Origin of the sequence: Clostridium sp. D46t1_190503_E9, from assembly GCF_015555225.1 — a bacterium.
Classification (GTDB): Bacteria; Bacillota; Clostridia; order Clostridiales; family Clostridiaceae; genus Clostridium.
The window spans coordinates 286,939-344,609 of record NZ_JADNKB010000002.1; the positions used below are offsets into that span (position 1 = coordinate 286,939).

The 57,671-nt window shown below is 26.6% G+C and carries 54 protein-coding genes and 1 tRNA gene (2 of these 55 only partly in view); 14 read left to right on the forward strand and 41 right to left on the reverse strand.

Annotation, left to right across the window (positions count from 1 at the left end; translation table 11 throughout):
* From I2E83_RS03280 to I2E83_RS03300, 5 genes are all read right to left on the reverse strand, one after another.
* Positions 1-330, reverse strand: partial view of a hypothetical protein gene (locus tag I2E83_RS03280; RefSeq protein WP_195428530.1) — the start only. Its footprint begins 768 nt before the window's first position; only the first 330 of its 1,098 coding nucleotides appear in the window; it begins with the start codon at positions 328-330; its stop codon lies beyond the left edge, outside the window.
* Between the two features lie 99 nt (positions 331-429).
* Entirely contained in the window at positions 430-2,277 is a 1,848-nt protein-coding gene (locus tag I2E83_RS03285) for a tetratricopeptide repeat protein (protein WP_195428532.1), read from the reverse strand.
* Positions 2,278-2,492: 215 nt separating this feature from the next.
* Positions 2,493-3,281, reverse strand: a complete 789-nt coding sequence (locus tag I2E83_RS03290) for an ABC transporter permease (RefSeq protein ID WP_195264160.1) — start codon at positions 3,279-3,281, stop codon at positions 2,493-2,495.
* Positions 3,274-4,041 carry an ABC transporter ATP-binding protein gene (locus I2E83_RS03295; RefSeq protein ID WP_195264161.1) on the reverse strand — a complete coding sequence of 256 codons (768 nt, stop codon included), beginning with the start codon at positions 4,039-4,041 and terminating at the stop codon, positions 3,274-3,276. The genes I2E83_RS03290 and I2E83_RS03295 overlap by 8 nt, the downstream gene beginning before the upstream one ends.
* 89 nt (positions 4,042-4,130) lie before the next feature.
* The gene (locus I2E83_RS03300) at positions 4,131-5,159 is read right to left on the reverse strand and encodes an ABC transporter substrate-binding protein (RefSeq protein ID WP_195264162.1); all 1,029 of its coding nucleotides are present in this window, start codon (positions 5,157-5,159) and stop codon (positions 4,131-4,133) included.
* Positions 5,160-5,368: 209 nt separating this feature from the next.
* Between I2E83_RS03300 and I2E83_RS03305 the strand changes: the two genes are divergently transcribed.
* Together I2E83_RS03305 and I2E83_RS03310 are read left to right on the forward strand one after the other, a co-directional pair.
* Positions 5,369-5,746 carry a CidA/LrgA family protein gene (locus I2E83_RS03305; RefSeq protein ID WP_195264163.1) on the forward strand — a complete coding sequence of 126 codons (378 nt, stop codon included), beginning with the start codon at positions 5,369-5,371 and terminating at the stop codon, positions 5,744-5,746.
* A complete protein-coding gene (locus I2E83_RS03310; protein ID WP_195264164.1) occupies positions 5,746-6,450 on the forward strand; it encodes an LrgB family protein in 705 nt (234 codons plus the stop codon). Before I2E83_RS03305 ends, I2E83_RS03310 begins: the two co-directional genes overlap by 1 nt.
* 48 nt (positions 6,451-6,498) lie before the next feature.
* On the opposite strand, the gene I2E83_RS03315 is transcribed toward I2E83_RS03310, so the two are convergent.
* The 5 genes from I2E83_RS03315 to I2E83_RS03335 all read right to left on the reverse strand — a co-directional run bounded on the left by I2E83_RS03315 (position 6,499) and on the right by I2E83_RS03335 (position 14,142).
* Positions 6,499-8,451, reverse strand: a complete 1,953-nt coding sequence (locus tag I2E83_RS03315; protein WP_195428534.1) for a DNA topoisomerase — start codon at positions 8,449-8,451, stop codon at positions 6,499-6,501.
* 68 nt (positions 8,452-8,519) lie between these two features.
* The gene (locus tag I2E83_RS03320; protein WP_207738470.1) at positions 8,520-9,122 is read right to left on the reverse strand and encodes a TspO/MBR family protein; all 603 of its coding nucleotides are present in this window, start codon (positions 9,120-9,122) and stop codon (positions 8,520-8,522) included.
* Between the two features lie 60 nt (positions 9,123-9,182).
* Positions 9,183-11,087: a HAMP domain-containing sensor histidine kinase gene (locus I2E83_RS03325; RefSeq protein ID WP_243249539.1), complete on the reverse strand. Its 1,905-nt coding sequence runs from the start codon at positions 11,085-11,087 to the stop codon at positions 9,183-9,185.
* Between the two features lie 114 nt (positions 11,088-11,201).
* The gene (locus I2E83_RS18220) at positions 11,202-13,121 is read right to left on the reverse strand and encodes a HAMP domain-containing sensor histidine kinase (protein WP_195264167.1); all 1,920 of its coding nucleotides are present in this window, start codon (positions 13,119-13,121) and stop codon (positions 11,202-11,204) included.
* A gap of 103 nt (positions 13,122-13,224) precedes the next feature.
* Positions 13,225-14,142, reverse strand: a complete 918-nt coding sequence (locus I2E83_RS03335) for an alpha/beta hydrolase (RefSeq protein WP_195264168.1) — start codon at positions 14,140-14,142, stop codon at positions 13,225-13,227.
* Positions 14,143-14,345: 203 nt separating this feature from the next.
* Here I2E83_RS03335 and I2E83_RS03340 point away from each other — a divergent pair, with 203 nt between their 5' ends.
* On the forward strand, positions 14,346-15,704 hold the full coding sequence (locus tag I2E83_RS03340; protein WP_195264169.1) for a Mur ligase family protein: 1,359 nt from the start codon (positions 14,346-14,348) through the stop codon (positions 15,702-15,704).
* 16 nt (positions 15,705-15,720) lie between these two features.
* Positions 15,721-16,449, forward strand: a complete 729-nt coding sequence (locus I2E83_RS03345) for a type 1 glutamine amidotransferase (RefSeq protein WP_195264170.1) — start codon at positions 15,721-15,723, stop codon at positions 16,447-16,449.
* 42 nt (positions 16,450-16,491) lie between these two features.
* On the opposite strand, the gene I2E83_RS03350 is transcribed toward I2E83_RS03345, so the two are convergent.
* A complete protein-coding gene (locus tag I2E83_RS03350; protein ID WP_195264171.1) occupies positions 16,492-17,250 on the reverse strand; it encodes a polysaccharide deacetylase family protein in 759 nt (252 codons plus the stop codon).
* Positions 17,251-17,663: 413 nt separating this feature from the next.
* Here I2E83_RS03350 and I2E83_RS03355 point away from each other — a divergent pair, with 413 nt between their 5' ends.
* The 3 genes from I2E83_RS03355 to I2E83_RS03365 all read left to right on the forward strand — a co-directional run bounded on the left by I2E83_RS03355 (position 17,664) and on the right by I2E83_RS03365 (position 20,851).
* Positions 17,664-18,959: a serine hydrolase gene (locus I2E83_RS03355; protein WP_243242122.1), complete on the forward strand. Its 1,296-nt coding sequence runs from the start codon at positions 17,664-17,666 to the stop codon at positions 18,957-18,959.
* A 115-nt stretch (positions 18,960-19,074) separates the two neighbouring features.
* Positions 19,075-19,830 (forward strand): flavin reductase family protein, encoded by a 756-nt coding sequence (locus tag I2E83_RS03360; RefSeq protein WP_195264173.1) that lies wholly within the window; start codon positions 19,075-19,077, stop codon positions 19,828-19,830.
* A 154-nt stretch (positions 19,831-19,984) separates the two neighbouring features.
* A complete protein-coding gene (locus I2E83_RS03365) occupies positions 19,985-20,851 on the forward strand; it encodes a 50S ribosomal protein L11 methyltransferase (protein ID WP_195264174.1) in 867 nt (288 codons plus the stop codon).
* Between the two features lie 119 nt (positions 20,852-20,970).
* Here I2E83_RS03365 and I2E83_RS03370 read toward each other — a convergent pair whose 3' ends face one another.
* The 5 genes from I2E83_RS03370 to glsA all read right to left on the reverse strand — a co-directional run bounded on the left by I2E83_RS03370 (position 20,971) and on the right by glsA (position 26,462).
* Entirely contained in the window at positions 20,971-21,207 is a 237-nt protein-coding gene (locus I2E83_RS03370; protein ID WP_195428538.1) for a hypothetical protein, read from the reverse strand.
* A gap of 321 nt (positions 21,208-21,528) precedes the next feature.
* Entirely contained in the window at positions 21,529-22,077 is a 549-nt protein-coding gene (locus tag I2E83_RS03375) for a lytic transglycosylase domain-containing protein (protein WP_195264176.1), read from the reverse strand.
* Positions 22,078-22,091: 14 nt separating this feature from the next.
* Positions 22,092-22,691 carry a dephospho-CoA kinase gene (gene coaE, locus I2E83_RS03380; RefSeq protein ID WP_195264177.1) on the reverse strand — a complete coding sequence of 200 codons (600 nt, stop codon included), beginning with the start codon at positions 22,689-22,691 and terminating at the stop codon, positions 22,092-22,094.
* A gap of 16 nt (positions 22,692-22,707) precedes the next feature.
* Positions 22,708-25,320 (reverse strand): DNA polymerase I, encoded by a 2,613-nt coding sequence (gene polA / locus I2E83_RS03385; protein ID WP_195264178.1) that lies wholly within the window; start codon positions 25,318-25,320, stop codon positions 22,708-22,710.
* A 224-nt stretch (positions 25,321-25,544) separates the two neighbouring features.
* The gene (glsA, locus tag I2E83_RS03390; protein WP_195264179.1) at positions 25,545-26,462 is read right to left on the reverse strand and encodes a glutaminase A; all 918 of its coding nucleotides are present in this window, start codon (positions 26,460-26,462) and stop codon (positions 25,545-25,547) included.
* A 177-nt stretch (positions 26,463-26,639) separates the two neighbouring features.
* On the opposite strand from glsA, the gene I2E83_RS03395 reads away from it, so the two are divergent.
* Entirely contained in the window at positions 26,640-27,872 is a 1,233-nt protein-coding gene (locus tag I2E83_RS03395) for an aminopeptidase (protein ID WP_195264180.1), read from the forward strand.
* Between the two features lie 157 nt (positions 27,873-28,029).
* Positions 28,030-28,959 (forward strand): NAD-dependent epimerase/dehydratase family protein, encoded by a 930-nt coding sequence (locus tag I2E83_RS03400; RefSeq protein WP_195264181.1) that lies wholly within the window; start codon positions 28,030-28,032, stop codon positions 28,957-28,959.
* Between the two features lie 172 nt (positions 28,960-29,131).
* Here the strand turns inward: I2E83_RS03400 and I2E83_RS03405 are convergent, their stop codons facing one another.
* The 12 genes from I2E83_RS03405 to I2E83_RS03460 form a co-directional block, all read right to left on the reverse strand.
* The gene (locus I2E83_RS03405) at positions 29,132-29,596 is read right to left on the reverse strand and encodes a DUF3284 domain-containing protein (RefSeq protein WP_195264182.1); all 465 of its coding nucleotides are present in this window, start codon (positions 29,594-29,596) and stop codon (positions 29,132-29,134) included.
* 106 nt (positions 29,597-29,702) lie between these two features.
* Positions 29,703-29,867, reverse strand: coding sequence for a small, acid-soluble spore protein, alpha/beta type (locus I2E83_RS03410; RefSeq protein WP_195264183.1), 165 nt, complete (start codon positions 29,865-29,867; stop codon positions 29,703-29,705).
* A 77-nt stretch (positions 29,868-29,944) separates the two neighbouring features.
* Positions 29,945-30,760: a glycerophosphodiester phosphodiesterase gene (locus I2E83_RS03415; RefSeq protein ID WP_195264184.1), complete on the reverse strand. Its 816-nt coding sequence runs from the start codon at positions 30,758-30,760 to the stop codon at positions 29,945-29,947.
* Positions 30,761-30,877: 117 nt separating this feature from the next.
* Positions 30,878-32,095 (reverse strand): NADP-dependent isocitrate dehydrogenase, encoded by a 1,218-nt coding sequence (locus tag I2E83_RS03420; RefSeq protein ID WP_195428539.1) that lies wholly within the window; start codon positions 32,093-32,095, stop codon positions 30,878-30,880.
* A gap of 222 nt (positions 32,096-32,317) precedes the next feature.
* Positions 32,318-33,361 carry a putative sulfate exporter family transporter gene (locus I2E83_RS03425; protein WP_195264245.1) on the reverse strand — a complete coding sequence of 348 codons (1,044 nt, stop codon included), beginning with the start codon at positions 33,359-33,361 and terminating at the stop codon, positions 32,318-32,320.
* Between the two features lie 122 nt (positions 33,362-33,483).
* Positions 33,484-34,365, reverse strand: a complete 882-nt coding sequence (locus tag I2E83_RS03430; RefSeq protein ID WP_195264186.1) for a LysR family transcriptional regulator — start codon at positions 34,363-34,365, stop codon at positions 33,484-33,486.
* 59 nt (positions 34,366-34,424) lie between these two features.
* Positions 34,425-34,712: a hypothetical protein gene (locus tag I2E83_RS03435; protein ID WP_195264187.1), complete on the reverse strand. Its 288-nt coding sequence runs from the start codon at positions 34,710-34,712 to the stop codon at positions 34,425-34,427.
* 128 nt (positions 34,713-34,840) lie between these two features.
* Positions 34,841-36,274, reverse strand: coding sequence for an amino acid permease (locus I2E83_RS03440; protein ID WP_195428541.1), 1,434 nt, complete (start codon positions 36,272-36,274; stop codon positions 34,841-34,843).
* 246 nt (positions 36,275-36,520) lie between these two features.
* Positions 36,521-37,684: a hydrolase gene (locus I2E83_RS03445; RefSeq protein WP_195428543.1), complete on the reverse strand. Its 1,164-nt coding sequence runs from the start codon at positions 37,682-37,684 to the stop codon at positions 36,521-36,523.
* A gap of 163 nt (positions 37,685-37,847) precedes the next feature.
* Complete coding sequence (locus I2E83_RS03450; protein ID WP_195428545.1) at positions 37,848-39,164, reverse strand: NCS2 family permease; 1,317 nt, start codon at positions 39,162-39,164, stop codon at positions 37,848-37,850.
* Between the two features lie 383 nt (positions 39,165-39,547).
* The gene (locus tag I2E83_RS03455) at positions 39,548-40,546 is read right to left on the reverse strand and encodes a GGGtGRT protein (protein WP_008679645.1); all 999 of its coding nucleotides are present in this window, start codon (positions 40,544-40,546) and stop codon (positions 39,548-39,550) included.
* 20 nt (positions 40,547-40,566) lie between these two features.
* On the reverse strand, positions 40,567-41,259 hold the full coding sequence (locus I2E83_RS03460) for an iron-sulfur cluster assembly scaffold protein (RefSeq protein ID WP_066894354.1): 693 nt from the start codon (positions 41,257-41,259) through the stop codon (positions 40,567-40,569).
* A gap of 245 nt (positions 41,260-41,504) precedes the next feature.
* Between I2E83_RS03460 and I2E83_RS03465 the strand changes: the two genes are divergently transcribed.
* A tRNA-Leu gene (locus tag I2E83_RS03465) sits at positions 41,505-41,587 on the forward strand.
* Positions 41,588-41,885: 298 nt separating this feature from the next.
* On the opposite strand, the gene I2E83_RS03470 is transcribed toward I2E83_RS03465, so the two are convergent.
* The 3 genes from I2E83_RS03470 to I2E83_RS03480 form a co-directional block, all read right to left on the reverse strand.
* Positions 41,886-42,692: a hypothetical protein gene (locus I2E83_RS03470; RefSeq protein ID WP_195428547.1), complete on the reverse strand. Its 807-nt coding sequence runs from the start codon at positions 42,690-42,692 to the stop codon at positions 41,886-41,888.
* A 297-nt stretch (positions 42,693-42,989) separates the two neighbouring features.
* Positions 42,990-43,910: a patatin-like phospholipase family protein gene (locus I2E83_RS03475; protein ID WP_195428549.1), complete on the reverse strand. Its 921-nt coding sequence runs from the start codon at positions 43,908-43,910 to the stop codon at positions 42,990-42,992.
* Between the two features lie 227 nt (positions 43,911-44,137).
* A complete protein-coding gene (locus I2E83_RS03480; RefSeq protein ID WP_195428552.1) occupies positions 44,138-45,238 on the reverse strand; it encodes a PQQ-dependent sugar dehydrogenase in 1,101 nt (366 codons plus the stop codon).
* Between the two features lie 312 nt (positions 45,239-45,550).
* Between I2E83_RS03480 and I2E83_RS03485 the strand changes: the two genes are divergently transcribed.
* The 3 genes from I2E83_RS03485 (at position 45,551) to I2E83_RS03495 (ending at position 48,903) form a co-directional block, all read left to right on the forward strand.
* Positions 45,551-47,683, forward strand: coding sequence for a tetratricopeptide repeat-containing sensor histidine kinase (locus I2E83_RS03485; RefSeq protein ID WP_195428554.1), 2,133 nt, complete (start codon positions 45,551-45,553; stop codon positions 47,681-47,683).
* A 331-nt stretch (positions 47,684-48,014) separates the two neighbouring features.
* Positions 48,015-48,557 (forward strand): NADH peroxidase, encoded by a 543-nt coding sequence (locus I2E83_RS03490; RefSeq protein ID WP_195428555.1) that lies wholly within the window; start codon positions 48,015-48,017, stop codon positions 48,555-48,557.
* Positions 48,558-48,582: 25 nt separating this feature from the next.
* Complete coding sequence (locus I2E83_RS03495; protein ID WP_195264196.1) at positions 48,583-48,903, forward strand: DUF1540 domain-containing protein; 321 nt, start codon at positions 48,583-48,585, stop codon at positions 48,901-48,903.
* 164 nt (positions 48,904-49,067) lie between these two features.
* Here the strand turns inward: I2E83_RS03495 and I2E83_RS03500 are convergent, their stop codons facing one another.
* The 3 genes from I2E83_RS03500 to I2E83_RS03510 all read right to left on the reverse strand — a co-directional run bounded on the left by I2E83_RS03500 (position 49,068) and on the right by I2E83_RS03510 (position 51,875).
* The gene (locus tag I2E83_RS03500) at positions 49,068-49,841 is read right to left on the reverse strand and encodes a response regulator (RefSeq protein WP_195264197.1); all 774 of its coding nucleotides are present in this window, start codon (positions 49,839-49,841) and stop codon (positions 49,068-49,070) included.
* Positions 49,842-50,257: 416 nt separating this feature from the next.
* On the reverse strand, positions 50,258-51,286 hold the full coding sequence (locus I2E83_RS03505) for a pyruvate kinase (protein WP_195264198.1): 1,029 nt from the start codon (positions 51,284-51,286) through the stop codon (positions 50,258-50,260).
* A 157-nt stretch (positions 51,287-51,443) separates the two neighbouring features.
* Positions 51,444-51,875 carry a hypothetical protein gene (locus I2E83_RS03510; protein WP_195264199.1) on the reverse strand — a complete coding sequence of 144 codons (432 nt, stop codon included), beginning with the start codon at positions 51,873-51,875 and terminating at the stop codon, positions 51,444-51,446.
* Positions 51,876-51,992: 117 nt separating this feature from the next.
* Between I2E83_RS03510 and I2E83_RS03515 the strand changes: the two genes are divergently transcribed.
* Positions 51,993-52,481: a DUF4883 family protein gene (locus I2E83_RS03515; RefSeq protein ID WP_195264200.1), complete on the forward strand. Its 489-nt coding sequence runs from the start codon at positions 51,993-51,995 to the stop codon at positions 52,479-52,481.
* 111 nt (positions 52,482-52,592) lie between these two features.
* Here I2E83_RS03515 and folK read toward each other — a convergent pair whose 3' ends face one another.
* The 7 genes in view from folK to I2E83_RS03550 are tightly spaced (at most 26 nt apart) and all read right to left on the reverse strand, a layout consistent with a single transcriptional unit that may run on beyond the window.
* Positions 52,593-53,408: a 2-amino-4-hydroxy-6-hydroxymethyldihydropteridine diphosphokinase gene (gene folK, locus I2E83_RS03520; RefSeq protein ID WP_195428557.1), complete on the reverse strand. Its 816-nt coding sequence runs from the start codon at positions 53,406-53,408 to the stop codon at positions 52,593-52,595.
* A gap of 10 nt (positions 53,409-53,418) precedes the next feature.
* On the reverse strand, positions 53,419-54,228 hold the full coding sequence (folP, locus tag I2E83_RS03525) for a dihydropteroate synthase (RefSeq protein WP_195428559.1): 810 nt from the start codon (positions 54,226-54,228) through the stop codon (positions 53,419-53,421).
* A gap of 26 nt (positions 54,229-54,254) precedes the next feature.
* Positions 54,255-54,728, reverse strand: coding sequence for an HD domain-containing protein (locus tag I2E83_RS03530; RefSeq protein ID WP_195428561.1), 474 nt, complete (start codon positions 54,726-54,728; stop codon positions 54,255-54,257).
* Positions 54,729-54,739: 11 nt separating this feature from the next.
* Positions 54,740-55,294, reverse strand: coding sequence for a GTP cyclohydrolase I FolE (gene folE / locus I2E83_RS03535; RefSeq protein WP_195264204.1), 555 nt, complete (start codon positions 55,292-55,294; stop codon positions 54,740-54,742).
* Positions 55,295-55,306: 12 nt separating this feature from the next.
* Positions 55,307-56,050, reverse strand: coding sequence for an aminotransferase class IV (locus I2E83_RS03540; protein WP_195428563.1), 744 nt, complete (start codon positions 56,048-56,050; stop codon positions 55,307-55,309).
* Positions 56,050-57,399: an aminodeoxychorismate synthase component I gene (gene pabB / locus I2E83_RS03545; RefSeq protein WP_195264206.1), complete on the reverse strand. Its 1,350-nt coding sequence runs from the start codon at positions 57,397-57,399 to the stop codon at positions 56,050-56,052. The genes I2E83_RS03540 and pabB overlap by 1 nt, the downstream gene beginning before the upstream one ends.
* Positions 57,392-57,671 carry the final stretch of an aminodeoxychorismate/anthranilate synthase component II gene (locus I2E83_RS03550; RefSeq protein ID WP_195264207.1) on the reverse strand. It continues 314 nt past the right edge of the window, so only the last 280 of its 594 coding nucleotides appear in the window; its start codon lies off the right edge, out of view — the gene reads right to left on this strand; its stop codon occupies positions 57,392-57,394. The genes pabB and I2E83_RS03550 overlap by 8 nt, the downstream gene beginning before the upstream one ends.

Below are 57,671 nucleotides of genomic sequence, written 5' to 3' on the forward strand. Positions count from 1 at the left end.
TTCTTTTAATATGTCATATCCATTTATTCCTTTAGTATTAGGCACATCATCAAATGTAATTATTTCATTTAAAATCTCTGATATTCTTATTGCCTTCTTAATTTTATCTTTTTCACCATCTAATTTTTCTTCTGTATTATACATATCTTTAAGTATCTTTATTTTTTCATCATCCTTTTCTTCATAGAAGAAAGTTATATTATTTTCGTTATATATGTTGTCCCATTTTTTCACAGTAACGTCATTTGAATATTTTGTCTTAAAAATAAATATTATAATTATTACTAATATAAAAATTATTGACATGATTATTTTTTTAAATTTTCTCAATCTGATCCCCCCATAAATATAATTATATATATAATATGATTATAATAATACCAGAAATTGTATTGTTTTTCTACATAAAAAAAGTGCCTATTGGCACTTTTAATAAAACAGTTTCAATCCTGATATTTTAAATTCTTGAGAACTATCTTCTAAAAATTTATTATAAACCTCTTTCGATTTATTATAATTTTCTATAATAGCATTTTTAGTATTTTCCTCCATACTAGTTGGAATTTCTTCATATGCAGCCTTTATATTTTCATATCCTCTTGCAATATCATTTTCAACCATCAAGTAATACCAGCCTGCATTACTTAATGCTAATATATCTTTTTCATTAATAGAATAAGCCTTACGAGTAAACTCAATTCCTTCTTCATTCTTTGAATTCTTCAAATATACTGCGCCTAAAGTTCTACAGTATTCCGGATTATTCTCATCAATCTTTATAGCTTTATTCAAGTTGTTAGCAGCTTCTTCCCACTTTTCTTCAGCTATATCTAGCTTAGCAAGTTTAAAATATAGTTTACTATCATCCTTTTTAATATTCAAGGCTAATTCATAGTAATTTCTAGCTTTTTCATTATTATATTCGTAATTAGAATAATAATTAGCTATTTTAATTATTGTTTCATAGTTGTATGGCTCTTTTTGCATAGCAGTTCTAAAATATGCTTCTGTCGGCTTAATATTTCCTTTTGCTAATAAAATATTCGGAATCAAGCTTCCATAATTATTAGAATATTCTTCATTAGCTATTACACTTTTTTTAGCTAAGTTGAAAGCCTCGTCATATTTTTCATTATCTATTGCCTTTAATGATGAAATATAATATGTAATATATGAATCTTTTTTTTCTTTTTCTGCTTTTCTTTCAGCATCTTCTAAGTATTCCTCTGCTTCTGAATTCTTATTTGTTACTTTACATATATCATGATTTATAAAATCACTTGCTATTCCATAAGCACTATTGTCTTCTAAATCTTTCATTAATTCTTCTGCATCACCTGCAGTTTCTTCTGAAACAGAATAAGCTTTTGCTAGAAGCATTTTGTATGCATCTTCATCTTCATTTTTATCTATCATATCTTTTATCGATTTTATTAATTCTTCATTATTATATGAAGCCATATCTCCTATAACATCGTATATCTTCATTTCATTTTTATCTAAATACCATGCATCTTTTAAAAGTTCAAGACCTTTGTCCCACCTATTAATTAGCATATTCATATTAGCTAATACACATATATCATAAGGTGAGTTTTCATCCATCGGATATTCTTCCGTTAATACTTCTGCTTTATATATATGGTTATTTGAAATATAAGCTGAAAATAATGTTTTTAAGATTTCCTTGTTTTTACCATAATCATTTATATATTGTTCTCCAAGTGAAATAGCTTCATCATATTCTTTATTCATTATAAAAGTAAACAACATAGAATTAATTAATTCTATATCCTTATCTTTATACTTATCAAACCCTTCCTCTTTTATTATCCTATCTCTTTTTATTATTGCTTCCTTTAAAAGAGAACTTGATTTTTTTATATCACCTTTTAATGAATATATATCAGCAGATTTTACTGTCCATATTGGCCAATTTTCTTCTTTTTGCATTTTATTATATTCTTCTATTGCTTCATCATATTTATTTTCGTAATATAGATATTCTGCACTATTTTTAGTTATGTTAATTTCCTCAACAGTTGTAAAGCTCTTAATTCCTAATATCATAACAAGTACAAATAAACAGGGAATGCAAATCATAATAACTGGTTCTATATATTGGTTTTTTTCATTCATTTTTTTGTATGTATTACTTATTTTTTTGCTTGTCCCATCAATTCCATTTCTAAATGGTTTAATTACCACTTTTAGTTTTTCAACAAACGGTTTCAAATACTTTATTATAGTAGAAAAAAGATTGTCTGTTTTTTTCATAACTTCATCCACCTTTTCATTTTATCTACACAATTATTATATAATATACATTTTATCAAATTTTTTTAATTTTTACAATTGAAATCTTTACAATTTTCGCCTAATAATTAATCAGTATTTTAAGCATATTAAAATTAGTCAAGAAATTTTAAATATATTTAACTTAATTTTAAAAAGCTGATAATAAAAGTATTATCAGCCTTTTAATTTCAAAACTAATTTATATTTTTTAATTTTTGTTCAATCTTTGCTACAATCATATACATAAGAAATGCTATTATTGAAAGAATTACAATACTCATCATAACCATATCTAATTGTGAAATTTGTCCACCATATACTATTAAAAATCCTAATCCTTCTCTTGCAACTAAGAATTCCCCCATAATAACCCCTACCCAAGATAAACCAACATTTATTTTTAATGCAGAAATTAACACTTGGATATTTGATGGGAATACAAGATACTTTAGTGTTTGAAATTTTGTAGCTTGTAGTGTTTGCATCAGCTTTAGTTTTCCTTTATCAACTTCATTAAAACCAGTTAATACTGTTATTATTGTTGTTACTATAGAAATTAAAAGTGCTATAACAATTATTGCTGTCATACCATTTCCCACCCAAAATATTACTATCGGTGCAAGTGCAACTTTTGGTAATGCATTTAGCACTACTAAGTATGGATCTAACACTTTTGATGTAAAAGGTGATGCCCATAAAATAATAGCTATAATTGCTCCAAGCACTGTTCCTAATGTAAAACCTAGTATTGTTTCATAACAAGTTACTGATATATGCCTAAGCAATGTTCCTTCCTTTACAAAAGATAGAAATGAATTAAGTATTCTAGATGGACTTGATGTTAGAAATGGATCAATCCATTTCAACCTAGCTGCTACTTCCCAAAAAACAATAAATATTAATAATATGGCTACTCTAAATACCGCAACCTTAATTTTATCTTTCTTTACCTTTTTAATATAAGCCTCATGTTCATTACTCATTTACACTGTCCAACTCCTTCCATAATAAATTAAAATATTCATTAAATTCTGGTTCCTTCCTTCTTTGAAATGGAGTTGCTTCAGCATTTTTAAAAGTTATATCTACATCTAATTTTATATTTGCAGGTCTTTTAGTAAGAACTATTATTCTATCCGAAGTTGCAATGGCTTCTCCTAAATCATGAGTTACCATTATAGCTGTTTTCCCTTCTCTTTTTATTATACTTTTAACATCATCACACACTTTAAGCCTTGTTTGATAATCTAAAGCTGAAAAAGGTTCATCTAAAAGAAGCACATCTGGATTTAATGCAAGAGTTCTAATAAGTGCTACTCTTTGTCTCATTCCACCTGAAAGTTCTGTTGGTTTATGATTTTTAAACTTTGATAGTTGATAATTGTCTAAAAGTTTATCAGCTCTTCGAATGTTTTCTTCACTATCTAATCCCTTTATCTTTAGTCCTAATAATATATTACTCCTAACAGAAAGCCATTCAAATAAATAATCCTTCTGAAACATGTATCCCATTTTATCTAGTCTATTGTTTATATCTTTATCTATATAAATTATTTTTCCTTCAGAAGGCTTTAAAAGCCCACTAATAATATTTAAGAGTGTTGACTTACCACATCCTGATGGTCCTATTATGCTAACAAACTCCCCCTTTTCTATTGAAAAATTTATATTTTCTATAGCCTTTGTTTCACCCTTTAAAGAGTGATACGTTAAACTTATATTTGACACATCTATTAAGCTCAAAATTATACCTCCTTTCTAATATATGTAGATATTTATAGGTAGAAGTTTATTAGCTAGCTCTAATATTCCTAGAGCTAGCTCTTAAAAATTTACTTAGAATTCATTACTTCTTCGGCAAAAGTATTGTTAACTATCTTTTTAAATTCTGGTCTATCTGTTAATAGACTACTATCATAGCTTTCAATTACATCCATTAATCTAGTTAAATCTTCTTCTTCAATTGATGGTTTAGTTGCTATAGCATTAATCTCTTTGTAATTCTTAACAACTGAAACTATTATGTCTTTATCAGTCCCTGGGAAAAATGAAATTATTGAATCAGCTATTTCTTCATCACTATGTGTTTCAACCCATTGTTGGCCTTTATATATTGCATTTGTAAACTTTTGTAGTATTTCTGGGTTTTTATCCATATAAGATTTAGTTGTAAAGAAACAAGTATAAGGCAAGTCTCCAACTGCTTCTCCAATTGATGCTATAATCTTACCGCTGCCTTCTTTTTCTAACATAGATGCTGTTGGCTCAAATAATGTTACATATTCCCCTGTACCAGCTTTAAAAGCTCCTGATGTAGCAGTAAAATCTATATTAGTTACCATATTCACATCAGTTTTTGGATTTAAACCATTTTGCTTTAATACATATTCAAATGCCATTTCTGGAACACCACCTGGTCTTCCTCCTATAACTTCTGCTCCTTTTAAATCAGTCCATTTAAAATCTTCATCTGCTTCTCTACCCACTAAAAATGCTCCATCTGTTTGTGTTAATTGTGCAAAGAGTACTGGATAATCCTCTCTACCTTGATTATTAATGTATACAGTTTGTTCTGGTCCACAAAATCCTATATCTGCGTTCTTGCTTAGAACTTGTTGCATTGTTTTATCTGCACCCTGCCCTGTTGATAAATCTATTTCTAACCCTTCTTCTTCAAAAAATCCTTCATTTATAGCAACATACATTGGTGCATAAAATACGGAACGAACAACTTCATTTAATCTGACCTTCGTTAATTCACCATTAGAATTTTTATTATCTTTTGAACAGGAAATAAAACTAAGGCTTGTAATACCTATTAAAGCTATTACAGATACAATTTTAATTAATTTACTTTTCATTTAAAACTCCTTAAGTTTTTTAATTGTTATCATAATTTATAATATGAGTTCAGAGCAAATTTTGTTAAAAAATAAGATATTTTAATTTATATTGGATAGTTCTGTAATCGATTATATTTAAAATCGAGATATTCAATTTTCGTTATTGCATTTACATCTCTATTTAATAGTGCTAAATTATTAATTGGATAGTTTAAGGAGGTCACAATATGAAAATTTTTAGAGAAGCCATAATAATTCTTGGCATTTACTTAATTGGAGAGCTTATTTCTAAAAGTCTTTCTTTACCTATACCTGGTAACATATTAGGAATGATAATCTTATTACTATTACTTTGTAGTAAGATAATCAAAATTGAAAAAGTAGAAACTGTATCTAACTTCTTTTTAGATCACCTTGCCTTTTTCTTCATTCCTGCTGGTGTAGGACTTATAACATCCTTTGATTCTATTAAAGATAGTTTAATACTTATTATATTATTATGTATAATTACTACATCTATCGTTATAGTAGTCACTGGAAGTATAGTTCAATTTGTTATGAATCTTCAAAAGAGAAAAACTAAGAAAGGATATGAATCAAAATAATGAATATTTTAACTGACAACATCTTATTTGGACTAGTAATTTCACTAATAGCCTTTGAAATTGGACTTTTTATCTATAAAAAAACAAAATTCCCACTATTTAATACACTGCTAATATCTATAGCTTTAGTAATTGGATTTTTAGTATTATTTAATATAGATTTCGATGATTATAATAAGGGTGGGCAATTTATAAATATGTTTCTTGGGCCTGCTACAGTAGTTTTAGCAGTACCATTATATAAGCAATTACAATTGCTTAAAGAACACTTATTGCCAATATTAACTGGAATATTATTTGGAAGTACCGTTGGAATAGCTTCAGTTTTCTTTCTTGGTAATATTTTCGGACTTGAAAATATACTTACTATTTCATTACTAGCAAAATCTGTTACTACCCCTATAGGAATAGAAATTACAAATCAGCTTGGTGGATTAGCTCCTGTAACGGTATTATCTATAATCCTATCTGGAATAATCGGCGCTGTAATTGGCCCTACTCTATGCAAAATATTTAAAATTAAAGAAAGAGTTGCCGTTGGAATTTCATTAGGGACTTCTGCACATGCTGTTGGAACAACCAAAGCATTAGAGCTTGGTGAAACAGAAGGAGCAATGAGTTCTCTATCTATTGGAATTGCTGGTATAATGACAGTATTCTTAGCTCCAGCTTTATATAGCTTATTTTTAATATTTGTAAAATAAATAAAACTAGTAAAGTTTAATTATATGTTAAACTTTACTAGTTTTATTTTATTGATTCTTTATTTTTAATAGTTTTGTATTTAAAAGTCCTATATTAGAATTATTTAATACTCTAGCAGTATTTTTCCTAGTATAAGCTTCTAATTTAACCATAAATTCATCTGGTTTAATTTCTTTATCATTTACCATCTTTAAGCCTTTTTCCCAAGAAGCTGTCAAAGATGGATTTAAAAGCGAAGGAATAGATACACTAATTGCTTCATAAATCATTTCTCCGAGTTCTGTTGGCGTTATAACTTGTGTTTTCTTATTTGATTGTATGTATTCTATATTTATTAATTTCTTTAATATTTCTGCCCTAGTTGCTGAAGTCCCTATACCAGCGCCCTTTATATGCTCACGTAACTCTTCATCTTCTATTAGCTTCCCTGCATTTTCCATAGCAATTATCATAGAACCTGTTGTATATCTCTTTGGAGGAGATGTTTCTCCTTCCTTTATTTCTAACTCATTTATATTTAATTTGGTTCCCTTTCTTAAATTTTCAGGGAAGGTCTCCTGTTCTTCATCTTTTTCATTTCCAAGGACAATTAAATATCCTTTATCAACACATATCTTTTTATTTAAAATAAAGTTTTCATTACCAACTAAAATTGTAATAGACATTCTGCTATATTGAGCTGGAGGATAGAAAATAGATAAAAATCTTCTAAGTATAATATAATAAACTTGTTTGTCTAAGCTAGGCAGTTTACTTAAAGTGTCTCTTCCTTCCCCTGTTGGTATAATAGCATAGTGGTCTGTGATTTTACTATCGTCTACATATTTACTTTTCATTATAGACTTTGGATAATCTTTTTCTAGTATTTCAGTTGTAATATTAGTTAATTCCTCTCCGATCGGCATATTTTTAAGTTTTATTATGTTACCTTTTATTCCTTTTGCAACTGCAGTAGATAGTACTCTTGCATCTGTTCTTGGATATGTAACCATCTTCTTCTCATACAACCCTTGAACTATTTTTAATGTTTCATCTGGGCTTATTTTGAACCTTTTTGTACATTCATTTTGTAGCTCTGCTAAGTTATATAAAAGCGGTGCATTCTTTTTTTCCTTTGTTTTTTTGACTTCCTTAACTGTTCCAAAACCTATATCTCTTAAATCCTTAATTAAGATTTCAGCATCTTCTTTCTTTTTGAATCCTACCTCATTATAAAGTTTTGGAGATTCAAAATATGTAGATCCCTCTATTGCTTTCCAATCACCTTTTATAACGGCATCATCGTTATCTTTAATAAAGTCTCCAGATATTTTATAAAAAGATGTCTTTCTAAAACTTCTTATTTCCCTTTCTCTTTCTACTACCATTCCAAGAACGCAAGTCATAACTCTTCCAACAGCTACTACTACATTCTTATCTTTTTTTAATACATTAGCTAGTGTCTTCCCATACATAAGAGTTAGCAGTCTTGAAAAGTTTATACCAAATATATAATCTTCCTTTGCTCTTAAATATGCTGAATGTGCTAATGAATCATATTCCGATAGTGGTTTTGCTTCTTTTATACCTCTTTTTATTTCTTCTTCCGTTTGAGAGTCAATCCAAACTCTTTTTTTTATCTTATTTGGTTTTCCAGCCATATCATCTACTAATCTATATATATATTCTCCCTCTCTTCCAGAGTCAGTACATACATATATGCTATCAACATCTTCTCTGTTCATCAAACTGCTGACGATATTAAACTGAGCTGAAGCTGAAGAAATAACTTCATATTTATACTCAGCAGGTAAAAAAGGTAAATCTCTCAAGTTCCAAAATTTTAATTTTTCGTCATAAGCTTCTGGATAACTCATGGTAACCATATGTCCTACACACCATGTAAAAATACTTCTTTCTCCCTCTATATATCCATTGCTTCTTTTCCCTTTAACATTAAGTAGCTTTACAAAATCCATAGCTACTGATGGTTTTTCTGCTATAAATAAAGTTTTCCCCATAGAAACTTCCTTTCTAAATAAAATAAACCTTCAGAAGAAGGCTTATTTCTATTATACTACATATTAAATTACATTTCATTAAGTAGCCAAATAAAATAATTTAAAACTCCTGCAAATACAAGCCATAACATATATGGAGTTAATAAAATTGCAGCTATCTTGTCTACTTTAATAAATTTTATAAATGTTATTATTAGTAAAACAAATAATATTATAATCCAGAAAAATGAAATTGCATATAATCTAAATGTAAAAAATATAAAACTCCACATCAAATTAAATATAAGTTGAACTAGGTAGAAAAAATATGCTCCTTTATCATCAATTCCTTGCTTGTTTCTCATATATATTCTATAGGCAGCAATACCCATTAATATATATAATATACTCCATACTATTGGAAACACAATAGCAGGTGGATTAAAAAATGGCTTTTTTAAAGTTTCATATGTAGTCATAGAATTTTTATTAAGATATCCTACAATAAATCCAGATACTACTGGTATTAGTATATTAATTATTAAAGGTATTAATTTAAATTCACCATTTACTTTAAATATATTTAAACTTTTATGTTTTTTATGAGTTTTTTTATGTTTTATTTTCTTAGGCTTTTTAATATCTTTTTTACTAGTTTTTATTTTATTAAGTTTCTTTTCCTTATTCTTCATTTAATGCACCTCTATATAATATTCATTATTATATATGCATTAGTATTTTAATTTATGAAATTAAAAATATATATCTGAGAACTCTATATCTATTTTTTCTTGTAATTCATTTATCTCTACATTATTATTTAGTAATACAATTTCTCCTTTAATATTATTATCATATGGTAGTGTTATTTTAAATATATTACCATATTTCATACCTGCATTAATTGTTATTTCTCCATTATGTAATTCTACTAGTCCCTTAGTTAAAAATAATCCTAAGCCACTTCCTTCTGAAGGTCTATTTAATGATGTATTTACTTTTGTGAACTTGTCAAATATAACCTTTCTCTTATCTTCTGGAATAGCTTCCGCATCATTTATAACTTCTATAACTATATTCTCTTTATTTTCTATTTTTACCATGACATATATATTACCTTTATATTTACCATATTTTAAGGAATTTGATAGAATATTCAACATTATTCTCTCTATATAATTTTTATCACAATAAAAATATATCTCTTCATATTGAGGATCAAAGGTTAACTTTGTTTCTCTAAGATTCATATAAAAATTACATGACAAAACTACATTTTCTATTATATCTACGATATTGTAGATCCTTTTATCAATTTCTAAAAATCCTTCTGAAAGCTTATTACTATCTATAAAATTATTAATAGTTCTAATTAATCTTAAACAATTTTGTTTTATTATATTATTATTTCTATTGATTTTTTCCACTTCACAATTTTTTAAATACATATCGTTCAATTGAAGTGCAGAGTAAATAACATTTATAGGAGTTCTTAATTCATGTGATATATTAGAATAAAATTCATCCTTAATATTTTCATCATTAATTTTCTTCTCAAGTTTTAAAATCTCATCTCTTTGCTTTACTAATTTAGTTGCATCATTAAATAATAATATTTTTTTATTATCATAAATTTTAACCAAGCTAACTTCTAAATCTTTAATTTCTCCATATTCATCTTGTATACTTACCTCTGCTGAAAAATCATTTATCTCATAATCATCAGGATATTCTACACCTATAATTTCATTTAATACATAATTTAGTTTTAAATTATTTTTATTACGTGTTATTTCAATTGGTACATTATAATACACATCATTATAATTATTGGAGTAAATCATTATATCATTTTCAAAAAGCAACAAACCATCTGAAAAAGCTTTGACAACATCGTAATATCTTTTTTCACTCTTTTCTAAAAGCAAGTTTAATTCTTTTAATTCTTTTTCTCTTCTTTTTAAATTTTTATGTAAATTAGTCTCAATTTTTCTCACTCTATTTAAACTTTCATAAGCACTTGAATACGCATTAAATAACAAAGTTTCTTCAAACTTCTCATAAACTAAAAAATACGCTAATAATTTTGTAATCCATATAAAAGAAGTTAAATTTGCATCTAATAATGGCATAAGTACAATAAAGCTATCACTTATTATTAATAAGATACTAGTATATATAATCCATTTATTTTCCCTATAATTATCTAGTTCCTTATATTGATGTAATATAACACCAAATAAAATAAGTAATATAATTTGATTTATAATAAAGTAATTATATATATTAGTTAAATAAATTAATCCATTGAATCCTCTTAATGAAATCATATAAACGATAGGTATAACTATAATAAAAACTAAGTTTTGTATTTTCGGAGAATATCTTTTTTTATATAAAATTATGCTTGATATTATATTTATTAGCTCCAAACATGTAATAAATCCTATGAAAGACATAGCAAGTCCAAATTTTTCTTTTTGCCATAAATACTCTAAATCTATAAACCTTAATATAGCTATATAAAAATAACCAACTCCAATGTATTTTAACAACCCTAAATCCTTCTTATTTACTTTTACGGCACTTAATATAAATATTAGTATGGATATAGCAAAACAAAGTAGTCTAATTATAAATATATATTCATTTGACATTTTGAAAACCCTATTGATAATGATCAACATTACAAGTACAGGTATAAATATATTAGACATCAATCCTTTATGTCTATATTTTTTTTCACTTAACATCTATCTTCCAATCACCCTTCATTTATATAGCTTAATTATAAAAGTAGTTCCTTTACCTACATCACTAATTATTTCTATATCTCCATTTTGAGCTTTAATTAAATTATATACAACAAAAAGACCTACTCCGAAACCTGTTGAGTTATTATTTTTTATTCTGTCCTCAACCTCATATTTATTAAAGGCTTTTTTTATAAATTCTTTGCTCATACCTATCCCAGTATCTCCTACCTCTATAAGTACTGCATCTTTTGAATTCTTTATATTTATAAATATAGTTCCATCCTCATCAGTAAATTTTAATGAGTTTGATATTAAATTTAATATCACTCTTTCCATCATCTCTTTGTCGAAATAAACATATATCTCTTCTTCATCAGTATCAAAAAGAATATTTATTCCATTACTCTTTATATGTGCAAAAAGGGAATTTATATAATCCTCAACAAACTCTACAATGTTATCTAAAACTAAATTAGCATCTAAATTTTCCGAATCTATTTTACTTGTATCTATAAGATTATTAGTAAATTTAGTAAGCATAAAACAATTTTGCTTACTTACTTCATTATAAAAGTTTATTTTTTCTATATCATTATTTTCAATTAATATTTTTTCTAATTGTATTGCTGAATATATTACGCTTATAGGTATTTTTAAATCATGAGAAATACTTGATAAAAAGTTTCTTTTTATTTCTTCTTTCATTTTTATGCTCTCTAATTCTTCTTTCATAGATACAAGTTTTATTTCTTCAGTTAAATCTTTCAATAATAATATACATTCTGATTCTTCACCATTTAAAGAAAAGAATCTAACTTCTATTTTCTTATCATCTTTATCTATTGTCGTAGAATAGGAACCTTTATTTATATCAACCACTTTTTTTCTTATATCAACATCAAAATTTATATAGTTATCTATTCTTCTATTTACAACTGCTCTTAAATTTTCTTTTTCTATTAGATTTAAAAAATTTGAATTACAATAAGATATCCTAAGATTATTATTTACTATTACTATAGGATCAGGTAAACAACCTAAAAAGCTCTTATATACTAATTGTCTCTCCTTTAACTTTCTATAAGCTTCTTCTAGTTTATAGTTACTTTGTATTATTTCTTTATTTATCTCTTCTAATTTTTTATTTGTATTAACTGTTTCTTTAAACATAAAATTATAATTTTCCTTTGATATATTAACTATAATAAACAAGATAGTCGCTGTATAAACTAACATTTTTATCATCATAACTATATCAACAAGAAAATAGGTGTCTGTATATTTAACAAAAATCCTAATAAAAAAGTATATCATCATAATATTTATATTTAACTTTAGTAAATCTATCTTTTTATTAAAGCTTTCATTATTTATATTAATATATCTATATGTTCCTATTAAAAGTACTATGGTTGAAATTATATATAATAAATATATAAAATTTTTATCTATAACATTGTTTGTCAAACTAAAAAATGAAATAATTCCAAATAATGCTATATATTCTAAGTAAATTTTTTTACCAACTACAGTTACATTTTTATATTTTGCTATTATATAATATAGCATTACTGTATTAATAATTTGAAATTCATCACATTTACTATATCCAAGCTTGGTAAGAAATATTTTTATTCCTTGAAATTGATTTTCCGGAGTTAAAAACACCATGAAAACTATACATATTGTAAAAAGAAATATTTGCAGTATCCCATATATATCTTTTTTAGTTAAATTCTTTAAGTGTATTGTAAACATTAGTAAAATCATAACTATTATTATCTTAAAGATTTGTACAATATCATTTATAGCCATAAAATCATACATTAAAGCAATCTGGTGCATACTAAAGAAAATTAAGCTTATTAATATATATGATAATAATTTTTTCATATCAATATAATAAATTTTCATTCTAAAATTATTATAATCCACATTATTTCTCCTCACTAGTAATTATTACTACATAATTTTACATCATTTCCTTTTATATGTGAATAATTTTAGAAATTTTTGTAGATATTTTATTTTTAATATTCTATTTCTCTATCCATTTTATTATATCACTAATAACTTCATCCTTATTTACTTCATTTAGCATCTCGTGCCTTCCATCTTTATATAACTTATAACTAATGTCTTTTACTCCTATATTTTTATATACTTCATAAAGATTAATTATTCCTTTTCCAAAATAACCAACAGGATCTCTATCTCCTGCAAAAATATAAATGGGAATGTCTAAATCCTTTACTTTTTCTATATTTTCATTTTTATGTATATCCCATAATCCGTTTATTAAATCATAGTAAAAAGGAGTTGGATATATAAATCCACAATACTTATCATTTATATACTTATCTACTTCATTTTCATCCGAACAAAGCCAATCAAAATTAGTTCTTGGATTTTTTACACTTTTATTAAACCCTCCAAAGGATAGCCTATCCATCAAGCGACTTCTTTTATCATTTCCTTTAATCAACATTTCCATTTTAGAAACAGCTAATCCTAATTTAGTAAATATCTTTGGTTTCCCATTACTTCCAGATAAAATAAGAGCATCAATAGTATATCCATACATTTGTATATATCTTTGACTTAAGAAAGATCCCATGCTATGGCCAAATAATATTAATGGTATCTCTTTATTTTCATTTTTAATAATATCATTTAATATTTTTATATCATCAATCATTGAGTAAAATCTATTTTCTTTACTTATAAAACCTAGTTCACTTAAGCTCTTTGCACTTTTTCCATGCCCACTATGATCATGAGCATAAACTACATATCCCTCTTTAACAAGTCTATTTGCAAAATAGTCATATCTCCCAGCCCATTCTGACATTCCATGAACTATTTGAATAACAGCTTTAGGCTTGCTTGAATTATCACTCCATTTATAGCAACTAATATCCATTCCTTCTTTATTCTTAAAAACAAAATTGTCCATAACACTTCCTCCATTCTTTCATTTATCATATTTTCTCTTTTTTATCACCTATCAAACTTCAATAATTAATAAAATCTTATCATAACTTTATTTGTAAGTATATAAAGTTATGATATACTATTCATAGTCAAAATCAAAATTTATTATTATTTGATTATCTATTAATATTATTGTATATAATATTTGATAAGTATTATAAGGTGGTGAAAAAGATTAGTATTAAATCAATAATAAGCATTATAGCTTCAAAAATTACAATTTTTCTAACAAAAACAATACTAAAAGGGGGAACAACATTCCCTGGAAAAGTGGCCTTAAAAATAGATAGAAATATACTTTCAAAAGTGTCAAAAGGCTACAAAGTAGTTTTAATCACAGGTACTAATGGTAAAACTACTACAACTAGCATGATTTATAACATTATAAAAGAAAGCGGAAAGAAAGTTATTACTAATAATACTGGTGCAAACCTTTTTCCTGGAATAGTTACAACCTTCATTGATAACTACAAGTTCTTTAATAAAATCGAGGATTCTTATGCAGTTATAGAAGTTGATGAAGCTAACTTAAAATATATAACTAAATATATTAATCCAGAAATAATAACTGTAACAAACCTTTTTAGAGATCAGCTAGATAGATATGGTGAAGTTTACACTACTCTATCAAAGATATTAGAAGGAATACATCTTTCTCCTAATACTACTTTAGTCTTAAATGGAGATGAATCTCTCCTAGGTAAATTAGATCTTCCAAATAAAACTGTATTTTATGGTTTTAACGCAAGCATAGGAGATAATAAAGATATAGAAATAAATGCCGATGCTAAGTTCTGCAAATTCTGTAAGTCTCCTTATGAATATAATCATATTACATATAATCATTTAGGTGACTTCTACTGTACAGGCTGTGGATTTAAAAGAGCTCCTTTAGAATATGCAGTAAATGAAGTCTTAGAATTAACACCAGATAGTTCAACTGTGAAACTTAATGATTTAGAAGTTACTATAAGCCAGTCAGGTGCTTATAACATTTATAATGGTCTTTGTGCTTATGCTGTAACTAAAGAACTTGGAATAAATGATAATTCAATAAAAAAATCATTGCAAAACCAAGATTCTAGTTTTGGAAGACAAGAAGCATTAAACATTGAAGGTAAGGATGTAAAAATTATTTTAGTTAAAAATCCTGCTGGATATAATCAAGCTTTAGATACACTTTGTTTAAATAAAGATCCTTTTGCTGCCGCATTTCTTTTAAATGATAACTATGCTGATGGTACTGATGTTTCTTGGATATGGGATGTTGACTTTGAAAAACTTCATGATCTTAATATTAATGAAATATTTGTCTCTGGTATTAGATGCTATGATATGGCTGTTAGGCTTAATGTTGCAGGATTAAATAAAGATAACTTTATAATTGAAGAAACCTTCGAAGAGTTAACAGAAAAGATTAAAAATAGTAAAAATGATAAAATTTATATTCTTGCTACTTATACTGCTATGATTAACTTTAGAAAATATCTTCATTCAAAAGGTTACATTAAAAAACTTTGGTAAATAAGGAGGTCTATAAATGGAATTAAATATTTGTCATCTTTATCCTGATTTACTTAATGTTTATGGAGATGTTGGTAATATTCTAATACTTAAACATAGAGCTGAACAAAGAGGAATAAAGGTTAATATAATTAATACATCATTAAATGATGAATTTGATTCAGAAAATACAGATATTCTATTTTTTGGTGGCGGTCAAGATTTTGAGCAATCAATAGTTTCTAATGATTTAAAAACTATAAAAAAACCTAGCTTACAAAAATATATTGAAGATGAAAAAGTAGTTATTGCAATTTGTGGTGGTTATCAATTGCTAGGAAAATATTATATGGCTCCAAATGGTGAAAAAATCGAGGGATTAGGAATTCTTGATATATATACTGAAGGTGGAGATACTAGATTTATAGGCAACACAGTTATATATAATGAAGATTTTAATGAAACGTATGTAGGTTTTGAAAATCATTCTGGTAGAACTTATACTAATGGATTAAAACCACTAGGAAAGTGTGTTCATGGTTACGGAAATAACGGTGAAGATGGGAATGAGGGCTGTATATATAAAAATACATTTTGTAGCTATTTTCATGGATCATTATTATCTAAAAATCCTGAGTTAGCAGATAGATTTTTAAATATAGCTTTAAGTAAAAAATATGACAATATAACCCTTGAGAAGATAGATGATTCTCTTGAACTAAAAGCAAAAGAAGTTATGATAAAAAAATTAGATAATAAGAAATAAATTTGAGGCAAGCTACTACACAATAGCTTGCCTTGTTTTTTATTATTTATTCAATACATTTATATCTTTTAAATATTGAATTTCCCAGTTTTCAATTTCATTTAATGTTTTAAACTTATAACCTTTTTCTTTATAAAAATTAATTATTTCTTGAAGTGAACCTACAGTTGCATACTTATCACCTAAATCATGCATAAGAACTACTTCAACATCATATAATCCACCTTCATCTTTTATCCTTGAATTAATAAATTCTGATGATAAATCTTTTGCTTCACTATCTCCTGCAGCAATTGTCCAATCTATATAATAATCACCATTTCTTACTATTCTATTTTTTATTTTACTTAATACATTAGAATCACAAACTGTATTATTAGAACCACCTGGTAATCTTATAAAATTTAAGTTTCTCTTTCCTAATATACTTTCAATAGTATCCCTACATTTATCTAAATCTTTAAAATAATTTTCTTCACTTTTATATACAGATACATAGTCATGAATATTACAATGAGGCATTATGCACATTCCATTTTCATTTAGTGATTTTATCATGTAAGGATATATATTAGCATAATCTCCGACAACAAAAAAAGTTGCTTTTATGCCATTATTGTTTAAGATATTAATTAACTCCTTAGTTACATTTACAGATGGTCCATCATCAAAAGTTAAATATACAGTTTTCAGGTGATTTTCTGTATACAATGCAGAAACTGGGATATAATTTATATTGTTAAGAAATATAAAAAGTGCAATAAAACTAATAAACTTACTAAACTTTTTGATATTAACCACCTCTTTCTTATATTTCTATTTTGTACAATTATTAAATTTATATTACATGTAAATTAAACCACTTAACAATTATTCTATATGTTGTTATTATGGAAAGTAGATGTTATACTTTAATTTGTGTTTAAATCAAATAGTTTCAAAATATAAAATTAAAGCAATATATGTTTAGTTGTTAATATACATACTTATTTGTAGTACAATATTAAATAGTCAATAAACCTATTTAAGAATAATTACATATGTTTTAAGTGAATATTTTTATGAAAAGTCATATATGTTTAATTTTTTATATAAGTTACTAAAATACATACTTTTCCAAATTATTGTAATTTATATAATTCGGTTATTTATATTGGTTAACTATATAATTTATTACAACTTATATATATATTAAAATCTTTAGAAATGGGGAGATGAAATTGAAAAAGAAAAATTTACTAAAGTCGCTGGCAGTTGCTCTTTCTATTTCGTTATTAGCTCCTTTTGCTAATAAAGTTAGTGCACAAGAGACAAATATTCAAACTCCAGAAATTATTGGAGAAGCTGCTATAACAATGGACATTAACACAGGTGAAGTTATTTACTCAAAAAATGCTGACTTAAAATTATCACCTGCAAGTACTACTAAACTTATGACTGCTTTACTTTTTGCTGAGAACAAGTCAAAGGCTGAAACATTAACTTTTAGTGATACTGTAGTTAAAGTAACTGAAACATCACTTAATAACTACAAATCAATAAATGCTGGAGATAAAATTTCAGCAGAAGATACTATGAAAGCTGTAATGATATTTTCAGCAAATGATACTGCTTACTTAATGGCAGAATCAGTTGGTGGAACTGTAGATAACTTTGTAAATATGATGAACGATAAAGCAGTAGAATTAGGGCTTAAAAATACTCATTTCGTTAATCCATCAGGTTTAGAAATTGACCCTTTAAATCCTAGCAATACTGAAATAAATCAAACTACAGCATATGACTTAGCTCAAATAGGAATTGCAGCTTTTAAAAACGATTGGGTTAGAGAAACTATGGCTCCTAAAAGCGGTGAAATTAGTGTTAGTCTTTCAGGTACTCCTGTAATAATTGAGTCTAGAAACAAGTTACTTGGCAAAAATGGTAATATAGGTGGTAAAACTGGAACTGAAGAACAAGCTGGACATTGCTTTGTAGGTTTTTATGAAAGAGATGGCAGAGATTTAGTTACTGTAGTTCTAAAATCTGAATACGGTGCAACAGGTCTTAATGTATTTGAGGATACAGAAAAATTAGCTAACTATAGTTACTCAGCACAAAAAGAAATATATAAAAATGCTGGTGATGAAATTGGTACTGTAGATTTAACTTATAAAGCATTCAGATTCTTTGGCCCTGAAAAGCAAATAACAGCACCTATAGTTATTAATCAAAATGTTGAATACTACAAGAATGATTTTAATGATAAAAATGCTACACTTTCTTATGAGGGAGATGTAACAGATGCTTGGAAATTAAGTGGTAATGAAGAAATTAAGCTAACATTTTCTACTCCAGGACATACTGAAGATGTCTTAGGAACAGTTAAACTTTCATCTTTTGAACTTATTAAATCTAATTTACCTCTATATTTATTATCATTACTGATTATTGTTATTATATTAGTTTTAGTATTATTTATAGTAAGAATAATTAATATGAAAAAAAGAAGAAGAAGAAGATATTATTAAAAAAAGGTAGATTTAATTAAATCTACCTTTTTCTAATTTTAAATCTTATTTATATAAATTAGAATAAATATATGCTATAATCCTAAAGAAAATATTTTAAAGGGGAGATTCTATTTTGAATAAAGTTGATTTTAAAGGAAGCGTGGTTTTAAACCCTGTCCCTGTAGTTTTAATTACATCTAGGAATAAATCTGGAAAAGATAATGTTTTTACAGTTGGTTGGACTGGAACAATCTGCACAAAGCCTCCAATGCTTTCTATTTCTATTAGACCTGAAAGACTTTCTTATGAATACATATGTGAAACTATGGAATTCATTGTTAATATGCCTTCTTCTGAAATGGTTAAAGCAGTAGATTACTGTGGAGTTAAGCCTGGTAGAAAATTCGATAAAATTAACGATATGGGATTTACCATGAAAGAAGGAACAAATGTTAATGTTGCCTATATAGACGAATGCCCTGTTACTATAGAATGTAAAGTAAAAGATATTATAAAATTAGGCACGCATGACATGTTTATTGCAGAAGTAGTAGGTTCTCATATAAATAGTACTTTGATAGATGAAAAAGGAAAAATTCATTTTGAAAAAGGTGATTTAATTTCGTATTGTCATGGAGAATACTTTAAACTTCCTCAAAATTCTATTGGTTCTTTTGGCTTCTCTGTTTCAAAAAAAATTAATGATAATAAAAAGAAGAAAGATACTAAAATAAATAATAATACTAAAATAGAAGAAAAATCTAAAAGTAATTTTTCAAGTAAAAATAATATTCCTAAAAACAGTTTAAAATCAAATAGTAAAAAAAATCATAAAAATAAATCAAAAAAAGCAAGTAATTCAATTAAATTCAAAAAGAAAAATAAATAATATCTCAATATATTATCGAATTCATTTTTTGAATTAATTTATATACAAATTTGTTTTAATAAACGCTTATAATTCCAATAGATTCCTTGACTTTAAGTAAAAATCTATCTATACTCAATAATGTTATAATGAATTAGATTTGGGGGATTAAGCCATGTTTATATTAACATATATTATTAAATATGAAGAGCTAGATGAGAAAATTGAAAAATTACAAATTAACGATATCTTCAATGTATTTTATGAAAGTCCTTTAGAAATTACAACTGATGAGTATGGATATGGTTATCTAGAAAAATCAGTTTCTACTATCGATCTTAAAGTTGCTTATGAGCTAGATAAAGATAACTTATCTTCATTTAAAGATACTGTTTCTTCTATTTTAGAAGCAGATTGCATAAATATTGAAGAAGTAAATTATGATTACGAAAATTATAACTTTCCTACGGTACATATAAATGATAATTGGGTTTTAGCTTCCCCTGATGAAGTTATAAGTGATAAAAACATACATAAAATATCCTTTATATCCCAAGGTGCATTTGGTACAGGTTTACATGAAACAACAAGAGATCTTTTAGATATTATTCTAACTAAAATTGATTTACATAATAAATCAGTTCTAGATATAGGTACAGGATCAGGAATTTTATCAGTTGCATCCGCTATCATCGGTGCGTCAAAAGTTACTGCTTTAGATATACGAGATGTGAGAGAAGAAGTTGAATTAAATGCTTCATTAAATGGATTATATAACATTGAAGTTTTAGTTGGCAATGCATTAAATGAAGAAGTCAATATACATGATAAGTATGATTGGATTTATATAAATATAGGTGGAGAAGAAACTGAGTTATTTATGGATTTTATAAAAGAACATTTATTAAATAACGGTAAGCTTCTTGTATCTGGACTTGTGGAATGGAGTTTTGATAAAGTAAAAGCTATAGTAGAAAGTCATGGATTTAAACTTGAAACAAAACATCAAACTAATGAATGGATAACAGCTATATTTAATTAGAAAATTAAATAGTGAAAGAGTTCAGAAAAATCCTTATTGATTTTTAATAAAAAGGTGTTTCGCACAAATTAAATTTTAAGAAGCACCCCTTCTAAACTTTTTCACTATTTTAATATCTTTTAATCACTAATAATTTTTTCAACAACATTATTTATTAAAGGATTTAACCGTCTCTCTATATCAAGAAAATTGTATTCTTGAATTGGAAAAATTGATTCTTCAGCCTTTCTAACATTCTTAAATGGAATTATTATTCCATTTTTCTCCTTATCATTTAAACTAATGACATTCATTTCTACAGGATAAGATAAAGCATTCCAAATAACATCCAATACAGGCTCTCTATAGTATTCCATTAGCTCTTTTGTCCCTCCTCCATGACCTACAATTCCAACAGGTTTTTTAAATAGAGGAAATCGATAATCTTCATTATTGAATCTTTTCAAAAACGCTAATTGTTCTATTTTCTCAAGTAGTACAATCTTAACCTCTGCATCTTTATCAAATATATAAACAAATCATTCTTTTTTATAGCATTTAATTTATTTATTATATTAATTATACTTAATTTCGGTAAAAAGCACACTTTATTTCATATTTACTATATAAAATATGAATAAAAAAATAAAAATTGGGCCCATTTAATTAAGAAACTCTTTATTAAATAGGCTCAATTTTTATTTTTCATGAAGATATTTATATATATTATAATTTGCTTTAACTTTATCTACATATTTTTTTGTTTCCGGGAATGGTATATAATCTAAATTTTCACCATCTAATGAATATTCTTCATCATTTAGCCACTTATTTACGTTTCCACTTCCTCCGTTATAAGCTGCTAATATCAAATCCAAATTTTCATCAAATTCATTTTCTAAGTTTTTTAAATACCAACAACCCATTTTTATATTTAATTCTGGATCAAAAAGCATAGATGGCATAAAATAATTTATCCCAATTTCTTTAGCCGCCCATTCTCCTGTTGCATCCATAATTTGCATTAATCCCTTGGCATCTCTTTTTGAAACAGCTTCCTTATTAAAATTACTTTCTGTCTTAATAACTGCTAATACAAGATACGGATCTACTTCATATTCCTCACTATACTTATTTACATAATCAGCATATTTGTAAGGAAACACATAGTTCTTCATCACTAATGTTATTCCAATATAAGCAATAAATACTGTAATTAGAATAGTTAATATACGTTTAAACTTCATTACCTTCTCCTTACTTATTTAATTACCTTTAAAAAATCCACTACCTTATCAACTTGATTTTTAGTTTTTAATAAGTCACCATTATTATCAATAATAATGTGTGCATAATCTTTTTTCTTATCTAGAGATATTTGTGCATTTAACCTATTTACAGCTTCATCTCTAGATAATCTATCTCTATTTTTTAATCTCATTATCTGAGTATTATTATCTACCCATACTACAATAATATAGTCCATATAATCATGAAGATTATTTTCTATTAAAGTTGGAGCATCTAGTATCACCATTGATTCTCCGCTTTTTTCATATTTATCTATCTCTGAAAAAATTTCATCTTTTATATATGGAATAATTATTTCTTCGTATTTTTTTCTCTGTTTTGGAAATCTAAATATATGATTTCCAAATTCCCTTCTTCTAAATTCCCCTCTCCAATCGAAAAAACCTGATCCAAATTCTATTTTTATTTTATCTAGAATTTCAGGGTATTTAATAAGGACATCTCTAGATATTGTATCTGCATCTATTATTTTAAATCCTTTTTCAGTAAGCATTTTTGATACAGTGCTTTTACCAGAACCAATTCCTCCTGTTAACCCTATTTTAATCATTTTCAGTTATGCCCCCTTATTTAGCCTCATACCATGTTTTACCTATATTAATATCTACCTCAAGAGGTACCTTCATATCTAAAACTTTTTCCATTTCATCTTTAACTATTTGTTTTACATCTTCAAGTTCATTTTCTTTAACATTTAATATAAGCTCATCATGTACTTGTAAAATCATTTTACTTTTCAGTTCTTTTTCCTTTAATTTATTATAAACATTAACCATCGCTAGCTTAATTATATCAGCTGCACTTCCTTGAATAGGAGCATTCATTGCCAATCTTTCACCTAAAGCTTTTACTATTCTATTAGATGATTTAATTTCTGGTATAAACCTTCTTCTATTTAAAATAGTTAAAACATATCCATTTTCTTTTGCTTCTTGTATTACACTATCTAAATATCCCTTAATATTAGGATATCTATCAAAATAAATCTCCATATATTCAGAAGCTTCTTTTTTAGTTATGTGTAAATCCTGTGAAAGACTAAAATCACTTATTCCATAAACTATTCCAAAATTTACGGCTTTAGCTCTACTTCTCATTAATGATGTAACTTCTTCTACTGGCACTTTAAATACTTCAGATGCAGTTTTTGTATGTATATCACTATGATGCTTAAATGCATCTATCATATTTTCATCATTTGACATATGAGCAAGAACTCTTAATTCTATTTGTGAATAGTCACAAGATAATAGAATATCACCTTCTTCATCAGGTATAAATACTTTCCTTATTTCTCTCCCCATTTCATATTTTATAGGGATATTTTGAAGGTTAGGCTCTGTACTTGATAATCTACCTGTAGTAGTTACTGTTTGATTAAAACTTGAATGTATATGTCCATCACTATCTATAACATTTTTTAATCCTTCCACATAAGTAGAATTAAGCTTTGTTATTTGTCTATAGTAAGTTATCTTTGGTATTATATCATGTTTGTCTTGAAGCTTTTCTAATACCTCAGCATTAGTTGAATAACCTGTTTTTGTTTTCTTAATTACAGGTAAATCTAATTTTTCAAAAAGTATTTTTCCTAATTGCTTTGGTGAGTTTATATTAAATTCCTCTTCTGCTAAGTCAAAAATTTCCTTTTCTGTTCTAGTAATCTCTTCTTTAAACTTTATTGCCAAATCATCTAGCATATTTTTATTTATATTAAATCCTAAAGATTCCATAGAAGAAAGAACAAATATTAATGGATGCTCAACTTCATAATAAAGTTCTTCCATCTTCTCTTCCTGTATTTTCCCCTTTAACAATTCATATATATCTCTTAGTTTAAAGTTTATCTTTCCTTCTAAGATTTCGGCTTCACCTGTAACATCTTCACATAGGTATTCATTTATTAATGTTAATAAATCATATGATGATCTAGCTGAATCTATTAAATAAGCTGCTATAGCAGTATCAAATTCAAATCTATTTATGGATATATTTAGCTTATTCAATACTGTAACTAGCGATTTACCATCATGAATTATTTTATTTAATTCTTCATTTTCCATGATTGTTTTTAAAGCTAAATTAGCTTCATTTTTATTAGTATTATAGATATCCTTAAAATTTATTAAGTACACTTTGTCTTCATTAGATAGATACATTTTATTCAGCTCTATTTCTGAATATTTTGTACTATTTATTACATCATATGTTATATAGCATATCTTATCTAATGATTTTGATAAACTAAGAAAATCTTCTGGATTATCGATAGTAATTAAATTTATAGTTTCTTCAGTTACTTCTAAATCTTTATCTGACTCAGGAAGTTTATCAAACATCGACTTCATTTGAAGCTTAAAGAACAACTTTCTTAAGCCTTCCTTATCATATGATTCTTGACTTTTTATCTCATCTAAATCAAATTCAATAGGTACTTCAGTTATTATTGTTGCTAGCTTTTTACTGAATATAGCTTGTTCTCTATAATTTTCTAAATTTTCTTTTAACTTTTTCCCACTAATATTATCTATATTATTTAATACTTCTTCTACAGAACCATAAGTTTGAATTAATTTATAAGCTGTTTTTTCTCCTACTCCAGGAACTCCTGGTATATTATCTGACTTATCTCCCATAAGACCTTTTACATCTATAAACTGAGTTGGTGTTACTCCAAATTCCTCAACAAATGTTTTATGATCGTACACTGCTGTTTCTGTGACACCTTTTTTTGTTATAACAACATTTATATTATCTGATGCTAACTGTAGTGCATCCCTATCTCCTGTAACTACAAAGACTTCAATATTATTTTTTTCTGCATATTTTGCTAAAGAACCTATTATATCATCAGCTTCAAATCCATCGATTTCATATTTACTTATGGCTAATAAACCTAAAAGATCTTTTACTATAGGAAATTGCTCTGCAAGTTCAGGTGGCATTTTCTTTCTACCTGCCTTGTAGTCTTCATATTCTTTATGTCTAAAAGTTGGGCCCTTTTTATCAAAAGCTGCAACTATATAATCTGGTTTTAACTCTTCCTTCATTTTAAATAACATATTTGTAAACCCATAAACTGCATTTGTATGAATTCCATCACTAGTTGTTAACTCTGGAATAGCATAAAATGCTCTGTTAAGAAGTGAGTTAGAATCTAATATCAATAATCTTTCCATATCTTCCTCCAAATTAAGGCGTTTACTCCTTAAACTTATGTTTATTATAAATTATACTATTTTTATAATAACAAATCATTACATTTTAATTAATATATCTATTTCAAATAGAAATCTACTTTTTAAAATAACTTTATAATATGTATATTCCTTTTACATCATATTTTAAAATTCCTTACATTATAAAATTTCCCAAATCAATACTTATTAATTCATTTAAAATATTAAAAAATACTTAAATCCAATTCTTCTGATAACTCTTTAATCACATGTAATCCTGATATGCTATTTCCTTTTTCATCTAATGATGGTCCATAGATACCTATTCCATATTTTCTTGGAACGGTAGCAAGGATTCCTCCGCCAACCCCTGATTTTGCTGGGATTCCAACATGAACTGCAAACTCACCAGATGCATCATACATTCCACAAGTAACCATAATAGTTTTTACTATTCTACATACCTCTCTTGACATTACTCTTTCATTATTCCAAGGAGTAACTCCATCATTAGCAAGTACTGACCCAAACCTAGCTAAATCCCTTGCAGATACTTCTATTGAACATTGCTTAAAGTACAAATCTAGTATTTCTTCTACGTCACCATCTAAAATACCACTACTCTTCATAAAATATGCCAAAGCTCTATTCCTATTTCCTGTCTCCTTTTCTGATAAATATACTCTTTCATTTACTGATATACTTTCATTATTTGTAACAAGTCTTATAAAATCTAAAATTTTTTGAAACTTTTCATCGACATCTTTTCCATCTATTAATGATGTTGTAACTATAGCTCCAGCATTTATCATTGGATTATAAGGTCTTCCTGTATCTCTAACCTCAAGGTTTACTATTGAATTAAATCCCATTCCAGTTGGCTCTACATTAACTTTTTTAAAGACATTATATCTTCCGTTATCTTTAAGAGCTAAAATTAATGTAACAACTTTTGATATGCTTTGAATAGTAAATTTCTTATCACATTCTCCTGAATAATATTCTTTTCCATTTAAATCAACTATACATATTCCTAAATCATCAGGATTTGCTTCTAGCAGCGCTGGAATATATGATGCAAGTTTGCCATCCTTACCATATTTTCTATTTTTATCAACTAATGTATCTAATAAATTAAACAATTTTATCACCTCATAATATCTTCAGTTTTATGTTGTATTCCTTAATTACTAAGCATTTCTATTATATTAATAATTCCTACTATACACAAGTGGATTTATACTTCTATATTTTTAACTAGACTATTTTACAATATTATGTAAAAATAAATAATATAAATTATAATTTGAGGTGATTTCATGGATATGAAAAATATGTTATTAAAGTATGCAACACTTGCTGTGAAAAAAGGTGTTAATTTGCAAAAAGATCAAGTTTTGCTTGTTAGTTCACCAGTAGAATGCATAGATTTTGCAAGAGCTATTGCAGAAGTTGCTTACAAAGAAGGTGCCAAAGAAGTTGTTGTTCATTATGGAGATCAAAAATTACAAAGACTTAAACTTGAATATGCATCAATGAATACATTAAAAGAAGTACCAAATTGGGTAGCTGAATCATATAACTCATATGCTAGAGAAGGATGTGCTGTAATTTCAATTTCAGCTTCAGACCCTGATGCTTATAAAGATATTCCTATGGAAAAAATATCAACATTCCAAAAGCATCGTCAATTGGCTTTAAAAGAATACTATGATTATTCAATGTCAAACAAGATACGTTGGACTGTTGTATCTGTTCCAACTGAAGCATGGGCATTAAAAATCTTTAAGGACTCTACTTCTGAAGAAGCTGTATCAAAACTATGGGATGTAATATTTGATGTAGTTAGATTAAATAACGATGATCCAATTAAAGCTTGGGAAGAACATAACAACAATATAGATAAAAAATTAGAATTTTTAAATTCCACTAAGCTTCAGAAACTCCATTATAAAAATTCTAAAGGTACTGATTTAACTATAGAACTACCTGAAGATCATATTTGGCTTGGTGGCTCAGAAAAATGTAATTCTGGAATAGAATTTAATGCTAATATGCCAACTGAAGAAGTTTTTACTCTTCCTAAAAAACATGGAATTAACGGAACTGTTACTTCATCAAAACCTTTAAGCTATGGAGGAAACCTAATCAATAATTTCTCCCTAACATTTAAAGATGGAAAAGTTATTGATTTTACCGCTGAAGAAGGGTATGAATCATTAAAAGAATTATTAGCTAGTGATGAAGGAGCTAGTTATTTAGGAGAAGTAGCATTAGTTCCTTTTGATTCACCTATTTCAAATTCTAACCTAATTTTTTATAACACATTATTTGATGAAAATGCAGCTTGCCATCTAGCTTTTGGTAAAGCTTATCCAACTTGTATAATTAATGGAGAAAATTTAAGCAATGATGAACTTGCTGCTAAAGGTGCAAATGATTCAATAATTCATGTTGATTTTATGATTGGAACAGATGATTTAGACATAACAGGATATACTTCTGATAACACTAAAGTTAAAATATTTACTTCAGGAAACTGGGCATTTTAATCACTCTTAATATTTCAAAATCTTCAATCATATATTAGTACATATTGAAGTATTTTACTTCTTATATATTAATTACTTAAATTTGTTTATACTATGAAAATTATGTATATACTATGTTAATGAGAGGGGTTTTGTTATGTTATTAAAGGAGGAAAAAATGATTAAAATTTTATTATTAGGTGGAAGTGAATTTGTTTCAGAATCTCTTGCAACCTATTTAATTAGTCGTGGCTACGATATTGATATTTTAACTAGAGGTCTAAGAAAAATAAATTATTCAGGATACAAAAATCATATTATCTGTGATAGAAGAAATAAGGAAGCTTTAAAAAATGCTTTAAATAATAAAAAATATGATGTAATATTTGATATATCTGCTTACTCAAAGGATGATGTTGAAATTCTATTTTCATATATTAATCCCTCTTCTTTAAAAAGATATATTTTCTGCTCATCTGCAGCAGTATATATCCCAAGTGCTGAAAATATTAAAGAAGATGCTAATAAAGGAGAAAATTCTACTTGGGGTAGTTATGGATATAATAAATTACAAGCTGAATATTATATAAATGAATTAATAAAAAATAATGGATTACATGCAACAATATTTAGACCTACTTATATTTATGGTGAAGGAAATAACTTATATAGAGAATGTTTTTTCTTTGATAAAATAAAAAATGATGAGGTTATATTAGTTCCGGAAGATGATGTTAAGGTTCAATTTATCCACATCCAAGATTTAGTTAAAGCATTTGAATGTGCAATATATAATGATAACGATAATAGAGCATATAATTTAACTAGCCCTGATTTATATTCTTGGGATGAAGTGATTAAATCTTGTGCATCTATTTTAAATAAAGATGCCAAAATCAAAAAAGTTCCTTTATCTAATTCAGAAGTTAGAAGTTACTTCCCTTTTAGAAGCACTAACTTTAATTTAAATATAATGGACCTTAGGGAAAATGGATTTCATTTACCAGTTATATATTTAAAAGAAGGATTAGAAATGTCATATAAATGGTATGTTGACAAAAAGCCTTTTTACAAAGATTATAAGCTAGTAAAAGCATTAAATAAATAAAAAAATTCGTCTTAAAACTATAATTTACTAGTTAATTTAAATATTTTTAAACAAAGAGCACCTAATAAGATACATTTATTCTTATCAGGTGCTCTTTGCTTATTATAACATATTCAATTTCTATATAAAGAACGCTATTTTTATAACCAATTATTTATTAGATGGTTAATTTTTATTCTATTTCGCTTTTAGAACTATTATTTCCTCCATCTCTTCTTTCTAATTCTTGTTCTAATACTGCCTTTATTCCTTGCATCTTAGCTTTTAATTTTTTCTTTGCATTAAATTTTTGAAATAATAACGTTAATGATGATGTAAATCCCATCATTTCTTGTGTTTCACTTAATAATATCTCTGTAGAATTTGAATCTATTTCTTTAAATTCATATTTTGAAATATATTTATCATTGCTTATTGAATTTGTTACCTCATATAGCTTATTTTTTTCATATCCAGTTATACGAGTTTCCATTTCAATTTTTTGTTTTCCTACTTGTTTTATTACCTTTTTATAACTTACTTCTGTTGGATTTTTATCATTAAACTTTGGCATTTCTTTTTTATTTAAATCAATAAAAACTTTAAATACTCTTTCTATTGGGTAATCTATTTTTATACCTACATTATAATTACTCATTTATAATCCCCCTATATAACTTATAATCATAATAATATTATTACATCTTTTTGAGTAAATTGCTATAAAAAATAAAAGGATTACATCCTTTTATTTTTTATAGTTATTAATTCTTCTCTTCAGATCTTGGTTTATTTTTACCAAGCTTTCTAGATTCCTTAGAATATCCAACTTCATCAGCAGTTTCCATCTTCATTTTTTTTAGTTCTGTTTTAGTTTTTTGCCCTGCTTTTTTATTTTTTTTAGAATTTTTATTGTTTTTATGTGCCATATAAAAACACCTCCTACCTCATATATATTTTCAAGATATTTAGGTATTTTTATTCTAAATAATGACTTATTTTTTTATTATTCTTCGTATATTATATTATCACAATTTTCTTTTATTTTTTCTAAATCAGTTGTTGCTTTTACAGTCCATCCTAATATAGGAACATTTCTTTTACGTTGAAATTTAACTACAGCTTTTGGCAAATAATCAACTTCATATGCTATAAAAGCTGGTTTACTTTCGAAATTTAAAAGTAAATTTCTCAATGCAAACTTTTTGTATCCAGGCAAATCAGAATCATCAAAAGATCCTGCTAATTGTCCCCTAGGTATTTCTGGAGCATTCTTTTTAAACCAGGATAAAACAAATGGATTAAAGGCTTGAACAGCTACATCTCCATTATAATCCTTTATTATACTATAAACTTCACTTTCAAGGATTCCAACTTTATCCTCATTTTTTATTTCAATAAGTAATGGAACTTTTCCATCTATAAGTTCTAAAACTTCATTTAAAGTAGGTATATATTCATTGGTATTTAAGAGTTTTAAATCTAAAATATCTATATAGTCTAATTCATTTAAATTTTTATTTGATCCCGTCATTCTCTCTAAATTATAATCATGAAACACAACAACTTTGTTGTCTTTAGTTAACTGAACATCTAATTCTATAGCGACATTTTCATCAATAGAATTTTTAAATGCTTTTAAAGAATTTTCAGGTATTTCATTATTATTATGTAGACCTCTATGAGATATTTTAATATTCTTAATCCATTCTAAACTTCCATCTTCTATGGGAGTTGCTTTAGTTAATAAAAACATACTTATTAAACATATTAATACTATTCCTAAAACAATAGATGAAATTATAATTATTTTTTTCTTCATAAATCTTCTCCTAATATTCAATTTTAAAACCATTAATTGCCATAATAAAATTATATCACTTAATTTTCTAAAAAACAGTAGCTGTCTAAAAATTTAGACAGCTTATACTACTATTCTTTATTTATTTTTATAAAACTCTTCTAATCTAATTCTTATTTGCTTTATAAAATCATAAGAATTAGTTACTGTAATATCTTCTAAATCTGATAAAAGAGCCAAATCTTTTGTCATATATCCTTCATTAATTGTCTTTATAGATACTTCTTCTAATTTATTTGCAAATTCTACTAATTCATTTAAATTATCTAGTTCTCCTCTTTTTCTTAATGCACCTGACCAAGCAAATATTGTTGCTATAGAATTAGTAGATGTTTCTTTTCCTGCTAGATGATTGTAATAATGTCTTTGCACAGTTCCATGAGCTGCTTCATATTCATAATATCCTTCTGGTGAAACTAGTACTGAAGTCATCATTGCAAGAGACCCAAAAGCAGTTGCCACCATATCACTCATAACATCACCATCATAGTTTTTGCATGCCCATATGTATCCTCCCTTTGATTTTATAACTCTTGCTATTGCATCATCAATTAATGTATAGAAATACTCTATATTAAGCTCATCAAATTTCTCTTTATATTCTTTATCAAATATATCTTGAAATATATCTTTAAAGGTATGATCGTATTTCTTGGAAATAGTATCCTTTGATGCAAACCATAAATCTTGCTTTGTATCAACTGCAAAGTTAAAACAACTTCTAGCAAAACTTTCTATAGATTTATTTAAATTATGCATTCCTAAAACTACCCCATCACCCTCAAAGTTATGGATAAGCTCTCTTACCTCTTCTCCAGATTCATTAGTAAAAACTAATTCTACTTTTCCCTTCTCTTCAATCTTCATTTCTATATCCCTATATACGTCTCCATAAGCATGTCTTGCTATAGTAATAGGTTCTTTCCATGTTCTCACATAAGGTTTTATAGAATCAATTATTATGGGTGCTCTAAAAACTGTACCATCTAAAATAGCTCTTATAGTTCCATTAGGGCTTTTCCACATTTCCTTTAAATTATATTCTTTGACCCTTGCTGCATTAGGCGTAATTGTAGCACATTTTACTCCTACACCATACTTTTTTATTGCTTCTGCTGCATCTACAGTAATACTATCATTAGTCTTATTTCTATACTCTAATCCTAAATCATAGTACTCTGTTTTTAAATCAATAAATGGATTTAACAATTCATCTTTTATAATGCCCCATAGAATCCTCGTCATTTCATCTCCATCCATTTCAACTAATGGTGTTATCATCTTTATTTTACTCATGTTTAGCCCCCCAATATTTAATTTTTAATAAGCTAATTATACATTATAAGTTTATTTTTTACAATTAAGTTTATTATTGTGTCTATTTACATAGAATATTTACTATGTTTAATAATAAATGATAACTTAAATAATTTAAGGTTATTTATAATAAATAAAAAATCTGATACTAAAATATTTATAATTTTAGTATCAGATTATTATTTTATTTAATATTTATTTCTAGAAGAAAATGGCTATTAATATTATAGCAAATATTATTTGACTGACTCCTACTGCTCCTCCATATAACATTGCTTTTGGCCCTTCTTTTATTAAATCATTTATTTTAACTCTCATTCCTATTCCTGCTAATGCTATGATTTCAAAATTACTACTAATCCATTTAAACATAGAAGATATAAACTGTGGTACAACACCTATAGTATATAATATACAAATTATAAAGAAACCATTTATGAACCATGGAATATTAATTTTTCTCTTTTTAGCTACATTACTACTATCCTTTTTTTCTTCCTTACTAACTTTAATTTCTGATTCTTCATTACCAGAAGATTCTTTAGATAAATCTATTTTTTCAAAAACTAATACAATTGCAACTAATAATATTATTCTTATAATTTTAAATACCGTTGCTAATTTTACAACATCATCTGAAACAAATTTCGCTGAACCTATTACTTGCCCTACTGATTGTAATATTCCCCCCATCATAGCTGATGTTTGAAGTGTTTCATTATTATATAATGCCGCAGTTATAAATGGTAGTAAAATCATTAAAATAGTTCCTATAACATTTACTATTGTTATAGATATTACTTTATCAGAATCATCAGCATCTATAACTGGTGCTGTTGCACCTATTGCAGATGAACCACAAACTGCATTTCCTGATGACATAAGCAAACAATATTTTCTATTAAATTTAAGTTTTCTTCCTATCCAATATGTTATTATAATTGTTAATGTCATTTGTAAAATAACAAAAATAAGTCCATTAAAGCCAAGACCTAATATCTCACCTAAATTTAAATTCGCACCCATAAGAACTATAGAATAATTTAAAAGATCTTTTTCTGCAAATTTAGTACCATTATCATATTTATTTCCTTTAAATATTGTATTTCCTACTATTATACCTATAAATATAGCAAAACTTGCAGCTCCTACTGTAGAAAATTTTTTCCCTAATACTTCTGAAATAACACCTATAATTAAGCAAATTATAAGTCCAGGTAATATGCTTTTTACTTTTTTCACTATGTACTCACCTCAAAATCTATAAATTTTATATATCTTTGTTACGACCTTATTATAGATGTTATTTACTTAAAGGTAAAATATTATTACTTTATTATTATAATAACTATTTACTTATATACCTTTTATCTTTTATCTCTTATATATTCTATAAACATATTAATATTATTAGATATAAATTTATCTTTATGCATTATTAAATATAAATCTCTCTCAATTTTCCCTTCTTCAAGTCTAAAATAAAATAATTTTCCTGCATTAACTTGCTCCTCTATCACTCTATATGAAACACATCCTACTCCAAGATTTGCCTCAACAGTTCTTTTTATAGCTTCCGTATTACCTAACTCTAAAAAAGTATTAAATTTTATTTTATTCTTTTTAAAAAATAATTCTGTGTGTTCTCTTGTTCCACTTCCTACTTCTCTCATAATTAATTTTTGATCTTCTAACATTTTTCCTGATACTATTTGTAAATTTTTTAATTCATTTTCATCTCCACAAATAAATACTAATTCATCCTTCCATTCAACTTCTCTTATTATTTCTTCTGAATGGATTTCACCTTCAACAAATGCAAGATCTATTTTATTTTCTAAAATTAAATTTTCAATATTTTTTGTATTTTCAATAATTAAAGATATTTCAATATCCCTAAACTTACTAGAGAAATCCTTAATTATATAAGGAAGTATATATGTTCCAATCGTTGTACTTGCTCCAATAATAATCTTACCTTTTTTATTATCTGTAAATTCTCTTAAACTTTTAAACCCTTCATCATATAAATTTAAAATTCTTCTTGTATAATTTAAAAAAACCTCTCCTTCATGAGTTAAAAATAATTTTTTACCTATTCTATCAAACAGCTTTACACCGAGTTCTGCTTCCAATTCATTTATGCTTTGACTAATTGAAGGTTGACTTATATACATTTCCTTTGCTACTTTTGTCATATTTAAGTGTTTAGCAGTTTCATAAAATATCTTAAGTTTCCTAAAATTCATGGTTTAAACCCCTTTCTCATAAATAGAAGAACTCAGCAATTGCTGAGTTCCATAATAAATTATTTATTTAAATCTTCATATTCTACATCAATTACTTCTCCAACAGAATCATCAACACGATTTGAATAATCATTATTTAAGTTTGATTTAGTCTCGTAGCTATAACTATTATTGGTTGATTTCTTCCTCCTTTTACTATCAAAGTATCCTTTTATCTTAAATACTATATATAAAACTATTATAAAAGGTAATATCCATACCAAAAGTTGGATAGCTAAAGCTGAAACCAATCCAATTATTAAAACTCCGCCTACTAAGTACAATCCTGTTTTTAATCCACTACTCATAATAAACCTACCTCTTTATTTTATATTGTTAGTTTTCGCTACAATAAAGGTATTATACCATAAGAAAAAAACTTTTTCAATAAGAGATATTTCTTATTTCTTTAAAAGGTTTATTATAACTCTTATTATTATTTTGATGTATTTTTATCTTTCTTTGCAATTTTAGGTAAAATAGCTCCTAAACCTAATAATACAAGTATTGTAATTACAGTAAGAGAGATTTGGAACCACCACTCACTTGAATATGTTTCAACTCCTTTTGGGAATATACCCATTACACAGGCAAATGCTGTAAATATAAAGCACCAAATTCCAAATCCTAAAGCTACTTTATTATTTCTTACAAATTTATAATCTGAATTAAACTTATCTGAAAGCTTTTTAAGCATTATAAACGCTAAGAATACCCATAAATATCTTAATGGCATTACTACTGAATTAAGTTTTAATAACCAATCGAATAATGCATTCATATCACCAATACCTAATGCTGGAACCATAATTAATATACCAACTAATATAGCAGTCATAGCATATCCATTTATAGGAGCACCGTATTTATTAGTCTTAGTTAATTTTCTTGGTATATAGTTTTCATCAGCATCTCCAATTAAAACCTTAAGTGGTGCATCTATTGAAAATACTAATGCTGATATTTGTGCAAGCATATTTGCTATTGCATAAACTATTAAAAATAAATTTCCTAATCCATAATATTCACCTAACATCTTAAATGCATAGTATTGACCATTCATCAATAAATCCTTTGGGATATTGTTGGAATCAAACATCATTGCCATAGCCATTGATCCAAGTAAAGCTGAAACAGCAACCATAGCAGCTAGTACTATCATCCCTCTTGGAAATTCCTTACTAGGTTTACTCATATTATTTACATATGGAGATATTTTTTCAGCGCCTCCAACTGCAAAAACTAGCATTGATAATGTTGTAAAGTATGTAAAGTCAAAATTAGGTATAATTGATTCCCATGTTATATTTGTTGTAGCTATTTCTACTCCTCTTATAGCAGGTGCTGCTACCATTAATAATATGTATAGCATAGACATTACAAAAACTGAAGTACCTGCAATAGTACCAATTTTCTTTAGAGATGTAATACCTCTAGATGCTACCCATAAAAATGCTAAAAATACTACAAGTGTTAAACTTTGTGCTACAAGCGTATTCATATTGCTTATAAAAGTTCCATCTTGTTTTACAGCCCATCCAAGTGCTATTAAAACAGCCTGAGGCTTTTGAGCTAAGTAAGGTACATGTACTACCCAATAAGTCCACCCAGCAAAATATGCTAAAGTTGGTCCCATAGTTTGTCTAATCCATGTGCTTACTCCTCCTTTTCCATCTTTAAAAGTTGAACCTAATTCACCAACCATTAAAGCATAAGGAACAAAATATAAACCAATTATTAATATCCATGATACAACTACAGTTAAGCCTTGATTTGCAAAGTTATTTACCACATTTCCAAATCCCCAAACTGATACAAATGCCATTAATGCTAAGTTGTACCACCTAATCTTTTTAGCGTCTTCTCCCATAACGCGCCTCCTTAAACTTTCGGGTATTAATAAAAATATTAATCCATAATCATTTTACCAACAGCAATATATTCCTACAATAAAAAATATTTTATTCATCTAGATTTTTTTATTATATTAGCATTTTTTTAATATTTTATTGATAATATTAAACATTTTATTATCCATTTATAATATATTATTACAATTCCCTAAAAATTCTTATCATATTACAAAATGTACAAGTCTTATTAAATATTTTATATTTTATTCCAATTCAAACCATCTATTTATAACATTTACTGTCTCTTCACTTGGATAATACATCTTATCGCCTTCTTTGTTACCTACTGCAAAAAGTGAAAAACCTAAAAACCATGGTTCTGCCTCATAAATTCTTCTGTATGCTTCAAAACCATTTGCTTGTTCTTGCATATTTATTTCTTTTGAAAGATATGGATTCCATGGCTCAACTGTTGCTTTAGTAGTTTTAGGAAATCCTAGTTCTCCAAAGAAAATTGGTTTATTCCACTTATCATAAAAATTTTCAACCTGTTCCTTAATTTCTTGTTTTCTATTGTATCTTTGAGATGAAATCAGTGCTTTTTCAATATTATCAACAGTGTTTATATCGTTATCAGTTAGCTCAAAATATGAAGCAATAGATATAAAGTCCACCTTTGAAAATATCTTATTATTTAATTTCTCATTATATTTTTTATTTAACTCATCCACTTGATTTTTTGTAACTTCATCATCCCAATTAGCTGTTGTCCAAAAGCTTGTCCTATAAGTAATTAATCCTTTATAATACTCTCTTGTAAAATCTATCATATCGCAAAATTCATTTTCCATTCCTTCTAGATTTGTAAACCCTGTAGCAATATTTATTGCATCAACTCTATAAGGAATAGCTATTTCATCTATTATAGGCTTTAATACATTTTGCTTCCAATTTAAAAAGAAACTTTCTTTATCCGAAGGATTGTAATCAGTTTCATATTTACTCCCATTTGCAATCCATGGATAGGGCTCCAATATTACATTTATCTTTTTTCCTTTAAGCTCTTTTAAAATTAACCTCGCTCTTTCCAAACTATTGCCATCTACATCCATAGTACTTGAATCTATATCATCTATATTTATAACAATTGGTAAATTTATTGTGTTTAATTCTAGAGTTTCAATATCATTCATTGCTTGTTCTACTGTATAATCTGTTGAAAGGTTAGCTGATTTAATTTTTTCACTAAATTCATTATTTAATATCTTCCCTTCTCTTTTATTTAGAAAATTATTTATCATACCTCTAGTTGTATAGTTAATTGCATATAAATAATATCCTGATATAATAAGCACAATAATTACCCCTGCAATTATCCTAACTTTTAAATCCTCAGTTCTTTCTTTTTTAACATCATTATTCTCCATAATTATCTCCCATACTATCTATTCAATTTAATCATTATCTAATATACCATTTTTTTATTTATTTTACAATTTTTATTATTTGAATTGTAACTAATAAAAGCTTAGGAATAAATTTAAATACTCCTAAGCTTTTTCTTAAATTCTATATAATTATAATGTAAATTTATATTAAAAATTTTAGAACAAATATTATTCCTACTACTATAGTTGGTATAGTAATATCCTTATATTTTCCAGTAAATACTTTAAGTATTATGTAAGATAAAACACCAAATACCATCCCATCTGAAATACTATAAGCTAATGGCATCATTATGATAGTTAAAAATGCTGGTAAAGCTTCTGTCCAATCTTCTAAATCTATTTCTTTTATTGGCTCTAGCATAAATAACCCTACTAAAACTAATGCACAACATGTTACTGCTGGCGTAATTACTCCAAATAATGGTGCAAAGAATAATGCTAATATAAACATAATTGCCGTTGAAACTGCTGTTAATCCAGTTCTTCCGCCTTCAGCAACTCCTGATGCACTTTCAACAAATGTGCTTACAGTACTAGTTCCTAGACAAGCTCCTAATGTTGTTCCAACTGCATCTGAAAGAAGTGCTTTTTTAATATTTGGAACTTTACCATTACTATCTAACATTTTTGCTTTTGTAGCAACTCCAACTAATGTTCCAATTGTATCAAACATATCCATAAATAATAATGTAAATAAAACTATTAACATGTCTAAAGAAAATATGTTATTCCATTCAAATTTCATAAATACAGAACTAATTGAAGGTGGTGCACTTATAATTGCATCAGGTATGTTTGTAATTCCCATTGGAATTCCTATAATTGCTGTTATTATCATACCTAAAAATAAAGCACCCTTTACGTTTTTAGCCATTAATATCCCAGTTATAACTATACCAATAACTGCTAATAAAGCTGGCCCCTTTGTTATATCTCCAAGTGAAACTAATGTCCCTTCACCTTTAACAATAACACCTGCTCCTTCTAAACCTATAAGCGCAATAAATAAGCCTATACCTACTGAAATTGCTTTTTTAATATTTGCCGGTATAGAGTCTACTATAGCTTCACGAACATTAAACACAGTAAGTAAAATGAATATTATACCTTCTAAGAATGCCGCTGTTAAAGCAAATTGGAATGAATATCCCATTCCTATTACAATTGTAAATGCAAAGAAAGCATTTAATCCCATACCTGGTGCCTGAGCAAATGGAAGCTTAGCATATAATCCCATGATTAAAGTTGATATAACAGCTGCTAATGCTGTTGCTGTGAATACAGCTCCACTATCCATTCCAGCTTGTGAAAGAATAGAAGGATTAACAATTAATATATACGCCATTGTCATAAACGTAGTTATTCCTGCCAACATTTCTCTTTTTATATTAGATCCACTTTCTGTTATCCCAAAATATCTATCGATAATTTGATTAGCTTTTGATTCTTTTTTCATTTTATCCCTCTTTCGTATTATTTTATAAATCCATGAACTATAATACACCATTTCAAAATAAAATCCAAGTATTAAACGAATATTTTTTATTTATTTATAATTATTTTCTGTGATAATATTTACATATGTATATTTTTATCATTTTTTTAGCATTATAATTCGTTAATTTATAATTGTATTTTATTATCAAAGATAACTTCTTCTCTCTGTTAATAAATATTATTTCCTTTTATTTTATAAAAAATGAATTTTTCTTTTACTTATAGATAATAATTATAATACAGGCCTTCGAATGCAAATAAAAAAAAGATTGTGGTAATAATAAAGGTTTCTCTTCATAATTACCACAATCTTAATTTTATTATTTCCAGTGTATTATTTTATTATTTCATTGCTTCTTCTATAGCAACAGCAACTGCAACAGTAGCTCCAACCATTGGATTATTTCCCATTCCAATTAATCCCATCATTTCAACGTGAGCTGGAACTGAAGAAGATCCTGCAAATTGTGCATCTGAGTGCATTCTTCCCATTGTATCTGTCATACCATATGAAGCTGGACCTGCTGCCATGTTATCTGGGTGAAGAGTTCTTCCTGTACCACCACCAGATGCTACTGAGAAGTATTTCTTTCCTTGATCAACACATTCCTTTTTGTATGTTCCAGCAACTGGATGTTGGAATCTTGTAGGGTTAGTTGAGTTACCAGTGATTGATACGTCAACTCCTTCATGATGCATTATAGCAACACCTTCTCTAACATCATTTGCTCCATAACATTTAACTTTAGCTCTTGGTCCATTTGAATATGGAACTTCTCTAACTATTTCTAATTTACCTGTGAAGAAATCAAAGTTTGTTTCAACATAAGTAAATCCATTTATTCTTGATATAATATATGCAGCATCTTTTCCTAAACCATTTAATATAACTCTTAATGGTTCTTTTCTTACTTTATTAGCTTTTTCAGCTATTTTTATAGCACCTTCTGCTGCTGCAAAACTTTCGTGTCCTGCTAAGAAAGCAAAACATTTAGTTTCTTCTCTTAAAAGCATAGCTCCTAAGTTACCATGTCCTAAACCAACTTTTCTATCATCTGCAACTGAGCCTGGGATACAGAAAGCTTGTAATCCTTCTCCGATGGCTTCAGCAGCATCTGCAGCTTTTACACATCCTTTTTTAATAGCTATAGCAGCACCTAAAGTATAAGCCCACATAGCATTTTCAAAAGCAATTGGTTGAGTTGATTTTACGATATCGTAAACATCTATACCTTTTTCATCACAAACTGTTTTTGCATCTTCTATTTTAGTCATTCCGTACTTTTCTAATACAGGAATGATTTGATTAATTCTTCTTTCATAACTTTCAAATAATGGCATAATACTTTTCCCCCTTCAAACTATTCGTGTCTTGGATCGATAACTTTAACTGCTTCGTCAAATCTACCGTATTGTCCTGTAGCTTTTTCCATAGCTTCATTAGCATCCATTCCCTTAGCAACCATTTCCATCATCTTTCCTAAGTGAACGAATCTGTATCCAATAATCTCATTGTTTGCATCTAAAGCAATTTTAGTTACATAACCTTCTGCCATTTCTAGGTATCTTGATCCCTTTGCAACTGTTCCATACATAGTACCAACTTGTGATCTAAGTCCCTTTCCTAAATCTTCAAGTCCAGCTCCTATAGGTAGTCCACCTTCTGAGAATGCAGTTTGACTTCTTCCATAAACTATTTGAAGGAATAATTCTCTCATTGCTGTATTAATAGCATCACAAACTAAATCTGTATTTAATGCCTCTAATATAGTCTTTCCTGGTAATATTTCTGAAGCCATAGCAGCTGAATGAGTCATACCTGAACATCCAATTGTTTCAACTAATGCTTCTTCGATTATTCCATCTTTAACATTTAAAGTTAATTTACAAGCTCCTTGTTGAGGTGCACACCAACCCACTCCGTGAGTTAATCCTGAAATGTCTTTTACCTCTTTAGCTTGTACCCATCTTCCTTCAACAGGAATTGGTGCAGGTCCATGATTTGGTCCCTTAGCAACAACGCACATTTCTTCCACTTCTCTTGAATACATCATATTATATCTCCTCCCTAATTATAGATTGCTATAGTCCTATTGGCTTATGAACACCTTTTAAAATATGTAGACTACAAGTAATCGGGACAAAGCCCATCCCACCATGGGCAAATTTATCCTACCTATATAATAACAGATGTCCAAATCTCAAACAACATAATATTATAAAAAATTTCCCTTTCATTCCATTAAATTTTACTACTTGCTATTTTAATCCACTTCTGATATAATAGCTTTTGTAGTCAGTCGGCATGGCGGAACTGGCAGACGCACATGACTCAAAATCATGCGGGAAACCGTGAGGGTTCGATTCCCTCTGCCGGCACCAATAATTGTAAGAAATGGCTTTATCACTAGGTTTGAATACCTTTTGATAAAGCCATTTTTATATTTTTATCACTTTTAATTTAAAGTAAAAACCACTCGATAATATTTAACTATTAAAACTAATATCCTTGTCATGGTTCTTATATACATTCTAATCCATAAAATCTACTATATACTATTTTATTGTTACGTATATCTTTAATTTTTGCCTTTATATTTATTTCATCATACAATATTTTTAAAACTATTCACATCAAGGTACTCTAGTGTAGTTACTACATAAATATATTAAGTAACTACTATATCCCCCATTCCACTTTAAGCTTATTAACTACTTTCATCATTTCTCCATCATCTTTCGCTATATCTGGATGATATACTTTTACTAAAGTTTTATATATTTTTTTATACTTGTCTCTATCCTCTTCACTGTAGTTACTATGTTTATTTTTCTGATAACTACTACTTGAATTATAACTATTGTAGTTACTTTTAAAATTTTCATAGTAACTACGCTGCTGTTCTTTAGATTCTTCATATTGCTTCTTAATATTATCTAGCATTTCATTATTTCTAAGTACACCAAAAACATCATAGCACTTATCATAAGAATACCTTCCATATTTTTCTTCAAAATTTGTTTTATCTTTTATATATTTATTGATTATTTTTTCATGTTTCTTATGAATTTCGTATTCTTTCGTTTTCTTATATTCCCGTTCTATTCTTTCAACTAATGAATTCAGCTTATTATATACCATTTTACAAAGCTCTTCTTCTGTTACCCCTATTGCCTCAATTTTCTTATTTAAATCGCAATAATCACCTATCCACATATCAGAATCAGTGGCAATATCATAATATTCAATAGTACATATACTCCATTGCTTCTTTTTAACCTTACCAGCTTCTCTATAACTCTTATGGATACTTATCTTATAAGCTTTTTTTATAGGTCTTTTAAATCTCCCCCCTGTATATCTATATTCATAATATCCAACATCAACTCCATATGTAGCTGATGATGTATAATATGCCTCAAGTTCTTTGTATTCTCCATAAGTATTTTCTTTCTTAAGCCCTATTTCTTGTATTACACAATACACCTTATCCCCCTCCCTTGTAGTTACTTAATATATTTTTTAGTAACTACTCCATACTATATAAATATGCAATAAATCACCTTATTTAATTTAATTACCTTATTTTTATCTAAATAAATTTTAACTACTATATAACTTATTTTTATGATTATATTATGATGCAAAAAAGGGACTCTTATCAGAATCCCTTGCTATTAAGCTATAATCAAAAATAATTTTTTATGAAGACCTTCTTATATTTTAACTTCTATCACTTTTATAATTATCAATATCAATGTAATAACAATTAAAGGGATAGTATTAAAAAATGCTATTCCTTTGTATTATTTTTTCTCTACTATACTTTTCTTTAATAATCTTAACAATTAAAGGAGCTAATTTAATCATAGAATCTCTATATCCTAATTCAATATTATCAAGCATCTTGCTTTTATTTATCATCAAGCTTCCTGAGCCATTAACTAATTCTATTTTTTTAGATGGATATACTTCTATAATTTTATTTTTGTCGAATCCTTCCTTACTTACGTTATCCTTATTAGATAAACCTACAACAATAATTAAATCACAATCATAGTTTTTTAATGGAGTTATTGGAATATTATCAACATTATTTTTAGAGTATTCTGGCGACTTAATACCTCCATCTGCATATCTATCATCTTTAATTTTAATAGGGCTAAAAATTATTGGTATAGCACAAGATGCTAAAACTATATTCAGTATTTCTTCATTACTATAGTCATTTAATTTAAAGTACTCCGCTCTTTCTTTATCTATATTATATGCGCATGCATAAATATCTCTATTATGCACATTTATCGTATCTATATTTACATATTCCCTTATAAAATTTTCTATACCTATTTGTGATAAAAGTCCTATATCATTATTTTTTATCTGCTCTATCATACTGCTCTCATATTTTCCATGAGCTATATTCTTAATAAATTCAGATATTTTTTTATTTCTAGTTTTTTCTTGTAACTTTATAAATCTAGAATAAGTTATACTACTCCAGCTATCTTTTATAATTTTTCTATCATTCATTGCAAATAACAACGCATTCACAGATCCTACAGAAGTTCCAGATATAACTTTCACATTATCTATTAAATCTAGTTCCCATAATGTTTTAAAAACTCCTGCTTCATAAGATCCCTTAGCCCCTCCTCCAGAAAGTACAATCCCAATTTTAAAATCTTCTAATAAATTACTCATATTAACCTCTCTTAGCAAAATTCTCACTATACATTGCAAATATGTAATATATTCCCTTAATTAATTGAATTATATAATACTGATATTGCCTAAGTAAATATTTATTATTTATACTTTTATTTATTGCTTGTTATGAATTTATTTTCTAATACTAAAGGGGCTATATACAAATGCCCCTTAATTTAAAATATATAATATATTATTCGAAATCTCTTTATTATTTTAACTTACCTAGGAACTAATCTTATAATTTTATCGTCTCCAAAATTGATATTTCCTCTTCCATCCCTATTACTTGTTGTAATATAAATAGATCCCTCCTCACTTTGAATAGCTTCTCGTAATCGTCCATACTTATTTTTAAATAATGAATCTATGTTAGTTACTAATGTTCCCTTTGAATCTAATGATATTACAAGTAACTTTTCTCCATGTAAATTTGCTACTAGTAATTTACCTATCCACGGGCCTTTATTTATAAAAGTCATTCCTGATGGCGCCCAAGTTATATCTCCACTTTGAATAAATGGTGACTGTACTTTTATTTCATTAGAAGTTTCATCTCCCTGTACTAATGGCCATCCATAGTTAGCTCCAGGTTTTATAATATTTATCTCATCATGTGCTGTTTGTCCATGCTCTGATTCATATAGCATATTACTTGAATTCCATGCTAATCCTTGTGGATTTCTATGTCCTAAACTATAAATTGGTGAGCTTTTAATTGGATTATCTCTAGGAATACTTCCATCTAACTCTATCCTTAATATCTTTCCTGCTAAGCTTCTAACATCTTGTGCTAAATTAGGATTTTCTGCATCTCCTGTTGATATATATAATTTCTTATCCTTCCCTATCTTTATACGTCCTCCATTATGAAATTCTCCACCTGGAATTTTATCTAGAATAATTTTATCAATAAATGCATTGTTATTTCTTTCAATTAATCTAACAACACGATTATATATTTTATTTCCTTCTAAATATGAATGCATTACATAAATATAATTATTTTCTAAATGATTTGGATCTAATGCAATTCCCATCAATCCACCTTCTCCTTTACTAATGAAAGGTGAAGTAAATCTAATTAATGGCTCTTCCTTAAGTTTACCATTTTCAATTATCCTAACTGTACCTAATCTTTCTGTAAAATATATTTTTCCATTATTGCTTATGTCTATTGCCCAAGGAACAAATAAGCTTTCTGCTATAACTTCTATTTTATATGGAAATTTATTTGATGAAGATAATTCAGCTTTTGTATTCTTCATATTTTCACTACGAGATAACATATTAGATAAAACACTATATATTATTCTTTTCATAGCAGCATCCTCCATATTATAATTAACACTTTCTTTATAATATGAATATATAACTATATTGCAACATTTATTTTTATTACGCATTTTAAATATGCATATCTTTTATACTTAATAATAGAAAGAATAGGAATTAAGCTTATACTCTTTATCATAATCTTTATTATATTTATGTTAAGCCTATATACATACTAAATAGTATCGTTTTATTCCAAAATCATAACTTTTTCATCATTTTTTTCATAAATATTATACAAAAAATTGTATATATGGTAAAATATTATATGAATTCGTCATTTTGCGGAGGTAATATAAATGGAAATTGTTAATAAAGGAATAATAACTAACTCTAATAATTTTTATATAGATACAATAAATAATTTACTTTTTACTCCAAATCTATTTATAAAAAGAAATTATCTTGAAGATTTATCTGAGGATATGGAAAATAGATTAATTAATAATAAAATTAATAAAAGCGAACAATCTATGATAAAACTTATAATTGGACTTTGTAATGAAAAATTAGAAGAATATTTTTGCGCTATAAACATATTTAATGAATTGATTCAAAGTAAAGAATTTATAAAGGATTCATTCATTATGGGAGCCTTGTATATTTCTTTATCTCTTACTAATTTAAAAATAAATAATATGGAATTACAAAAAAAATATTTTAATTTAAGTAAATCATTTTTAGAAGATACTAACCAATTTGAACTTTTACTTTTTCTTTATATAAATACTTCTATTATAAACTTAAAAATATATAAATTTGATCTTTACTTATATAATAATATCGATAGTTCCTTTAAAATTTTATCAGAACATGAATACAAATATTCCTCTCAAGCATATTTAATGCTTGGAATTATATATTATAAATATCTAAGTTTAAATAATATATCAATAAAACTTTTAAATAAAGCTTTATATATTTCAAAAATTAATAATCAAAATGAAATAGAAATTTTGGCAAACTATCATATAGCCTCAGTCAATATGCAATTATATAAATTTAAGGATAGTACAAATTTATATAAAAATATTTTAAACAATTATGATCTTTCATTACCTGTTAATATTAAAATGGACATCTATATTAAGTTATTACAAATATATATGAAATCCAATGAAAATCTAGATGATATAAATAAACTATTTAATATTATTGAAAAAAGCATTTATAAGTTAGATATTTATCATATTGATTCTTATCTTATAAAATATAATTTATTACTAGTCCAATATAAAATATCTCAAACTGATGACTCTATCATTGATCCATCATTAAATGACTTATTTTACTACTTAGACAATGCATACTATATATATAAAAGTAATATTACAAAGTTTAAGTTCATGGAATTTGATTATTGGCTAGAAATAGCATATGGAAATTTATTTTATAGATTAAATGACTATGATAATGCATTATTCCATCACAAGAAATCATTGCTTTATTCTGAAAAATATAAAAATATGAATACAATAAATTCATATAAATTAATTTATAAAGATTTTGAAGCTCTTGAAAACTATAAAGAAGCCCTTAATTATCTTAAAGCTTCAACAGAAACTCTCGAAAGCTACAATATAGATAAAAATTCTGATATTTACATTCAATTATTTGATGATTATGAAAATCTAAAATGTTATCACTCAATTAAGAACGACTTCTTTTCTAATCTTAGTCACGAACTTAGAACTCCTATTAATATAATTTATTCTTCTGTGCAGCTTATAAGTTCTTTAAAAGATAGAGATCCTGATTCAATAAAGGAATACTTTTTTAAATATGAAAAAAGTGTAAGACAAAATTGTTTAAGAATGTTGAAATTAATAAACAATTTAATAGATATAACTAAAATTGATTCTGGATCATCTAAATTAAATCTTGTAACTCTAGATATAGTATCTTTTATTGAAGATTTAACCTTATCTATAATACCCTATACAAGATACAAAAAACTAAATGTCACTTTTGATACCAATGTTGAAAAATTATATATGAATTTAGATACTTATGCATTAGAAAAAATATTGCTAAATCTTCTATCAAATGCAATAAAATTTACTAATCCTAATGGCAATATTTTAGTGAAAATTAACTCCAATAACAATTTTACTAAAATAATTGTAAGAGATGACGGCATAGGAATACCAAGTAATCTAAAAAATCTTATCTTTGATAAGTTTTTTAAAGTAGATGATACCCTCTCCAGAAATACTGAAGGAAGCGGCATTGGATTATCAATAACAAAAGGGCTAGTTGAAATGCATGGAGGATTTATTATTGTTAATGATGAATATACTAACGGCACTGAATTAATAGTTAATTTACCAACCCAACCTAAAAAACAATCATTAAAAAATAGTGATTTTAAATACTTCATAGATGACGAAAAAATTATAAGAGAATTATCTGATATTTATGAGCTATTTTAAATTAGTAAAAAGTTATACTAAGTTTATTATTTTATACTTAGTATGACTTTTTCATTTATTAATTATAATATTATAGTCTTACATTATAATATTATAGTCTTACTATTTTATATTATTGCTAAAATGAGCTTTACTTACTCTTCCTTCCCCCCAAAGTTTAATCTACTCTTATTTTAAATTATGTTAATTTACTTTAAGTAAATATTCTCATCTCCTAAATTTTATGATTAAAATATTACTTTTTATTAATTATGTATTTTTTAAGGCATTTAGTAAATACTATTACTATATTTTAGATTATTATCTAAATTTATTTTAAGGAGGATTCTAAATGAAAAAGTTTGTTTGTACTGTTTGTGGCTATATCCATGAAGGAGATGCACCACCAGAATTTTGTCCTGTCTGTAAAGTAGGTCCTGAAAAATTTCAAGAAATCACTGATGAAATGAAATGGGCAGATCAACATAAGATTGGTACTGGAAGTGGTCTTGACCCAGAAATTTTAGAAGCACTTAGAGCTAACTTTACAGGTGAATGTACTGAAGTTGGAATGTACTTAGCTATGTCACGTCAAGCAGATCGTGAAGGATATCCAGAAGTTGCCGAGGCATATAAAAGAATTGCTTATGAAGAAGCTGAACATGCTTCTAAATTTGCAGAGCTTTTAGGTGAAGTTGTTGTTCCAGATACAAAAGCAAATTTACAAGCTAGAGTTGAAGCTGAATATGGTGCTTGTGATGGTAAAAAGAAACTTGCTGATTTAGCTAAGCAACAAAACCTTGATGCTATTCATGATACAGTTCATGAAATGTGTAAAGATGAAGCTAGACATGGATGTGCATTCAAAGGCTTATTAGATAGATATTTTAATTAATAATCATTAAGAAGGAGAGATTTCAATGCAAAAAATTTATTGTAGTGCAAATAATTGTTCTCATAACAAAGAAAACATTTGTTTTGCTAATCGTATAAACGTTGTTGGGAAGAATTCAGATGTTGAATCTGATACATGTTGTGGATCATTCTTAGATAGATATACTTATGGAAATTTAACTAATAATGTTTATGATGAAGGAGATCCTTGTAGTTGTTTAGTATGTAAAGTTAATAGCTGTAAATATAACGAAAATCAGTTGTGTTCATTAAACTCTATAAATGTTTCAGGAAATGATGCTAAATTATATAGCCAAACTAATTGTGAAAGCTTTTGCAGAGAATAATATACTAAAAAAAATGATATCCAATCACGGATATCATTTTTTTATTAAGGGGATAAATTATTAATTGCTAAGCTGCGCTAACAACTATATACATATATTACTATGTTTTTATGTCAGTACTGTTACAAAAACTATAAGAAAATATTTCTTTTCCCTTAAGAAAATTAATTTTCAATAAATTTATTTAGCTTTTTTTGAAGACTATATATCCTTACATTAGACTTTAGCTTGGCTATGAATAATTCTTCATCTATTGGCTTAGTTATAAAATCATCAGCACCACAATCTAAAATTTTAGACAATGCTTTATTATTATCTAATGCAGTTACTGCTATAATTGATGCATCTATATTACTTCTTCTTATTTTTCTAATTAAATCCTTGCCAAATTCATTTTGCAGAATAATGTCTATTAAATAAATATCATACTTCTTCTTACTATCTATTAATGATTTCCCGTCTTTATAATAATCTACGTTATATATTTTTCTACTCCTTAATATTTCTCTTTCAAACTCTATAAAAAATTCGTTATCCTCAACTATTGCAATATTAGCTTCTTGAAGATCCCTCATATACTCGTCAGCTCTAAAAATATTATCTAAATAATTTCTAATTTCTTCTTCTAAATCTTTTTTTAGTATATATTCACTTATACCAAGATTAACCAAATCTTTTCTTTTATCATCCATATCTTCACTGGTAACTATAAAAATAGGAATATCAAACCTTTTATTTACTACTCCTACAAACTCTTCAATATCTCCACCATTAGCATATAATGATGATATTATAAGACTAACATTTTGCGAATTTAATACTTCTCTTGCCTCATTAAAACCATTTACGTTAATATACTTATGTCCTTTTTCTTTAACAATTTTCTCTACTAATTTAGAAAAAAAACTACTTTGCTCTACATGTAATATATTGTACATTTTCTTCCCACCTTTATATCATTTTAAATCAAATATATATTAAATACGTTTCTTTATATTTATCGTAAGAATTTTAAACTTATGAATCTTTTAGGTGAATCTTTTGTAATAAAAAGATCAAATATATAATTTTACTTATTTCTTAACTTTACTCTATGCCAGAGCAAACTATATATCAACTTGAAAACTGAAGGCAAAAAAAATTAAAAATCTTTGAAAATTACTTCAAAGATTTTTAATTTAAACCTATGTTTTAATTAATAATTTACATAATTAAAACTAAAAGTATAGTAAATATTGATATTATCTTTTAGAATATATCTCACCAAACACATTCATATACATATAAAAATAATAAAATCATTGCAACTCCTAAAAGCATCCATAATATTGAATAAATAATTTTTTCTATCTTCTTACTCATTTATATCACCTATGCTATAATATTCTATTGCATTTTTTAAGAACTTAACAGTTTGAATCGGAGCTTTCCCTATAGAAGTTTCTCCAGCTAATAAAAACCCATCAATACCATATTTGATAAATTTATAAATGCTTTCTATTTCTGGCAAAGTTGCAGGATTGCCATTCTTCATGCTATTTAATAAGTGTGTTGCTATAAAAACTTTTTTATTACTTTCCTTTATAATATTAATAGCTTGCTCTTGAAGATTTACAGCATTTAATATACCTGACTCAGGTACTAAATCTCCTCTTCCTATAACAATGGAATCCACTACATCTAAAATTTCTTTAATATTACTTATTCCAGTAGGTGTTTCCACTTTAGCCCATAGTCTACATTTATTATCTGGATATTTTTCTTTTATTAATTTATTTATTATATTAATATCTTCTTTTCTTTCAACAAAAGATTGGCAAATTATATCTATATCATTATCTAACGCCCATAATATATTCTCTTTATCTCCTTCACTTAAAAAAGTTTTATCATCATATACATTAGATAAATTACATCCCTTCCCTCCCCTTATAATTCCTCCTCTAATAACTTTAGTTTTTATTACGCCTTTATCTACTTCTATAATTTCGAAATTCATAGTGTTATCCTTCATAGAGATAGATTTAATGTCACTTTTTATTATTTCCTCTGTTCCTATTGTTAAAGGAATAAGCTTCATTTCATTAAGTTTTGAAGTATCTATGCTCCTATATAAATCTTCTCCACAAAAATACACTTCTTGTCCATTATAAATCTTGTATATATATTTTAAATCTTTAGATACTCTTATCTTTTTCCCACATAAATCAACTAGTATATGTACATCTCTTTTTATCTCCCTAGAAAATTTTATTACATATTCAAATTCGTCTTTATTAAAATGAGAACAATTTAACCTTAATATATCTACTCCATTTTCTATAAGTTCTTTAATAATCCATTTATCTGTAGATTTTGGTCCTATAGTTGCTATTATGTGCATAATACTCTCCCCATTATTACTGATACTTATTTCTACTACCCAAATAATATTTTTATTACTAAAATCTCTTTGTATAATTTCATAAAAATATGATATGAAATTATGTTTTTAAAGAACTTTCATATCATATTTATACTATTATTTTTACTATCACACATTACAAATTAATATTAGCTAATATATTAACTATTCCTTCTATATATAATTTTTCTATTATCTCTTCATTTTCTAGAGGTATCTTTATATATAATCCGGGTGCATTTGTATTTTTAAGCAAGTAAAGATGTTCACCTTTTTCACAAATCGTATTTTTAAGGTTATTCTTCAAAAGATTTTCTACCATTTCACAGCAAATTTTTGAATTTCTATCATAAAATATTTCACACATCGAAATATCTTTTTTAAATTCTATTCCAACATAAAAATCTATATTTGTTATATTGGCTATAAGAACCTTTTCTAATAAGTTTTTCCCTATATTTCTATTTTGAATTTGAGATAAATTTACAATGAAATTACCTCTTTCCTTTAATCCTTGTGAAATGGCGTTTAAAATTCTAGTATTATTTATATCTATTCCGTATTTCACCCTGCCTCCAAGGAAAATTGTTATTAGTTCATTATATTCTCTTTTGTGTAAAAATGTTCTAAAGTCTTTTTTATAAGAATAAGTTTATATATAACTTATTATTTGAGGAGGTAAATCGTGAAGAAATATTTTTTTGCTTCTATTTCTGTATTAATTATATTTTTATTTACTGGTTGTAATTTTAATAGCTCACAATACATAAGACCAAAGTCTAAACCAAGTAATAATTACTATACAAATCAAATTCAAGAAAAGCTAAATAATAACGAATCCTATACAATTAAAATTTTCGATTTAAATGTATATAAGTATTATAGTGTTAATGAAGGTGAACATAGCATTTTACCTGAATTTATCGAGTCATTAAGTAATGAAAACTATGGAGCTGAAATAGAAAAAGATCTTACTCCTGAGTATAAGTTAATTATAGAGTTCTCAGATGCAAAATATATAATAAATGCATATACTGACAAATTAATATCAATTCATCCTTGGGATGGGGTATATGATAAGGATAATATTTCCATGGAAGGTGTCTCTGATTATTATAATTTATATAAGTTTTGTGAATATATAAAGAAAGTTTCAAGTGGATTTGAAGGATAATTTAAAAGACAGTAGATAAATTCTTATTTTTACACTAACTTATCTACTGTCCTATTTTAATCTAACTTATGTTATTCTATAAAACTATTTTTATTATTATTTTTTGTTATTTTATTTTTTTATTTCTTCTAACATTCTAAACACTCTTTTTTTATTTAATGGATGTATCATATTAGGAGCAATTTCATTTAATGGAGCTAATACAAATTCTCTTTCTTCCATTCTAGGATGAGGTATTGTTACGAAATCATTGCTTGTTATTAAATCATCATAAAAGATAATATCTAAATCTATTACTCTTGGACCCCATCTAATTATTCTTTCTCTCTTCATATCTTTTTCTATATCTAGTAGCAAAGTCATAAGCTCATTTGGATTCAATATAGTATCTACTTCTATAACCGCATTTTTAAAACTATCTTGCTCTTCATATCCCCATGGCTCTGTTTCTATTATAGTAGATTTTTTTACTAATTTTATTTCCTTATTACTTTTTATTTTTTCTATAGCAATATTTATATTTTCTTCTTTTTCTCCAATATTGCTACCTAATGCAATATATGCTTTATGCCATCCTCTATTTATTTCAATTGCAGCTGTATCTAAATGTCTTCCTATTGGTGCCCATGGTTTTTTTAAATATACTTTTATATTTTTTACTAAATCATAATTGTATAATACGTATTCTGCTATTTTTTCTGCTGCAGTTTCTATTAAATCATAGCTCTCTTTTTGAAATTCCTTTTCGATATTATGACAAAGCTCTCCATAATGAACTGACTTTGTTAAATCTCCTGTTTTAGATGCTAAGCTCAAATCTATATCTAATTCTAAAGATAATATAAATTTTTGTCCAAGAGATTTTTCCTCATTAAATACACCATGGTTTGCAAATATCTCAACATCTTTTAAATATAACTTATCCATAGTTTTCCCTCTATTTCATTTTTAATATTTTATCTGTCATTATGCAAGCTCTTTTATTTTCAAGCACGTCATGCACTCTAACGATTTTGCATCCTTTCATTATTCCCATTACAGTAGTTGCTATAGTTCCTTCTACTCTCTCATCTACTGGTAAATTTAATGCTAATCCAATCATTGACTTTCTTGAAGTTGCAAGTAAAACAGGGAATCCTATATTTACAATTCGTTCCAAGTTATTCATCACAATCAAATTTTCCTCATAAGTTTTAGCAAACCCTATGCCTGGGTCTAATATAATATTTTCTCTTTTTACACCAGCATCTAAAGCTATATTTATACTTTCTATTAAATCTACTAATACATTGTTCATTAAATTAGTATAAGGTTTATCTTCTCTGTTATGCATTAGTATGCATGGTACATTATATTCTGCTACTACTTTAGCCATATTTTTATCTTTTTTAAATCCCCATACGTCATTTATTATATCTGCTCCTGCTTTTATAGCTTCTTCTGCAGTTTTACTTTTATAAGTATCTATTGATATTAAAACATCTAACTCATTTTTTATAGCTTTAATTATTGGCACTACTCTCTTTATTTCTTCTTCTTCAGATACATACTCTGCTCCTGGTCTTGTTGATTCTCCACCTATATCTATTATATCGGCACCTTCTTCTACCATTTGCTTTGCTCTTTTTACAGCTTCCTGAGTTTCATTGTATTTTCCACCATCAGAAAAAGAATCTGGTGTTACATTTAGTATACCCATTACATAAGTTCTTTCATCTAAATTTATTACTTTATTTGCTATCTTCATATTTCTCTCCCCTTTAGCTTGTATTTTTATAATCTTATAATTTTATTTTTTTTATTTTCATCCCAATAACAATCATTATAAGCCTTACAATTAAAACAATTTCTTGAAAGCTTATCACTTTTATATATAATTTTTGAAAGCTCATCATCACTTTCTTGCCTATGCTCTTTTATACATTTAATAATTAAATTTTTATCTTCCTTACTAAAATTTGTATCTTCTAATAATTCTGATGCTATTATGGCACTTCCTTTATGATGATCTATTCCTTCATTATATTGCAAAACTCTTCCTATATCATGTAATAAAGCTATAGCATATATTACTTCTTTATTATATTTCAAACCCTTTTCTAGTACAGTTATATACGCAATTCTTGCAACATCTAAGAAATGCTCAATGGTATGATTGCAAAATTCTCTATTTATTTCTAATTCATTTAATTCATTTAATAAGCTTTTATACTTAGGGCTATTTAGAATCTTGTTAACATTTTGCAAAATCCCACCTCCTATTTTAATAAGCTCATTACTTCTTTTCTTAGCTCATAATCGTCTTTAAAGCATCCTCTGTACGTTGTTGTAATAGTTTTTGTTCCTGGCTTTTTTACACCTCTCATAGTCATACACATATGTTCACCTTCAATTACTACCATAACGCCTTCTGCATCTAAATATTTCATTATTGCATCAGCAACTTCTGTTGTTAATCTTTCTTGCAACTGTGGTTTCTTTGCATAAACTTCTACACATCTTGCAAGTTTTGAAAGTCCTGCAACCTTTCCATTTGGTATATAAGCAATATGAGCCTTACCATAAAAAGGTACAAGGTGATGTTCACACATTGAATAAAATGTAATATCTTTTTCAAGAACTAAATCATTGCCCTCAACAGTAAATGTTTTTGATAGTTCCTCTTTTGCTTCTTGTCCTATACCCGAAAATATTTCTTCATACATTCTAGCCATTCTATCTGGAGTTTCTAAAAGCCCTTCTCTATTTGGATCTTCTCCAATACCTTCTAATATTAGCTTTACTCCTTCTAATATTTTTTCTCTATCTATCATTAAACGCCCCTCCTAGTTTTCAATTTGTGCTTCATACTCTTCTCTAATCTTAATTGTGATTTTATTTTCTGTCAAAATTCTATTTTCAAATTTACTTACTCCCATTATACCTAATAAACTATTTGTTATAAATATTTCATCTGCATTCATTATTTCATCTAAATTTATTTCTTTCTCTATTACATTGTGATTTCTAATAACATAATCTCTAACTATCCCTGGAAGTAATCCACTACTAACTTTTGGAGTAAAGATTGTACCATTCTTCACAATAAATATATTAGATAAGCTGCCATCACATACATATCCTTTTTCATTTAAAAATATAACTTCATTATATCCTTCTTTTGTAGCTTCTTCTCTTTCTAAAATATTTTCTAAATAGTTCATAGATTTTATATATGTTAATTTAGAAGTTGAATTTTTTATTGTCCCTGCTATCTTTAATGAAAATCCTCTTAAATAATCTCCACTTTTATATACTAGTTCTCTTGTTTCTAATACTATATTTTTTTCTGTCACAACTATTTTTAAAGCACAATTCTCTATATTAAAATCTTTTATTAAATTATTAATATCTTCTACTTCTACTAATTCTCCAATTTGCAGAGTATTAATACCATTATTAAGTCTATTTATATGTTTCTCTAAAAATATTGGCTTTTCTTTCACTAGTATAGTTTCAAATACACCTCTTGCAAAAAAATATCCACTATCTATAGTTATCTTATCTTTTCCAACTATTACATTTCTCATTATAATACCCTCATTAAAGCTTTTGCTTTATCTAGTGTTTCATTATATTCATCTTCTTCTATAGAATCATAAGTTATACCGCCACCAACTCCAAAGTACGCCTTATTATCTTTCTTAATAATTGTTCTTATAGCAATATTAAAATCTGCATTTCCTCTAAAATCAAAATAACCTATAGAACCTGTGTAAAGATTTCTTTTTAACCCCTCTAATTCTTCTATTATTTCCATAGCTCTAATTTTGGGTGTTCCTGTTATAGATCCCCCTGGAAAACATTCTTTAATACACTTCACTGCAGATACATTATCCTTTAATCTTCCCTCTACAGTTGAAACTAAATGGAATACAGTCGCATATTTTTCAAGCTTAAAAAGTTCAGTTACTTTTACAGAGTGAGGTTTACATACCTTGCTTAAATCATTTCTTTCAAGATCTACTACCATTAATAACTCTGCTCTATCTTTTTCGCTATTAATAAGTTCTAGACTATTCTTTATATCCTCTTCTTCATTCTTCCCTCTAGGTCTTGTCCCTTTTATTGGCCTTGTAACTACTTTGCCTTTATTTATTTCTATAAATCTTTCAGGTGATGAACTTATTACTTGAAAATCTTCAAAATTCATATATGCAGAGAAAGGAGCCTTATTTATAGTTCTTAATTTTTTATATATTTCAAATGGATCTTCCTCATTTTCCGTATAAAACCTTTGAGTCATATTAGCAATATAAACATCACCATTTACAATATAGTTTTTTAATTTAGTAATTGCTTTTTTATAGTCTTCTTTTTCAAAGTTAGATTTAAAATTATTATTTATAGATTCAAAATTTTTCTCTTTTATTACAGTTGCTAAACCTATCTTTTTCTCTAAATAATCTAACTCTTCATTATAATTAGTATCACTTATTGATGTTATGTATTGCTTATTATTTTCTAAATCAAAAATTATTATATTCTTATAAAAAATAAACTTCATATCACTTATATTAAAATCTTCATTACTTGTATCTGGAATCCTCTCCAATATTCTTCCTGTATCATATGATATATATCCAATTGCGCCTGAAATAAGAGGTATATTTTCATATTCGTTATTATCGTATTTATATTTATTTATAAGACTTTCTAGAACCCAAAATGGTTCACCTTGTACTTTTACTTTGTTAATAAATAATTCTTGTCCTTTGGACTCAAAAATCATAAAAGGATTTATACCTATAAATGAAAATTTAGATAAAATTTTATCTTCTTTAGATGAATCTAATAATATCGTATTTACTCCATCCTTAAAAATATTATAAACCTCAAGAGGATTAAATTTAATTTTAACTTCTCTTACTTTAACCATTCATATCCTCCCTAAAGTTCTTTGATATCTCTATAAAATTCTTTATTATTTTATGTCCATCTTCTGTCATTTCAGCTTCAGGATGGAATTGAACTCCAAAAATAGGATATTCCTTATGTCTAACCCCCATAACTACATTATCTTCAGTATAACTAGTAACTTCTAAATCACTACTAAGATTTTTCTCATCTATTATAAGAGAATGATATCTTGTGACTCTTAATGGATTTTTTATATCTTTAAATACACCTTTATTTGAATGATTAATATAA

Excerpts from the sequence above, each read along its gene's own strand:
- I2E83_RS03285 (WP_195428532.1), bottom strand. The coding sequence starts at position 2,277 with ATGAAAAAAACAGACAATCTTTTTTCTACTATAATAAAGTATTTGAAA.
- I2E83_RS03290 (WP_195264160.1), bottom strand. The coding sequence starts at position 3,281 with ATGAGTAATGAACATGAGGCTTATATTAAAAAGGTAAAGAAAGATAAA.
- I2E83_RS03300 (WP_195264162.1), bottom strand. The coding sequence starts at position 5,159 with ATGAAAAGTAAATTAATTAAAATTGTATCTGTAATAGCTTTAATAGGT.
- I2E83_RS03305 (WP_195264163.1), top strand. The coding sequence starts at position 5,369 with ATGAAAATTTTTAGAGAAGCCATAATAATTCTTGGCATTTACTTAATT.
- I2E83_RS03310 (WP_195264164.1), top strand. The coding sequence starts at position 5,746 with ATGAATATTTTAACTGACAACATCTTATTTGGACTAGTAATTTCACTA.
- I2E83_RS03315 (WP_195428534.1), bottom strand. The coding sequence starts at position 8,451 with ATGGGGAAAACTTTATTTATAGCAGAAAAACCATCAGTAGCTATGGAT.
- I2E83_RS03320 (WP_207738470.1), bottom strand. The coding sequence starts at position 9,122 with ATGAAGAATAAGGAAAAGAAACTTAATAAAATAAAAACTAGTAAAAAA.
- I2E83_RS03325 (WP_243249539.1), bottom strand. The coding sequence starts at position 11,087 with ATGTCAAATGAATATATATTTATAATTAGACTACTTTGTTTTGCTATA.
- I2E83_RS03335 (WP_195264168.1), bottom strand. The coding sequence starts at position 14,142 with ATGGACAATTTTGTTTTTAAGAATAAAGAAGGAATGGATATTAGTTGC.
- I2E83_RS03345 (WP_195264170.1), top strand. The coding sequence starts at position 15,721 with ATGGAATTAAATATTTGTCATCTTTATCCTGATTTACTTAATGTTTAT.
- I2E83_RS03355 (WP_243242122.1), top strand. The coding sequence starts at position 17,664 with ATGAAATTGAAAAAGAAAAATTTACTAAAGTCGCTGGCAGTTGCTCTT.
- I2E83_RS03365 (WP_195264174.1), top strand. The coding sequence starts at position 19,985 with ATGTTTATATTAACATATATTATTAAATATGAAGAGCTAGATGAGAAA.
- I2E83_RS03370 (WP_195428538.1), bottom strand. The coding sequence starts at position 21,207 with ATGGAATACTATAGAGAGCCTGTATTGGATGTTATTTGGAATGCTTTA.
- I2E83_RS03375 (WP_195264176.1), bottom strand. The coding sequence starts at position 22,077 with ATGAAGTTTAAACGTATATTAACTATTCTAATTACAGTATTTATTGCT.
- coaE (WP_195264177.1), bottom strand. The coding sequence starts at position 22,691 with ATGATTAAAATAGGGTTAACAGGAGGAATTGGTTCTGGTAAAAGCACT.
- polA (WP_195264178.1), bottom strand. The coding sequence starts at position 25,320 with ATGGAAAGATTATTGATATTAGATTCTAACTCACTTCTTAACAGAGCA.
- I2E83_RS03395 (WP_195264180.1), top strand. The coding sequence starts at position 26,640 with ATGGATATGAAAAATATGTTATTAAAGTATGCAACACTTGCTGTGAAA.
- I2E83_RS03400 (WP_195264181.1), top strand. The coding sequence starts at position 28,030 with ATGATTAAAATTTTATTATTAGGTGGAAGTGAATTTGTTTCAGAATCT.
- I2E83_RS03405 (WP_195264182.1), bottom strand. The coding sequence starts at position 29,596 with ATGAGTAATTATAATGTAGGTATAAAAATAGATTACCCAATAGAAAGA.
- I2E83_RS03410 (WP_195264183.1), bottom strand. The coding sequence starts at position 29,867 with ATGGCACATAAAAACAATAAAAATTCTAAAAAAAATAAAAAAGCAGGG.
- I2E83_RS03415 (WP_195264184.1), bottom strand. The coding sequence starts at position 30,760 with ATGAAGAAAAAAATAATTATAATTTCATCTATTGTTTTAGGAATAGTA.
- I2E83_RS03420 (WP_195428539.1), bottom strand. The coding sequence starts at position 32,095 with ATGAGTAAAATAAAGATGATAACACCATTAGTTGAAATGGATGGAGAT.
- I2E83_RS03430 (WP_195264186.1), bottom strand. The coding sequence starts at position 34,365 with ATGAATTTTAGGAAACTTAAGATATTTTATGAAACTGCTAAACACTTA.
- I2E83_RS03435 (WP_195264187.1), bottom strand. The coding sequence starts at position 34,712 with ATGAGTAGTGGATTAAAAACAGGATTGTACTTAGTAGGCGGAGTTTTA.
- I2E83_RS03440 (WP_195428541.1), bottom strand. The coding sequence starts at position 36,274 with ATGGGAGAAGACGCTAAAAAGATTAGGTGGTACAACTTAGCATTAATG.
- I2E83_RS03445 (WP_195428543.1), bottom strand. The coding sequence starts at position 37,684 with ATGGAGAATAATGATGTTAAAAAAGAAAGAACTGAGGATTTAAAAGTT.
- I2E83_RS03450 (WP_195428545.1), bottom strand. The coding sequence starts at position 39,164 with ATGAAAAAAGAATCAAAAGCTAATCAAATTATCGATAGATATTTTGGG.
- I2E83_RS03455 (WP_008679645.1), bottom strand. The coding sequence starts at position 40,546 with ATGCCATTATTTGAAAGTTATGAAAGAAGAATTAATCAAATCATTCCT.
- I2E83_RS03460 (WP_066894354.1), bottom strand. The coding sequence starts at position 41,259 with ATGATGTATTCAAGAGAAGTGGAAGAAATGTGCGTTGTTGCTAAGGGA.
- I2E83_RS03475 (WP_195428549.1), bottom strand. The coding sequence starts at position 43,910 with ATGAGTAATTTATTAGAAGATTTTAAAATTGGGATTGTACTTTCTGGA.
- I2E83_RS03480 (WP_195428552.1), bottom strand. The coding sequence starts at position 45,238 with ATGAAAAGAATAATATATAGTGTTTTATCTAATATGTTATCTCGTAGT.
- I2E83_RS03485 (WP_195428554.1), top strand. The coding sequence starts at position 45,551 with ATGGAAATTGTTAATAAAGGAATAATAACTAACTCTAATAATTTTTAT.
- I2E83_RS03490 (WP_195428555.1), top strand. The coding sequence starts at position 48,015 with ATGAAAAAGTTTGTTTGTACTGTTTGTGGCTATATCCATGAAGGAGAT.
- I2E83_RS03495 (WP_195264196.1), top strand. The coding sequence starts at position 48,583 with ATGCAAAAAATTTATTGTAGTGCAAATAATTGTTCTCATAACAAAGAA.
- I2E83_RS03500 (WP_195264197.1), bottom strand. The coding sequence starts at position 49,841 with ATGTACAATATATTACATGTAGAGCAAAGTAGTTTTTTTTCTAAATTA.
- I2E83_RS03505 (WP_195264198.1), bottom strand. The coding sequence starts at position 51,286 with ATGCACATAATAGCAACTATAGGACCAAAATCTACAGATAAATGGATT.
- folK (WP_195428557.1), bottom strand. The coding sequence starts at position 53,408 with ATGGATAAGTTATATTTAAAAGATGTTGAGATATTTGCAAACCATGGT.
- folP (WP_195428559.1), bottom strand. The coding sequence starts at position 54,228 with ATGAAGATAGCAAATAAAGTAATAAATTTAGATGAAAGAACTTATGTA.
- folE (WP_195264204.1), bottom strand. The coding sequence starts at position 55,294 with ATGATAGATAGAGAAAAAATATTAGAAGGAGTAAAGCTAATATTAGAA.
- I2E83_RS03540 (WP_195428563.1), bottom strand. The coding sequence starts at position 56,050 with ATGAGAAATGTAATAGTTGGAAAAGATAAGATAACTATAGATAGTGGA.
- pabB (WP_195264206.1), bottom strand. The coding sequence starts at position 57,399 with ATGGTTAAAGTAAGAGAAGTTAAAATTAAATTTAATCCTCTTGAGGTT.